The organism is Pseudomonas sp. E6002, assembly GCF_013385565.1.
Classification (GTDB): domain Bacteria; phylum Pseudomonadota; class Gammaproteobacteria; order Pseudomonadales; family Pseudomonadaceae; genus Aquipseudomonas.
Genome location: NZ_JACAPT010000023.1, coordinates 171,623 through 229,293, shown reverse-complemented (window position 1 = coordinate 229,293; position 57,671 = coordinate 171,623). Strand labels below are relative to the sequence as shown.

Annotated in this window: 48 protein-coding genes (1 of these 48 cut by a window edge); 11 read left to right on the top strand and 37 right to left on the bottom strand. The window is 57.5% G+C overall.

What is annotated here, in order from left to right:
- Window positions 1-21 precede the first annotated feature (21 nt).
- Window positions 22-189, top strand: coding sequence for a DUF2897 family protein (locus HX815_RS19675; RefSeq protein ID WP_008437727.1), 168 nt, complete (start codon window positions 22-24; stop codon window positions 187-189).
- Between the two features lie 99 nt (window positions 190-288).
- Window positions 289-867: a TetR/AcrR family transcriptional regulator gene (locus HX815_RS19670; protein ID WP_177028748.1), complete on the top strand. Its 579-nt coding sequence runs from the start codon at window positions 289-291 to the stop codon at window positions 865-867.
- Window positions 868-895: 28 nt separating this feature from the next.
- On the opposite strand, the gene HX815_RS19665 is transcribed toward HX815_RS19670, so the two are convergent.
- The 28 genes from HX815_RS19665 to mtnA form a co-directional block, all read right to left on the bottom strand.
- On the bottom strand, window positions 896-1,228 hold the full coding sequence (locus HX815_RS19665; RefSeq protein ID WP_177028747.1) for a ComEA family DNA-binding protein: 333 nt from the start codon (window positions 1,226-1,228) through the stop codon (window positions 896-898).
- Between the two features lie 111 nt (window positions 1,229-1,339).
- On the bottom strand, window positions 1,340-3,334 hold the full coding sequence (locus HX815_RS19660; RefSeq protein WP_008437723.1) for a nucleoside-diphosphate sugar epimerase/dehydratase: 1,995 nt from the start codon (window positions 3,332-3,334) through the stop codon (window positions 1,340-1,342).
- Window positions 3,335-3,498: 164 nt separating this feature from the next.
- Complete coding sequence (locus HX815_RS19655; RefSeq protein WP_177028746.1) at window positions 3,499-4,677, bottom strand: DegT/DnrJ/EryC1/StrS aminotransferase family protein; 1,179 nt, start codon at window positions 4,675-4,677, stop codon at window positions 3,499-3,501.
- A 99-nt stretch (window positions 4,678-4,776) separates the two neighbouring features.
- Window positions 4,777-5,403, bottom strand: coding sequence for an acetyltransferase (locus HX815_RS19650; protein ID WP_177008086.1), 627 nt, complete (start codon window positions 5,401-5,403; stop codon window positions 4,777-4,779).
- Entirely contained in the window at window positions 5,400-5,996 is a 597-nt protein-coding gene (locus HX815_RS19645; RefSeq protein ID WP_177008087.1) for a sugar transferase, read from the bottom strand. The genes HX815_RS19650 and HX815_RS19645 overlap by 4 nt, the downstream gene beginning before the upstream one ends.
- A complete protein-coding gene (locus tag HX815_RS19640; protein ID WP_177028745.1) occupies window positions 5,993-7,210 on the bottom strand; it encodes a glycosyltransferase family 4 protein in 1,218 nt (405 codons plus the stop codon). The genes HX815_RS19645 and HX815_RS19640 overlap by 4 nt, the downstream gene beginning before the upstream one ends.
- Before the next feature lie 2 nt (window positions 7,211-7,212).
- A complete protein-coding gene (locus HX815_RS19635) occupies window positions 7,213-8,757 on the bottom strand; it encodes a heparinase II/III-family protein (RefSeq protein ID WP_371136004.1) in 1,545 nt (514 codons plus the stop codon).
- A 281-nt stretch (window positions 8,758-9,038) separates the two neighbouring features.
- Window positions 9,039-11,183, bottom strand: coding sequence for a bi-domain-containing oxidoreductase (locus tag HX815_RS19630; RefSeq protein WP_032899671.1), 2,145 nt, complete (start codon window positions 11,181-11,183; stop codon window positions 9,039-9,041).
- Window positions 11,184-11,282: 99 nt separating this feature from the next.
- Entirely contained in the window at window positions 11,283-13,211 is a 1,929-nt protein-coding gene (gene asnB, locus HX815_RS19625) for an asparagine synthase (glutamine-hydrolyzing) (protein ID WP_177008091.1), read from the bottom strand.
- Window positions 13,212-13,221: 10 nt separating this feature from the next.
- On the bottom strand, window positions 13,222-14,553 hold the full coding sequence (locus HX815_RS19620) for an O-antigen polymerase (protein ID WP_177028743.1): 1,332 nt from the start codon (window positions 14,551-14,553) through the stop codon (window positions 13,222-13,224).
- Entirely contained in the window at window positions 14,550-15,797 is a 1,248-nt protein-coding gene (locus HX815_RS19615; protein ID WP_177028742.1) for a hypothetical protein, read from the bottom strand. The genes HX815_RS19620 and HX815_RS19615 overlap by 4 nt, the downstream gene beginning before the upstream one ends.
- 47 nt (window positions 15,798-15,844) lie before the next feature.
- A complete protein-coding gene (locus HX815_RS31705; protein ID WP_250884715.1) occupies window positions 15,845-16,825 on the bottom strand; it encodes a glycosyltransferase in 981 nt (326 codons plus the stop codon).
- A gap of 81 nt (window positions 16,826-16,906) precedes the next feature.
- Window positions 16,907-17,821 (bottom strand): GDP-mannose 4,6-dehydratase, encoded by a 915-nt coding sequence (locus tag HX815_RS19605; RefSeq protein WP_008437699.1) that lies wholly within the window; start codon window positions 17,819-17,821, stop codon window positions 16,907-16,909.
- Entirely contained in the window at window positions 17,805-18,842 is a 1,038-nt protein-coding gene (gmd, locus tag HX815_RS19600; protein WP_008437698.1) for a GDP-mannose 4,6-dehydratase, read from the bottom strand. Before gmd ends, HX815_RS19605 begins: the two co-directional genes overlap by 17 nt.
- Window positions 18,843-18,868: 26 nt before the next feature.
- Window positions 18,869-20,317 carry a mannose-1-phosphate guanylyltransferase/mannose-6-phosphate isomerase gene (locus HX815_RS19595; protein ID WP_008437697.1) on the bottom strand — a complete coding sequence of 483 codons (1,449 nt, stop codon included), beginning with the start codon at window positions 20,315-20,317 and terminating at the stop codon, window positions 18,869-18,871.
- Window positions 20,314-21,555: a UDP-N-acetyl-D-mannosamine dehydrogenase gene (wecC, locus tag HX815_RS19590; protein ID WP_177028741.1), complete on the bottom strand. Its 1,242-nt coding sequence runs from the start codon at window positions 21,553-21,555 to the stop codon at window positions 20,314-20,316. The genes HX815_RS19595 and wecC overlap by 4 nt, the downstream gene beginning before the upstream one ends.
- A gap of 9 nt (window positions 21,556-21,564) precedes the next feature.
- Window positions 21,565-22,695 (bottom strand): non-hydrolyzing UDP-N-acetylglucosamine 2-epimerase, encoded by a 1,131-nt coding sequence (gene wecB / locus HX815_RS19585; RefSeq protein WP_008437695.1) that lies wholly within the window; start codon window positions 22,693-22,695, stop codon window positions 21,565-21,567.
- Between the two features lie 786 nt (window positions 22,696-23,481).
- Entirely contained in the window at window positions 23,482-24,852 is a 1,371-nt protein-coding gene (locus tag HX815_RS19580; protein WP_177019490.1) for a Wzz/FepE/Etk N-terminal domain-containing protein, read from the bottom strand.
- Window positions 24,853-25,239: 387 nt separating this feature from the next.
- A complete protein-coding gene (locus HX815_RS19575; protein ID WP_008437692.1) occupies window positions 25,240-25,485 on the bottom strand; it encodes a lipopolysaccharide assembly protein LapA domain-containing protein in 246 nt (81 codons plus the stop codon).
- A 24-nt stretch (window positions 25,486-25,509) separates the two neighbouring features.
- Window positions 25,510-25,806 carry an integration host factor subunit beta gene (gene ihfB, locus HX815_RS19570; protein ID WP_008437689.1) on the bottom strand — a complete coding sequence of 99 codons (297 nt, stop codon included), beginning with the start codon at window positions 25,804-25,806 and terminating at the stop codon, window positions 25,510-25,512.
- Between the two features lie 339 nt (window positions 25,807-26,145).
- A complete protein-coding gene (gene rpsA / locus HX815_RS19565) occupies window positions 26,146-27,840 on the bottom strand; it encodes a 30S ribosomal protein S1 (RefSeq protein ID WP_003218806.1) in 1,695 nt (564 codons plus the stop codon).
- Between the two features lie 119 nt (window positions 27,841-27,959).
- Entirely contained in the window at window positions 27,960-28,649 is a 690-nt protein-coding gene (gene cmk, locus HX815_RS19560) for a (d)CMP kinase (RefSeq protein WP_003172653.1), read from the bottom strand.
- A complete protein-coding gene (locus HX815_RS19555; protein WP_256351166.1) occupies window positions 28,646-30,856 on the bottom strand; it encodes a bifunctional prephenate dehydrogenase/3-phosphoshikimate 1-carboxyvinyltransferase in 2,211 nt (736 codons plus the stop codon). The genes cmk and HX815_RS19555 overlap by 4 nt, the downstream gene beginning before the upstream one ends.
- Before the next feature lie 28 nt (window positions 30,857-30,884).
- Entirely contained in the window at window positions 30,885-31,997 is a 1,113-nt protein-coding gene (gene hisC, locus HX815_RS19550) for a histidinol-phosphate transaminase (RefSeq protein WP_177028739.1), read from the bottom strand.
- Window positions 31,998-32,006: 9 nt separating this feature from the next.
- The gene (pheA, locus tag HX815_RS19545) at window positions 32,007-33,101 is read right to left on the bottom strand and encodes a prephenate dehydratase (protein WP_003218812.1); all 1,095 of its coding nucleotides are present in this window, start codon (window positions 33,099-33,101) and stop codon (window positions 32,007-32,009) included.
- Window positions 33,101-34,186, bottom strand: coding sequence for a 3-phosphoserine/phosphohydroxythreonine transaminase (gene serC / locus HX815_RS19540; RefSeq protein ID WP_003218814.1), 1,086 nt, complete (start codon window positions 34,184-34,186; stop codon window positions 33,101-33,103). The genes pheA and serC overlap by 1 nt, the downstream gene beginning before the upstream one ends.
- Window positions 34,187-34,404: 218 nt before the next feature.
- Window positions 34,405-37,068 carry a DNA gyrase subunit A gene (gyrA, locus tag HX815_RS19535; protein WP_003218817.1) on the bottom strand — a complete coding sequence of 888 codons (2,664 nt, stop codon included), beginning with the start codon at window positions 37,066-37,068 and terminating at the stop codon, window positions 34,405-34,407.
- A gap of 302 nt (window positions 37,069-37,370) precedes the next feature.
- Complete coding sequence (gene mtnA, locus HX815_RS19530; protein ID WP_177028738.1) at window positions 37,371-38,447, bottom strand: S-methyl-5-thioribose-1-phosphate isomerase; 1,077 nt, start codon at window positions 38,445-38,447, stop codon at window positions 37,371-37,373.
- Window positions 38,448-38,555: 108 nt separating this feature from the next.
- Between mtnA and HX815_RS19525 the strand changes: the two genes are divergently transcribed.
- From HX815_RS19525 to HX815_RS19510, 4 genes are all read left to right on the top strand, one after another.
- Entirely contained in the window at window positions 38,556-39,887 is a 1,332-nt protein-coding gene (locus tag HX815_RS19525) for a TRZ/ATZ family hydrolase (RefSeq protein ID WP_003218823.1), read from the top strand.
- A gap of 63 nt (window positions 39,888-39,950) precedes the next feature.
- Window positions 39,951-40,649, top strand: coding sequence for a bifunctional 2-polyprenyl-6-hydroxyphenol methylase/3-demethylubiquinol 3-O-methyltransferase UbiG (gene ubiG, locus HX815_RS19520; protein ID WP_003218825.1), 699 nt, complete (start codon window positions 39,951-39,953; stop codon window positions 40,647-40,649).
- Window positions 40,650-40,653: 4 nt separating this feature from the next.
- Window positions 40,654-41,325, top strand: a complete 672-nt coding sequence (mupP, locus tag HX815_RS19515) for an N-acetylmuramic acid 6-phosphate phosphatase MupP (RefSeq protein ID WP_003218827.1) — start codon at window positions 40,654-40,656, stop codon at window positions 41,323-41,325.
- Between the two features lie 189 nt (window positions 41,326-41,514).
- Complete coding sequence (locus HX815_RS19510; RefSeq protein WP_177028737.1) at window positions 41,515-42,255, top strand: YciK family oxidoreductase; 741 nt, start codon at window positions 41,515-41,517, stop codon at window positions 42,253-42,255.
- Window positions 42,256-42,395: 140 nt separating this feature from the next.
- Here the strand turns inward: HX815_RS19510 and HX815_RS19505 are convergent, their stop codons facing one another.
- From HX815_RS19505 to HX815_RS19480, 6 genes are read right to left on the bottom strand one after another with little or no spacing between them, the layout of a single operon-like run.
- Complete coding sequence (locus HX815_RS19505) at window positions 42,396-43,910, bottom strand: ABC transporter substrate-binding protein (RefSeq protein WP_177028736.1); 1,515 nt, start codon at window positions 43,908-43,910, stop codon at window positions 42,396-42,398.
- A gap of 51 nt (window positions 43,911-43,961) precedes the next feature.
- Complete coding sequence (locus HX815_RS19500; RefSeq protein WP_087693677.1) at window positions 43,962-44,933, bottom strand: ABC transporter ATP-binding protein; 972 nt, start codon at window positions 44,931-44,933, stop codon at window positions 43,962-43,964.
- Window positions 44,930-45,886 (bottom strand): ABC transporter ATP-binding protein, encoded by a 957-nt coding sequence (locus tag HX815_RS19495; protein WP_102368420.1) that lies wholly within the window; start codon window positions 45,884-45,886, stop codon window positions 44,930-44,932. The genes HX815_RS19500 and HX815_RS19495 overlap by 4 nt, the downstream gene beginning before the upstream one ends.
- Window positions 45,883-46,740, bottom strand: coding sequence for an ABC transporter permease (locus HX815_RS19490; protein WP_003218837.1), 858 nt, complete (start codon window positions 46,738-46,740; stop codon window positions 45,883-45,885). Before HX815_RS19490 ends, HX815_RS19495 begins: the two co-directional genes overlap by 4 nt.
- Complete coding sequence (locus tag HX815_RS19485; RefSeq protein WP_177028735.1) at window positions 46,737-47,684, bottom strand: ABC transporter permease; 948 nt, start codon at window positions 47,682-47,684, stop codon at window positions 46,737-46,739. The genes HX815_RS19490 and HX815_RS19485 overlap by 4 nt, the downstream gene beginning before the upstream one ends.
- A gap of 3 nt (window positions 47,685-47,687) precedes the next feature.
- Window positions 47,688-48,575: a proline iminopeptidase-family hydrolase gene (locus tag HX815_RS19480; protein ID WP_008437674.1), complete on the bottom strand. Its 888-nt coding sequence runs from the start codon at window positions 48,573-48,575 to the stop codon at window positions 47,688-47,690.
- Window positions 48,576-48,757: 182 nt separating this feature from the next.
- On the opposite strand from HX815_RS19480, the gene HX815_RS19475 reads away from it, so the two are divergent.
- Window positions 48,758-49,522, top strand: a complete 765-nt coding sequence (locus HX815_RS19475) for a LuxR family transcriptional regulator (protein WP_008437673.1) — start codon at window positions 48,758-48,760, stop codon at window positions 49,520-49,522.
- Window positions 49,523-49,616: 94 nt separating this feature from the next.
- Complete coding sequence (locus HX815_RS19470) at window positions 49,617-50,549, top strand: proline iminopeptidase-family hydrolase (RefSeq protein ID WP_177028734.1); 933 nt, start codon at window positions 49,617-49,619, stop codon at window positions 50,547-50,549.
- A 116-nt stretch (window positions 50,550-50,665) separates the two neighbouring features.
- Here HX815_RS19470 and HX815_RS19465 read toward each other — a convergent pair whose 3' ends face one another.
- On the bottom strand, window positions 50,666-52,177 hold the full coding sequence (locus tag HX815_RS19465) for a nucleobase:cation symporter-2 family protein (RefSeq protein WP_177008099.1): 1,512 nt from the start codon (window positions 52,175-52,177) through the stop codon (window positions 50,666-50,668).
- A 172-nt stretch (window positions 52,178-52,349) separates the two neighbouring features.
- Between HX815_RS19465 and HX815_RS19460 the strand changes: the two genes are divergently transcribed.
- On the top strand, window positions 52,350-53,300 hold the full coding sequence (locus tag HX815_RS19460) for a LysR family transcriptional regulator (RefSeq protein WP_177022873.1): 951 nt from the start codon (window positions 52,350-52,352) through the stop codon (window positions 53,298-53,300).
- A 144-nt stretch (window positions 53,301-53,444) separates the two neighbouring features.
- Complete coding sequence (locus tag HX815_RS19455) at window positions 53,445-54,278, top strand: nucleoside-binding protein (RefSeq protein WP_177028733.1); 834 nt, start codon at window positions 53,445-53,447, stop codon at window positions 54,276-54,278.
- Here HX815_RS19455 and punC read toward each other — a convergent pair.
- Window positions 54,275-55,468, bottom strand: coding sequence for a purine nucleoside transporter PunC (gene punC / locus HX815_RS19450; RefSeq protein ID WP_177028732.1), 1,194 nt, complete (start codon window positions 55,466-55,468; stop codon window positions 54,275-54,277). The two genes, HX815_RS19455 and punC, sit on opposite strands and share 4 nt — an antisense overlap.
- Before the next feature lie 122 nt (window positions 55,469-55,590).
- Between punC and punR the strand changes: the two genes are divergently transcribed.
- Window positions 55,591-56,523, top strand: coding sequence for a DNA-binding transcriptional activator PunR (gene punR / locus HX815_RS19445; RefSeq protein WP_003218855.1), 933 nt, complete (start codon window positions 55,591-55,593; stop codon window positions 56,521-56,523).
- 65 nt (window positions 56,524-56,588) lie between these two features.
- Here the strand turns inward: punR and HX815_RS19440 are convergent, their stop codons facing one another.
- On the bottom strand, window positions 56,589-57,671 hold the 3' portion of the coding sequence (locus tag HX815_RS19440) for an aspartate aminotransferase family protein (RefSeq protein ID WP_102368414.1). The gene runs 87 nt beyond the window's last position; only the last 1,083 of its 1,170 coding nucleotides appear in the window; its start codon lies beyond the right edge, outside the window; its stop codon occupies window positions 56,589-56,591.

The window sequence follows — 57,671 nt, the reverse complement described above, 5'->3', positions numbered from 1 at the left end:
TGCTGCCTCAAGGAGAGCCCTATGCCGTGGTATGCCTGGTTGATTTTAGTGGTCGCGATCGGTTCGATCGTCGGTGGTTTGTTGATGCTGCGAGACAGCGCCAACAAGGTTGAATTGACTGATGAACAACGTAAGCGCGTGGCAGAACGCAATGCCCAGGCGGACGCCAAGGATGCGCAGGATCGTTGAGGCTGAAGCGGCTCCCCGTTGAGCCGCACAATTTTGTAAACACCCGCGTATGCCCCGCCAAGCTTGGTTAATATGGCCTGATGTTTCGGAGGCCTTCCCATGCGCTATTCACAAGACCACAAAGCCCAAACCCACCGGCGCATCATCAAGGAGGCCTCGGTACGCTTTCGCCGTGACGGCATTGGCGCTACCGGCCTGCAGCCGCTGATGAAGTCGCTGAACCTGACGCATGGCGGGTTTTACGCGCACTTCAGGTCAAAGGACGAGTTGGTGGAAAAGGCGTTGCAAGAGGCCGCAGCTCAACTGGATGAACATTGCAAAAAGCTGTTCAGCCAACAGCGACCGTTGGACGCGTTCATTGATAGCTACCTGTCGCAATGGCATCAGACATCACCTCATGAGGGGTGCCCGCTGCCCACGATGTCTTCCGAGCTGGGGTTGCGCGGGCAGAACAGCAGGACGACGGATGAGGTGCTTAACGCCCGGCTCAAGCAGGTCGAAGCGGCCCTTGATAGCCCGAATGCCCGCGAACAGGGCCTTGTGCTGATGTCGACGCTGGTGGGAGCGTTGGTGTTGGCAAGAAGTGTGGAGAGCGCCGAATTGGCCACGCGGATTCTTGATGTGGTGCGGGGGAGCTTGAAAGCGGGGTTCTGCGGCCAGAAGAAAGCCGGTCAATGACCGGCCTCCTCGCCTGCTTTTCAGATGTTCAATTGACCTCAATCCTGTCGCGGTTCTTCTCCAGCAATGCCTTGCCGATACCTTTTACTTCCAGCAACTCATCTATCGCAGTGAAGGGCCCGTTGGTTTCGCGGTAAGCGACGATGGCCTTGGCTTTGGCTGCGCCAATGCCGAAGAGGTCCCGGCGCAGGGTTTCGGCGTCTGCGGAGTTGAGGCTGACCTTGGTGGTGTGGTCGACCTTGGTCATTTGTGTGGAAATGGAGGTTGGCGTTTCGGGTTTGGTGGAAGGTGCGGCAGTAGTGGCTAGGGAGAGGCTGGCAAGAAAGGCAAAGACAAAGGATGAGAAATAAGCTTTACGCATAGGTGACACTCCATGACATCGATAAGGGAAAAGCAGCTTTTCCGAAGCTGCTTTTCAAACTTAGGCGATGTTTGGGGAGAGTCAAAAATGGGTGAGTTACAGGGTGTGAGCTCAGGGCTCAAGACGACGCTGCTGGTAGATCCAGTCGACGATTTCACCGTCCGGGGAATAGCCGCTGACCGTTTCGCGCAGCAACTGACGCACACGCGTGTAGTCATCCTGTTCCACGGCGCTGAGCAGCTCCGTTAATCGGCCCTTCAACACCTCCCAGGGCAAGTAGTCTTCATTGGCACTCATAATCATCGGGTGCGGCGTCGTGACTACGTTGTCGCCGATCAACAGTTCCTCATAAAGTTTTTCGCCGGGACGCAGCCCCGTAAACTCAATGGAGATGTCACCTTGAAGATTTTTATCAGAGCGAATACTCAAGCCGGAAAGGTGCACCATCTTCTCGGCCAGCTCGACGATTTTCACCGGCTCGCCCATATCCAGAACAAATACGTCACCGCCCAGCCCCATGGAGCCCGCCTGGATAACCAATTGAGCGGCTTCAGGGATGCTCATGAAATACCGGGTAATCTTGGGGTGCGTAACCGTCAGCGGGCCACCGGATTTGATTTGCTTGTGGAACAACGGGATCACTGATCCTGATGAGCCCAGCACATTGCCGAACCGCACCATGGTAAAGCGGGTCTTGTTCACACGGGAAACATTCGAAGTCTCACCGAATAGCACCGGAGCAATTTCACTGCTGAGCGCCTGCAGTGTCATTTCTGCGAGACGCTTGGTGCTTCCCATTACATTGGTGGGACGCACCGCCTTATCAGTAGAAATAAGCACGAAGTTCGCCACATTGGCGCGTAAAGAGGCTTGCGCGGCGCTCAGCGTGCCCATCACATTATTCAGCACGCCTTCAGCAATATTATGCTCGACCATCGGTACATGCTTGTAAGCCGCCGCATGGTAGACCGTGTTCACGCGCCAGGTTTTCATGACGTCAAAGAGCTTTTCCTGATTGCGCACAGAACCCAGGATTGGCAATAACTTAACTGAAAGCGACTCACGCACGATTCGCTGCTCAAGCTCTTGCAGGATGCTGTAGAGATTGAACTCGCTATGCTCATACAACAGCAGTGTCGTGGGTTGCAGCGTGAGAATCTGCCGGCAAAGCTCAGACCCGATTGAACCGCCCGCCCCGGTTATAAGAACCGACTGCTCCTTGATGCAATGTTCAAGCAGCTCGTCCTGAGGAGGGACAGAGTCACGGCCCAACAAGTCAGCAATATCAACTTCCTGGATATCATCGACTTTCACTCGCCCGCTGGCCAAATCCATAAAACCGGGCACGCTTTGCACATGGAGTGCGAACCCCTCCAGGAAGGTCAATATCTCCCGGCGGCGCCCACGATTGGCAGACGGAATGGCGAGAAGAATCTGCTGGGCACCGGTGACGTCAACCATCTGCTGGATATGCTTTGGCTTATAGACATGCAAGCCTGAAATCACACGATCGGCAATGCTGCTGTCATCATCAATAAAGGCGACAGGACGCAACAGCCTCCCCATGCGCAATGCAGCAACCAATTGATTACCGGCTGCCCCCGCACCATAGATGGCCACCTTCGGCAGTCCATCATCTCGATTGGTAAAAGGAACATGTTGCGCAGCCGCGAACCAGTCTCCCAGGAAATACTGGCGCATCGCGAGGCGTAGCCCCCCGATCATGACCATGCTCAACCACCAGTAATTGAAGATGACCGAGCGTGGAACAAACAACTGATGGTTGCCGCTCCAGTAAACAACCAGCGCGAGAATCAACGATGACAGGCTGACGGCCTTGATAATTGCGATCAGCGCATCGTTTCCAAAATAGCGCATGACTGCACGGTACATACCAAACCGTACAAACAGCGGAATAGCGATGACCGTGGCGCTAAGGAATAGCCATAGGTACTCAGTGAAAGGATTGATCAGCTCATCAATCCCCAAACGAACGACAAAGGCCATCCAAAGGGCAAACCAGACAAGAAAAACGTCGGTCACTACCTGGAAGGCACGTTTCTGCCGCCGCGTTAAACCCAGTAATAAGGTTCTCAACTTATCCATAACACCTTGAAACACCTCTGTTACTCCTAAAGTACATCCGCCACCACCATGGATGATTCCAAGGGACCTCATACCATGATGATGGAAAATTCCATTTGACTGGCCCGCAGCTCAAATCCTTCTGCGTTGCAAACAAAGACGGGCATTCCTGACTGTCTAACTGATTACTCTTCGGTAGCCAACTGCATAACGGTCTTGAGCACCGAGCATGTCTTGTCGATCTCATGCTGCGCCAACGTCGGGTGCACGAGAAACATTACACTTGTTTCGCCGAGCTCCCGTGCTACCGGCAACCGGCTCGCCGGACGCCAGCCAGTATTGTCAAACGCCTTCTCCAGATAGACCTCGGAGCAGGAACCGGAAAATACCGGAACATCTCGTGCCGAAATCTCCGCCAGAATACGATCACGATCCCATCCGGCCTTGAGAGCCTGAGGCTCGACAAACACGTAGCACTTGTACGCCGCGTGAACACTGCCCTCAGGCATGATTGGCACACGCAAGCCTTTGAGTTGGCTGGCGCACTCCCATATCTGCCCGGCATTCGCCAGCCGGCTGGCCTGCCAGTCGGTCATGCGCTTGAGCTGAATCCGACCGATGACGGCCTGAACCTCGAGCATTCTCCAGTTCGTACCGAAGCTTTCATGCAACCAGCGAAAACCAGGAGGATGGTTACGTTCGTAGACAGCTTCCCAGCTTTTGCCATGATCCTTGAACGACCACATGTCCGACCACAACTTACGATCGTTGGTTGTGACCATTCCGCCCTCGCCACCTGTGGTCATGATCTTGTCCTGACAAAAGGACCAGGCAGAGATATGGCCAATTGACCCCACCGGGCGCCCCTTGTAACGGGCGCCATGGGCCTGGGCACAATCTTCGATCACTTTAAGGTCGAATTCCTCGGCCAGGGCCATGATCGGATCCATATCGCAAGGCCAGCCAGCCAAATGCACACAGATTACGGCCCGGGTGCGAGGCGTCAGTACAGCGCGGATAGTCTGCGCGCTGAAGTTTTGCGAATCGCGATCCACATCGGCGAAAACCGGAACAGCCCCGGCATTCACAATGCTCGAGACGGAAGCAAGAAACGTGCGTGAGGTGACAATCACTTCATCGCCAGCACCGATACCCAACGCCTTCAAGGCAAGGTCCAGGGCAACCGTTCCGTTGGCCAGGCCGATGGCGTATTCGGTGCCCGCCCATGCAGCGAACTCCTTCTCAAACTCACGCCCCTGTGTACCGGTCCAGTAGTTGACCTTATTGGACAGAATCACATCACGTACGGCGTCAGCTTCCTCTTCAGTAAAAGAAGGCCAAGGAGAAAATGGTGAATTCAACACAACCAGTACCCGTCAGTTTTCATTCGAAAATATGAAAGACTCGTCACTACGAGCCCCGTTGCAATTCGCTCAATCCGCTGTTCGCGCGGCGACGACTTTTCAAGAGCCGTCCAATAACCTGGCCGGCACTCCGGCGACCGTAACCTTGTCTGGCACGTCTCTGACAACTACGGCACCCGCACCAACCATGACCTGTGAACCGATGCTCACGAGTTGTCGTATGCAGGCACCTATGCCAATCCAGCTCAGATCCTGTACGCAGACGCCCCCTGCAAGCCGGGCGCCGGGGCTGATGTGCACACACGACCCCAATAGACAATCGTGGTCGACACTGCTGCCCGTATTGAGAATAGCGCCCCTGCCAACTTTGGCATCGGCGTTTACCACCGCGCCAGCAAACACCACCGATCCCTCACCAAGCGTGGCATACCGGCTGACGGTTGAATCCGGATGGCGCAGCGTTACCAGCGTAGCGCCTGCCGCCTTCAGCTGGTCCAGTTTTGCCTGGCGAACCCGATTATTGCCGATCGCCACCAACACACCGTCATATTCATGCACAGCCGCCAACAGTCTCTCGGTGTTGCCTACGACGCTCCAGGCACCATTTCGAAGCAAACCGGGCCAGGCGTCATCAAAGAATTCAATCGTGTCCCAACCGCAGCATTCGGCCGTATCCGCGACGACTTTGCCATGGCCGCTTGCACCCAGCACCGCAAGGCGGCTCATGGCTTGGAGCCCGTGAACTTCGATGCTGTAGCTTCGCCTTCGGCACTGATACCGTCACGCACCAGAACTTTCTTGATCGTCAGGAAAATCACCTTCATATCCAGCCAAAAAGACTGATTATCGACATACCAGGTGTCCAGCTTGAACTTTTCTTCCCAGCCTATTGCGTTGCGCCCGTTGACCTGTGCCCAGCCGCTGACGCCAGGGCGAACCTCATGGCGACGATATTGTTCGGCGCTGTAGAGAGGCAGGTATTCCATCAGCAACGGTCGCGGGCCCACCAGGCTCATATCGCCCTTGACCACATTCCACAACTCGGGCAATTCATCCAGGCTGCTGGATCGCAGAAAACTGCCAAAGGCTGTCATGCGCTGGGAGTCTGGCAAAGGCTCACCGTTTGCGTCATGAGCATCACGCATCGTACGGAACTTGATCATTTCGAACGGTTTGCCATTCCGACCTGGTCGAACCTGACGAAACAGAACGGGAGATCCCAATTTCTTGCGAATGTTCCAGGCAATTACTGCTATGACCGGAGAAAGCAGAATTAGTCCAAGCAACGACGCAAATAAATCAAAACCACGCTTGATCATCTGGCAACACCCTCCAGCCAATCCACAAACCGGTCAGCCAATTTACGTCGGTCAAACTCTCTGACCGCCAATTCTCTGCCTCGTGCGCCCTTCGCCCGCAGCTCGTCACGATCATCTGCTGCCTGTATCAACGCATCTGCGAAAAGCGCAGCATCATCTGGAGGTACGACAAAACCGCAGTTCTCGGTGGAAATCATCTCGGCGAGCCAGCCCGGGTAGTTATTTAAAACAGGCAACCCTGACGCGATATAGTCGAAAAATTTGTTAGGCGACGTTCCGTAGTAAAAGGCCGGTACGTTTGCCAATATCTGCAGCCCCAGGTCCGCGCTGGCCATCAAACCGGACAACCGGGCCTTGTTCACCGGGTCATGAAATATCACATTGTCCAGCTGTTCTTCCGCTGCACGCTTCTGAAGCGCGGGCTTGAGCTTGCCCTGCCCGATCAAAACCAGCCGGATATCATCGCGCTTACGCAGTTTAAGCTCTCGAGCCGCATCGAGCACCGCGTCCAGCTTGTTGGCCACTCCATGAGTACCCGCGAAAACCGCTACCAGATGGCTTTTATCCACTCCAGCCGGCAACCATGGCTCAGCAGGCGTGTTGAAAATATCAAGGTCACAACCGTTTGGGATCGTTTCGATTCGATCACGCGCCACACCGCGGTGCGCAATTCCATCCACAATACCTGGAGACAATCCAATGACCCGGTGAGCCGAGCGATAACTTGCCCACTCAAGAAAAGACATGGCGGCAAGGATTACCGGATTACGAATGACGCCCATCGCTTTCGGCAGCTCGGGCCAGAGATCCCGGACCTCAAATACAAACGGCTTATTGCGAAACCACCGGGCGAATATCCCGGGGATACCGGCTGTCAATGGCGTCGTGGTCGCAAAGACCAGGTCGTAACGCTCGGTTAGCGCAATACCGATACTGCGCACTGCAAACTTTAAAAAGCTGAGCGCTCGAACGAACAGGCCATCGCTGTTGGAGTACGCCAGGTCAAATTCGATGATCTCGATACCGTCGACGGTACCTTTGCGTTTTCCACCAACGAAAGGGCTTTCCAGCCCCGTTTGGCCACCACCGTAGCTGCCGCAGACCATCGTCACCTGATGCCCCCTGGCAACCAGGCGGCGGGCCATCTCATAGGACCGGATACCGGTCGCTCCTTTCGGAGTAGAAAAATGCTGATGAAAATAAAGGACTTTCATGTCTACCAGTGATACTCCGTAGTCAAAACGCCCGCCGAAGTCACCTCAACCTCAAGCACCGGCACTTCAGTTTTTTGTAAGTAGTAACGAGACTCCCAACCCTGGACGAGCGCTCGTCGCACGATAGGCATGCTGCCTGCAACCGACAATCGATGGGAGCCGTTGGTCAGGACGTCGCCCTCAAGCCGCCAGTCCCCCGGCTGCAAACGCCAGCGTAGAACTGCACGATCCTTGAATCCGCTAAATTCATCCCTGACCAGCATGCCGGTGTCGCTCAGGCTCACATGCCGCTTATGACGGACGCCGTTACCGTCGATATACGTGGCGCCGCAGGCGCTTGTTCCAGCCTGCTCAACCAGGCTTTCGACCTGGCGCGTACGCAACCACTCCCCGAACAGAAACCGGCTGAGCCTCGGCATCTGGTCTCGCCCATCAAATTGAAGGGTGTTGTGGCTGGCGGTACCCGGAAAATAACTCAGCCACTGGGCAGAGGTGTTGTAGCTGAAGGTACCGGCATCCCGGAGCAGGTTAATGCCTGCACGCCATAGATCCACATGCAGGGCATCGGCCTGGCTGGGGCGAAACCGGAAGCGCGGGTAGCGCAATACAGCGAAGGTTTGTTCACGCCGTAACAATGCATAACCACCCTGATCAAACAGCTGGCTACCTGGACGCTCCGCTACCGCCGATGGGCCGGGCAGCAGCAGCCATTGCAGTGGCAAATCCCATTCACCTGCCGCCTCATAGGCTCTCTTTCCGGCAAACAACGCCATGGACAACTGGACCGAAGGCCTGAAGTCGCGATAGTCCGTATCCGTCAGTGGCAGCAGCCGGGCACCATCATTTGCGCCAATGTTCGGAGCATCTCCAGTGTGCTCGTCGACCAACGAAAATAACCAATGCGCCGCTGTGCGAGCCCTGAGTTGGAACGTGGCGGAGAACGCCGGGAGCCCCAGCTTGTTTCTCCAGATTTCAACCATGGAAAATGTGTCGAGCATCACCCGATGATAATTGACGGAGTACTGGCTGAAACTGCCATCTTGCTCGATCAGCCGAGCGGCCCGGTTTTCAAGCCATTTGCGCCCCAATCGCTGCCAGCGTTCGCCCTCGGGGCAACCGCTTGAGGTCAACCAACTGCCGCCGACAAAAAGTGCAGCCGCCTCGGAAGTCCCGTGGTTATTGTCCTGAGCCATCGCATAGCTCAGCGTCGGCTCGATACGCTTGAGGTGCAGTCGGACCAGATCCACAAGCCCCGGCAACGGGTTGGCAAACTGTTCGACAATGACCGAACTCATCGCCAGGTGCAGGACACGAATGGACGCCTCCTGACCGCACTTCCAGTTCGGACCGCAATAGGGAGGATTGTTGACACACCAATCCGTCAACCAACCGTTTAACTGCGCCGTCCCTGAAGACCCGCCAACACAGGACTTCTGGGCAAAGACCAACGTCCAGTCAAATCGCGAAGCTTCCCAGATATTCTTGATATCACCGACAGCGGCATCAAAATCAGGAATCCGCCACCATTCCCGGCCGGGATCAGGCACTCGAACTCCATTCAGCGGATTCAAATGCCAGTCAGGGGGTGCGTCCGATACCGGGCACTCCCAGAACCCGAAATACCGGACCTGGGAATCCCATTGGGACGCACATGGCAACGAGCCGGCCTGCCTCGCACTTTCCGCAAAAAACGGGCCTTGAGGAATTTCAGCCCGAAGGCGTCGGACCGGGTTCAAGCCAGTCTTGACCCCGAGCCGATACGTCAATGCACGCGCCAGATTGCCAAAACCGAGAGCTATCGCAGTTTTGGCTTTAACAAGAAGAAGGCTCATTGCTCGCGCAGAATCCGGGCAACTTCAATGCTCACGCGCGCCACTTCGAAAATCTCATCGGAAGTGATCGGCGTGACCGCCCCGTTTTGCACCGCTGCCAGGAAAGCTGCAGCGCACTCGCTTTGCCCCTTGTTCTGTTTCCAGAGATTCAGCTTGCTGAAGCCCGGCCAGCCGAACCCCTTCAACTTGCGGAAGTTATCCAGTTGCAGGACGCGTCCGGCAGCGAAAACTTCAACTCGCTCTTTTGGAAAGCTTGAAGCGCCATTGGCCAGATAGAGGATGGTGCCGAAAGAGCCATCCTCAAACCCCAGGGTGATCGCCGCTTTATCTTCCGTAATGGCAACAGCAGGCGTATCGCCCATTCTGCGAGCCTGGATCGAAACAATTTTGCTGCCCGCGAGAAAACGCATCAGGTCGATGAAATGACACGCTTCGCCAATAATGCGCCCACCGCCGACTGACGGGTCCTGGGTCCAGTGATTTGCGGGAATCGCTCCGGCATTCATCGTCATGATGAAAGACTTGGGCTCTTTTACAGCCGAGAGCAACGCCTTCATCTTTTGCACCTGCGGCGAAAAGCGTCGATTGAACCCCACCATCAAATGTGGCTTGAGCCCTTGTTCGACAGCCTTTCGATAGGCCTCTTCAACCGTTGCCAGATCCTGGGCTTCAATTGCCAATGGCTTTTCGACGAACACATGTTTACCCGCCTCCAGCGCTTGCGCGACAAAACGGGCATGGCTGTCGTGCCGGGTGACAATTGCAACAGTGTTGATCGTGCTCTCGCCAAGCATCGCACTGATATCAGTCGAGGCTTGTGCAAATCCGGCCTTGCTGCCGTGTATTACACCGTTGATGCCACCGGCAGTCACAATCGTATGGAACTGAGCCCCTGCGGCCTTGAATGCCGGTATCAGCATTCTTGATGCATAGTTTCCTGCACCGATGAAGCCCACCACGGGTTTGACCGGGTCGAAACTGGCTACCGCACCAGGTGCCAGCACCACTTCCTTGATGTTTCGCTCGGTCTCTTCCGAGGTGTACTGAAGAATGATGCCCAGCGCCGAATTATCCGTCGTAAGCGTCTGATAGGCATCCGCGGCGTCTTCGAATGCAACCCGATGGGAGATCAACGAGTTGACCTCCAATTGGCCGCTGGCGAGCATGTCCAGGACGGCTTCGAAGTTGCGCTGCTCAGTCCAGCGAACGAAACCAATCGGGAAGTCGTTGCCTTGATCTTCGTAACTCGGATCGTAGCGCCCGGGCCCGTAAGAACATGAAACCTGGAATGTCAGTTCCTTCTCATAGAAGTCGGCTCGACTCAACTCAAGCCCGGTTACCCCTACCAGAACAATGCGCCCACGCTTACGGCACATGTGTGCCGCCTGGGTGACCGGGTCGGACGACTTGGTCGACGCCGTAATGATGACGCCATCCACCCCTCTTCCGCGGCTGAATGTCATTCCCGCCGAAACAACATCTTCGCCCTTGCCGGGGTTGCAGGTTTCGGCGCCATAACTGCGAGCCAATGCCAGCTTTTGCTCATCGAAGTCAACGGCAAGTACCCGGCAGCCTTGAGCCCGCAGGAGCTGGACCGTCATCAGTCCGATCAGGCCTACGCCGGTGACTACAAAGGTTTCCCCCAATGTCGGCTGAGCCAGACGAATGCCCTGCAAGCCGATGCTGGCAAGCACGGTAAACGAAGCGGCTTCGTCGCTGACCGAGTCCGGAATCAAGGCACACAGATTCTTGGGAACAACAACGATATCGGCATGAGGACCATTGGAAACCACACGGTCGCCCGGCTTGAACCCGGACACATCATTGCCCACGGCACCCACAACACCCACATTGCAGTATCCAAGCGGCAACGGCTGCGCAAGCTTCGAGCGAACGGCTTCCACCGTTGTCGCCAAGCCATCGGTCTGGACCTTTTGCAGAACCATGCGGACCTTGTCAGGTTGCTGGCGAGCTTTTTCCAACCAGTTGGCACGGCCAAACCCTACCAGCATGCGTTCCGTGCCGGCAGAAATCAGCGTATTGGTTGTATGGATCTTTAGCGTGCCACTACGAACGGCGGGAGCGGGTGCATTAACCAATGACGTCTCACCGCTAGCCATGTTCTGAACAACCTGCTTCATGCATTCACACCAATAAAGTTAAAAATTCACTCATCACTGAGAAACTTGTATAGAGCTATGTATCCTACCATCGGATAAGGCCGTGGCGTCGCCGCCCACTCAACCGTCGAGGGCGAAATCGCCGTCCAGATACTGTTTGCACCAGAGTTCCATGCAAACGATGCCGAACAACGTATAAGCAGCGTCTATCCGGCCTGAACGATCTGCTTCGATCAGATGCGCCACCGCCTTGGGATCGAATATCCCCCTTTTCAGCAGGGATGCAGGAGAAAGCACCTCATCGACCAAAGGCTTCAGGCGTCCTTGCAACCAGTTGCGAAGCGGTACGCCGAAGCCCGTCTTGGGCCGGTAGATGACGTCGTGAGGCAGATAGGGTTCCATGGCCTTCTTGAAAATCCATTTCCCTTCCCGGCCTTTTTGCTTGATATCCGATGGCAGTGAGCCAGCCAGGCGGACCAGGTCAAGATCCAGCAGCGGCACACGCACTTCAACGCCCGTCGCCATACCCATCTTGTCGGTGTAGTTGAGATTGTGATCGGTGAGAAAATGCTTGCACTCCAGGGTGAGCATTTTATCAAGGGGCGTGGCATCCGAAGGCAGCCGCGAAAGTGTTTCTCGCATCGGCGCAAACAGATCATCGGCCGCCAGCTGGCGTCGCAAGTCTGGCGCCAACAGGCCATACGCCTGTTCAGGTTCAAGCCAGAGGAAATAACTGATCAAGCGATCATCAGCAGGCAAGTCCGCATAGCGAAAAGCCTTCCCGAGACGACGAGACAGCGGAGAGGATGCAGGAAGCAGGTTTGAACTGCTGGCCAAAACCGAACGCAGCGGTCGAGGCATTCCGCCCCACCAACGCTCTTGCGCCAACGCGAAATGACGACGATAGCCCGTGAAAATATCATCTCCCCCGGCACCCGACAGCAGAACCTTGATGCCGTTCTGGCTTGCCAGTTCCGAGATGAACAACGCATTCAGCGCCGCCGGATCCGGCGTAGGTTCATCGAGCAGATAAACCATTTCAGGCAGACGATCCATCATCTCATCGCCGACGCCTACGACATGCAGGTCGACATCCAGATGCTTGGCAACGCGCTGTGCGTACGGAAGGTCATCGGCGAACCCCTCGTTCGCAGTGGAGCCGTTGTCTACACGGATACTGAAGCACTGCAACCGCCCCTTATCGCGCATTTCCTGCGCTGCGAACGCGACGATGGCACTGGAGTCCAAGCCGCCTGACAAGAATGAACCCAAGGGTACGTCGGACACCAACTGACGCTGGACGGCAGTCCTGACGGCATCGGCGACATCAACAGCGACATCAGCAACCGTTTTTGTCAGGGGTTTCTCGGAAATCGGCAGTTCGTAGTAAAACCAGCTCTTCTCGATATGCCCATTACGGACGCATAACGCTTGGCCAGGTAAAACCTTTTTGATATCCCGCACGATCGTCCGATCACCCGGCGACCAGAGAAAACCAAGATGCGCGAGTACGGCTTGCGGGTCGATTTCAGTTTTACTGAAGCCGCCTCGGATCAAGCCCTTCATTTCACTTGAAAATGCAAAACAACCATCACTGGAATGGATATAGAGGGGTTTGACGCCCATCTGATCTCGAGCCACCCAAAGCGTTTCAGTGTCGCGTTCCCAGAATACGACCGCGAAAATCCCGTTCAAGCGGTTTAAACACTCAATCCCATAACGACAGAACAGTGCGAGCAATACTTCGGAGTCGGACTGGCTGGAAAAATGATCACCCGCCGCTTCGAGATGAGCCCTTAACTCCCGAAAGTTATAGATTTCACCGTTAAACACCATGACCACTCGCCCATCGGCAGAGACCATGGGTTGGTGACCGGCGGAAGTGGTATCGAGAATGGAAAGGCGCACCTGGCCCAACCATACACCAACGTCGGTATCGGCCCAGACGCCTTGATCATCAGGCCCACGACGTCGAATAAACGAAAGCGCTGAAGAGAAGTCAATAGATTCCCGCGTTCCGTTGTGAATGTAGCCCAAAATTCCGCACATATCAGTTTCTCTAGATTGGGTTATTGACTGGCTCTTCGCGCTTTGAGCTCAAGAATAAAAAAGGAAGCCATATAGACGCTATGAGAAGAGCGACCGACGCCAATTCCCCTCGAAAAAGGTGAAGCAGGGAGGCGATCGCCAATGCATAAAGACCTAACGCTCGGTCGCTTTGAGGGTTATAGACAACTGCGCCATAAAGCCGCCCACCTATAACGCCAAGAAGAAAACCGCCGAATAGTACGCCCAGCGTGCCAAAGTTCATATAAAGCTCACCAAAAATACCTGGCGGCAATGTCGTACCTTCCATGAGCCATTTATCTGGCCAAAAGGCACCTGTAAACACCCCGGCTGCGGTAAGTGGCTTATTCGGGAAAAGACCCGAAGGTATTAAAATCAATACAACCATCAGCAGCGTCGTGCCATTCTGCCATTCCAGCCTCTCGGGCATAGCATCTATGAGCACAGTCATGGTCTGCAACTGCATTAGATTACCCGTAAACTGAGTCGCCAAAAAATGAATGAACGACAGGAAAACACCTTGATCTTCGTTAATGAAAAAGAATCTACCTGTCGCGAGAAACTCCTGCTTAAACAGGTGATAGGTCATCAGCGAAACAAACATCACCACCCCAAGCACCGCTCCTTTTACAAGACTGACACGCTTAACGCGGTAATGCCGAACTATAATCAGCGACAATACGATAATAAAAATTGTCGATTTCTGACCCTGGAGAGCGCAAATAAACAAACCGCCCAAAAAATATAACCAGAAGCAAAACCGCTCGGAAAGTGACTTCTTCCCGGCACGGGTCAACCGTATATACCAGGCCAGCGAGACAGAGAGCAGCAAGTTCTCCAAGAGGAACAAGCCGTTCAAACCTGCAAACGCCCTTATCCTGTCACTGGCACCTTGAAGCAACCCCGAGACCCCGCCTAGGATTACAAGAATAGTTGTAAACGCCAACAGCGCCACTAACGAAAAACCTAAGGCCCGTTGCGAAAAAATCCTTGGACTTACTATGTAGCGTATCCCGACGGGAAAATTAAAATGCGTTTTCCGTCCTAACCAACAACCCATCAAAACAAAAATCAAAGCCCCGGCATACAGCAAAATGGCATAGTCAATAGAACTCTGCTTATCGAAAAAGGCAAACTCCCAAAACTGACTAAACCCATCAAACCCCATGATAAAGGGATATAATGGGACAATAACGCCTGCAAACCAGATCACCAAAAAGAAAAAGCCAACGCCAAAACAATCAAACGCTTTTTTTTCAAGCGGGACTCGCAAGTGCTCAGGCCCTAAATATTTTTCTTCCAAGGTATCAACCTCTTGGGTCATAAATCAGCGAGGCGGACTCTCACCGCAATCAGAAGCAGCACGGCGGACAAAACAGCACCAACCACATACCCCAAAACGCCAGCCCAAGCATCCAAAACAGGGATACCGACGTATAGAATTAAAAGAACAAGCAAGCCCTCTACAATATTGGTTTTAAGGCTTAAACTAAAAACACGCAATGCGACCAGTATTGTACCGCAAGCAAGAGCCATAGCCTTCAAGGGCAAAGTCAACGCCAACACAATGATATACATGGCCGTCTGCTTATAAACACCGCCCACACACACCAACCATATACAAGAGCAAAGGATCAACAGCAAAGCAACCGTGGATGAGATCTTTAACATGCTTTTTGAGAATGCATGATACCTTTCGCGCAACTCGCTTTTATCATGGATGACCTCGACCAACTCAGGAAGGGCCCTTTGTGCAATGATTGCCAATGGCAGCAAGCCAAGAATAAGGCTCAATATAGCAATACCAAAAAAACCGATCTCGTCGGTTTTCACATGATAAACAGTCAACATCAGGACAGGCAGACTATCCACTAACAGACGAACAAACAGGCTGGCATTGACAATGACACCGGACTTGGCCGTTGTCATTAATTCGCGCCCGTTCACCTGGCGAAAATCAAGCGCCAGAAAGATATGCGCTCGCAGTTTCCACCAAACGGCAGCGAGACAAAAGAACTCACCAAGATAACGAGCGGCCATCCAGCCCTGGATACCATACAACTTCGTCAATACAACATGCAGAATAACGCCCGCCCCGGTAACCAGCATCAGAACGAAGTAGATCTCGCGTATCGCCTTCGCCCCCTGAGCAAAGCCAGTCGTTACACGAAGCAAATTAGTCAACAGCACCAAGCCACAGGTTGTAAAAACATAAGAACTAATCGCAGAGGTCAGCACAAACTCATGGGCGACGTATATACCAGCAATCACGACACCTGAAGCGATCCCGACCAACAAAAACACTTGCCGAAGCACTTCACTTTGACGAGAAGTACCATGACTCGCCGCCGTATCGCGAATCGCGATGCTTTGCATGCCCAAACTTCCTGCCAGTACGACAAGAGCAATAATTGTTTCCAGCGAGCGCACCACACCGACGACCGACGGATCAACCCAAGGCGTGATCAAAAACTGACTTATTATTACCCCACCTTGAATACAGGCAGTAATAACAATCAGCTGTAACAGCTTCGAACTTTCAAACATGCTGATCAGACGATTCAACACACGCTACCACCATGAATCTTTATAAACACTATCAACGAAGCTCTCCTTTATTTCACCAGCGACAAGGAATCCAGGACATTTTTAAGCGCCACACGACGAGCTGCGATGGAATAATTGGAAGAAATCCACTGATGCCTGGCTTTGGCATCTTCAGCGCAAGTCGGCGTGGCGACAACCGTCTCCATGGCTGCAGCAATTTCTTCCTGGCTATCTGGTTGAACCCAGTAAGCGAAGTTACCCGCGACCTCAGGCACCGCGCCCCGAGGCGACGTGATCACTCGCGCGCCACACGCCAGCGCTTCGCCGATCGCATGCCCGAAACCTTCATAGAGCGTTGGTTGAACATAGGCCAGGCAATTGCGGTAGTGGTGCAGCTTTTCTTCATCGGAAATCATCCCGACAAACTCCACCTTGTCTGCCACACCCAGGCGCTGCGCCAGGTCTTTTAGTTCCTGCAGGTAGTCACCATGTTTGCCAGCAACAACCAGGCGAAGATGACTTGCGTTAGCCGAAACCTTTGCAAACGCCTCAATCGTCGGAATCAGCCCTTTACGAATGGCGTTCGTACGACTGGTCCAGGTCACCGTAAAAAAGTAATTCGATCCAACCGCCGGTAGCTCGCCAGGAGAATAGTAATCTGTATCAATCGCCAGCGTTGCGTACACGGGGTTTCTCACCGGCAGGTTGGTTGTGACTTCCTCACACTCCGATCTTGAGATGAACAGGTTTCGATCGGCTAATAACAGCGAGGTACGCAGCACTGCCTTCTGCCATAGCGGACGGTCCAGATAACACAGACCCGGGATCTCTTTCCGGCAGGTGGAGTAGTCAAAGGCCCCAGTTACAATTACCGGCCGACGACGGAGTTTTCCGGCGAGCAACGGAAGCGGCGAATGCCCCCACCACCAACAAAAATAGAGATCCGCTTTCCAATCTAATGTGCCCGGCGTCCCGGATAGAACGACTTCGTGTCCGAGCTCCTTGAGAATTCGAATATCAACCCGATAAAACTCAACTTTATCAAACATCTCGCGCCAATTAGCGTGAGCGGACATATTAGCAAAAAAACATATACGCACAGTGCACCAACCCGTTACTTGCCAACCGTATTAAACACGTGCCTTCTGCTGATACATTGACAGCAATGTATCGTGCAAACTAGGCACATTAATTTCACCTACCACATCAAAGAGCTTGGCCGGACTACCATAAAGCTCTTTAACTTCATCTTCCCTGACAAAGGCAGGATCAACTGTTATCGTTGGCCGATAACCTGCAATCTGTTCCATTTCATCAATCACGCTCAGTAAGGAAATGCTGCGCCCCGAGCAGATATTTATAAACTCACCACGTTGATTGGACGTCAACAGCCTTGAATAGGCCTCCACCACAAAACCGACATCAGACAAGTCGCGGGATACATCCAAATTGCCCAATCTGAGCTCCTTTTCTCCACGGGCAAATGCGCCCACGATCTTGGAGAAAACGAATGACTCCGACTGGCCGGGTCCAGTGTAATTGAATGGCCGTACCACCAATATAGGCATACGAGAAAACCACTTGCGGACAAGGGCCTCCATCGTCAGCTTGCTCAGTGCGTAATGATTAACGGGCTGCGGTTCACTGCTTTCTGAAATGGGCGATGAAATAGCGTTCCCGTAAATGTTTGCACTGCTCGCAATGATGATTTTTTCAACGACCACCTCAGCCTCCTTAATCGCATTAAGAAGGCTTTCTGTACCCAATACATTGACTCGGTAATATGACAAGGCATCGCTGCTGGTGACATGCGCCAGCGCGGCCAAGTGAATAACATGGGTGGGCTGAACCTGCTTTATCCAACCACTGAGTCGCGCCGTGTCATTCAGGTCCGCATCCAAGTGGTCAAACTCACAGGCCAGGCGCTCCCCACCAAGGCCGGCAACCCGCCAGCCGGCCTTGGTGAGGCTTTGCGCCAAATGCTTTCCAGTAAAACCCGAGAGCCCTGTAATCAGTACTGTCCGATCTTTACTTTGAAGTGCCATTGCGAACCCTTCTCAAGTCAGCTTCAACCATCAGCTGGCACAGTTGCTCCAGCGTCGTTTCTGGTTTCCAGCCTAACCGCTCTTTTGCAAACGAAGCGTCGCCAATCAACAACTCCACTTCCGCGGGTCGATAGAAGCGTGGGTTAACTTTTACCCGGGTGATGCCGGTACGACGGTCAACGCCGAATTCGTTCTCGCCACTTCCAGACCAATCGATATCAACCCCTACGGCCTTGAAGCTCATGGCAACAAAATCACGAACGGTTTCAGTACGGTTAGTAGCAAGCACAAATGTTTCCGGTGTGTCGATCTGCAACATCCGGTGCATGCCATCTACATACTCTTTAGCGAAACCCCAGTCTCGCTTGGCATCCATGTTTCCGAGTTCCAGCACTTGCTGCTCGCCCATTTCGATACTGGCGACAGCATCGGTAATTTTACGAGTAACAAACTCTTTTCCTCGCAGCGGAGACTCATGATTGAACAGAATGCCGCTGGTGGCAAAAATATCATATGATTCGCGATAGTTGATGGTTGTCCAATGCGCAAACAACTTCGCAACACCGTAAGGGCTGCGTGGGTAGAAAGGCGTGCTTTCAGATTGAGGAACAGCCTGTACCAGCCCGAACATTTCAGATGTCGAAGCTTGATAGAAACGAATCTTCGGATTTACTATTCGGATCGCTTCGAGCAAATTAAGCGCACCGACTCCGGTAATCTGCGCGGTTGTAATTGGCTGATCGAAGGAAACGCCTACGAAGCTTTGAGCCGCCAGGTTATAAACCTCGTCCGGGGCGCAATTCTGAATTAAACGAATAGTTCCGGAGAGATCAGTCAAATCAAATTCGACAAGATGAAGATCATCATGCCCAAAAACACCAAGTTCCTCTAATCGCCAGAAACTTACAGAACTTGTGCGGCGATAGGCGCCATAGACCTTATAACCCTTGGACAGCAGCAGTTCGACAAGGTAAGCCCCATCCTGACCTGTAACACCAGTAACCAGCGCATGCTTCTGCATCTGTACAACTCCTAAAAATTTAAGCCTTAAACACGTCCATAGGTATCGTCAAATCGAACAATATCATCCTCACCCAAGTACGTTCCCGACTGCACCTCTATGATCTCAAGAGGAATGGTGCCAGGATTGGAAAGGCGATGAACATGGCCAATAGGGATATAAGTACTCTGGTTTTCGTTCAACTGAAAAACACGATCTTCACAGGTGACTTCAGCGGTGCCAGACACGACAATCCAATGCTCCGCCCGATGGTAATGCTTCTGCAAACTCAAGGTTGCTTTCGGCTTCACCAATATCCGCTTCACCTGAAAGCGCGAGCCCGAATCTATGCTGTCGTACCAGCCCCATGGGCGATGAACACGACGATGAAGCTTTGATTCTGGCCTGGCCTTGATATTCAACGCTTCGACAATAGCCTTCACACCCTGGCTACGATCTTTATCCGCAACCAATACGGCATCAGGCGTTTCGACGATAACAATATTTTCAAGCCCCACGGCCGTTACCAAACGGTGAGAGGCGTAAACCAATGTATTGGAGCTGGAGTCTATTATTACGTCGCCATGGGTAGCGTTTTGTTTTTCGTCCTTTTCACTCGAACGCCAAACAGCATCCCATGCTCCCAGGTCAGACCAACCGGCATCCATTGTGAGCATTTTCAACGTCAGGCCAGCTGAAGGCGTTTTCGCGCAATGCTCGATCACGGCATAGTCAATCGACTCAGGCGGTATCAGGGAAAACGCGTCAAGTTGTGGTCGAATAAACCCATTATCTTCAACTCGGCCCTTCCACGCGGCCTCAGTGGCATCGAAGATGTCACTTCTGAACGCGCCCAGTGCTTTCAACCAGACTGACGCGCGCAGCACAAAAATACCGCTATTCCAGAAATAGCTTCCATCTTCCAGGTATTTTTCTGCGGTTGTCCGCTCAGGCTTTTCAACAAACGCATCCACCCTCTTGACGGTAGAGGGATCTGCCGAGTGGATATAACCATAACCCGTCTCAGGGCGATCAGGCGTAATCCCCAAGATCACAATGCTGCCGTCTTTCGCAACATCGACCGCTTTACTGACCGTGTCAGTAAAAGCTTGAATATCGAGAATCATCTGGTCGGCCGGGACAACGACCAGAACCGGGTCAATCTCCTCTCCCACCTCATCGCGCGCATAAAGCGCCGCCAACGTAAGCGCAGGGGCCGTATTGCGTCCTACCGGTTCAAGAATGACAACAGCTTTAGAAACGTTCATTTCCCGGATCTGGTCGAGACACAGGAAACGATGCTCATCGTTGGCAACGATGCATGGAGCCAATAAATCCGAGCCTTGACCGTCAATCTTCAACAGTCGAGCAATCGCCTGCTGAAACAACGTCTCCCGCCCCGAAATTGCCAGAAACTGCTTCGGGTAAAGAGTTCTGCTAAGCGGCCAGAGTCTCGTTCCCGAGCCTCCAGACATAATAACCGGAAGAATTTTCATACAAGCCAGATTCNNNCGAGAAGTGAAGAAGAAACACTTTTGAATGGCTTGTGATCCACCAGTAACAACAAGACATCCGCGCGCTCAAACGCTTCTTCTATTGTGCACAACTCAGCGTTCGGCAACGTCGCAGGCAGAGAATCAATATTAGGTTCTACGACAATAACCTTCCCGGCGTGCCGGCTTGAGATATTTTTCGTAATTTCCAGAGATGGACTTTCCCGCAGGTCATCAATATCAGGTTTGAATGCCAGGCCGAAGCACGCGATAACAATGTCTTTTTCCGACTTCCCGGGGTGACTCGACAGATGATCGGCCACAGCAGCATCAACTTTCTCCATAACCCACGACGGTTTTGAGTCATTGACTTCGCGTGCAGTTTGGATCAGTTTCGCCTGGCCTTCAGCCTGACTCACGATGAACCAAGGGTCGACGGCGATGCAATGCCCACCCACGCCAGGTCCTGGTTGGAGGATATTGACGCGAGGGTGCCGGTTGGCGAGCTTGATAAGCTCCCACACATCGACATCAAACTTATCGCATATCATCGACAATTCGTTCGCGAAGGCAATATTCACATCGCGAAAGCTGTTCTCGGTCAACTTGCACATTTCTGCTGTTCGGGCGTTGGTGATAATGCACTCGCCCTCCACAAACAATTTATACAGACGTGTGGCGGCTTCTGAGCACTTGGGTGTCATCCCGCCGATGACGCGATCATTCTGTACCAACTCGCGCAACACGTGACCGGGAAGCACGCGCTCAGGGCAGTGAGCCACGCGAATGTCCGACGCCTCGCCATGGGTCTGCGGGAACGTCAGGTCAGGGCGTGCTTCAGCCAGCCATGCCGACATCTTTTCAGTCGCACCCACGGGAGAAGTGGACTCGAGGATGACCAGATCACCCTTTTTCAATACTGGTGCAATGGATTTGCTTGCGGACTCAATGTAAGAAAGGTCCGGAGCATGACCGTCCTTGAAAGGAGTGGGCACCGCAATCAAGAAGGCGTCCGCCGGCTCAGGTCGTGTACTGGCGCGCAGATACCCCTCGGTCACGGCCGCGTGCACGACTATGTCCAAATCAGGCTCAACGATATGAATCTGTCCGCCGTTGATCGTATCGACGGCCTTTTGATTAACGTCGACACCAATGACCTTTAACTTTCGCGCAGCAAAAACGGCTGCGGTTGGCAAACCGATATAGCCCAAACCAATTACAGAAATAGTGGAAAAATCCATGACCAAACCTTAATTTTTGAAAGTGGCTAGAGCATTAACAATACGCATGCAGGCGTGACCGTCACCATAAGGATTATGAGCAACGCTCATCTCCTCGTAAGCCTTTTGATCGAGTAAAAGCTCACGCAAGTGGTGAACTATCTTGTCCTTCTCTGTACCGACCAATCTGACGGTACCCGCCTCAATCGCCTCAGGCCGCTCGGTAGTGTCCCGCATGACCAGCACGGGCTTGCCCAAAGAAGGTGCCTCTTCCTGCACACCACCGGAGTCCGTCAGAATCAAGTACGACCGATTCATCAAATAGACAAAAGGTAGATAATCCAATGGTTCGATGAGGTGAATATTTTTTATACCAGCCAACAAACGGTTGACCGGTTCACGGACATTTGGATTCAAATGAACGGGGTACACGATCTCCACATCATCAAACTCATGGGCAATCGAAGCCAACGAACTGCAGATCCTTTCGAATCCATCGCCGAAGCTTTCACGCCGATGCCCTGTCACAAGGATGACGCGGCGTTGAGCAGGTAAAAATGCGAACTGCTCGGAGAACTTCTGTTTTAACTGGTCATTGGTCTCGAGCTTCTGTACGACCTCAAGCAGAGCGTCGATTACAGTATTCCCAGTCACATGAATCGCGTCAGGTGACACCCCTTCACGCAGCAAATTCTGTTGCGATCGTTCAGTAGGAGCGAAGTGAAGAAGCGCGAGTGCTCCCGTCAACTTTCGATTGGCCTCTTCCGGCCAGGGAGAATATAAATTTCCGGTGCGAAGCCCAGCTTCGATATGAGCCACAGGAATTTGCTGATAGTACGCCGCCAATGTAGTTGCAAAGGTCGTAGCGGTATCACCATGCACCAAGACGATATCCGGCCGATAAGTCCGGAAGACCTCTTTCATTCCCTGAAGAATACCAGTTGTCACGTCGGTAAGGTCTTGACCCGACTTCATGATATTAAGATCAAAGTCAGGTTCAAGTTTAAATAACTCTAACACTTGATCCAGCATTTCACGGTGTTGACCCGTGACGCAGATTTTGGCCTCAAAACGCTCATCTGCATTCAACGCTAAAGCTAATGGAGCCATTTTTATAGCTTCCGGTCGCGTACCGAAAACACTCAAGATCTTTAAAGTCATTAGATTACCAACGATTCCATATCATTATTTAGTCAGAGAATCAGTCTGGAAACCAGCAACGCTGCCATGCCCCTGCCTGACCTACCGATTACGCGCAAGCGAGTTTTCGCCGCTCCAACTGCAACCGCCTCTGCTTTGCAGCGCAGCATATCATCAACAAGCGTGCCAACATAACGCCTGGCTGGCTCAACCACACGCCCCATGAGACCCCATCATCCCCCCCTCAGTTCAGGACAGGACAAGGTTTTACCGCAACATTTGCGGTGAGCCGCTTCACCGCAATGGTGCGTCGCAACCTCTCATTGAAATTGGGCTTTTGGTTATTGCCCCACAGGAACCCGACCTATCCGAGATCGCAATTGGGCCCACGCTCGACTGTGCCATGCAGCTCGCTGCTAATCGCCGGCGCACCCTGCACGACCGACCTGGCCGAACGGTACGCCCTTATCAAATTCCGAACCAATACTAGCCATAAGCCATTAACCTGGAGACCGCACATAAAAATCCACATCAAACCGTATTAGGCGGTGCACCATCAACTATTAAACCAACAATACAAACCTGTGCAGGACGCTTGACGCCCGCACAAGTAAACAAAGATCAAATGCCGAAACGCCATGAAGACTCGACGCAAAGTCTTAGTAACTTTTGATAGCCGAGAAACCACCCAGGAATGCCCCTCGGCGGTTCACAGTTGCGCAAGCACGTAATGCAGGTTCCGTATGAAAGCAAGAATACGGCCCCGAGGGGAAAACGCGTGAAGCCAAAAGCTTCACGGCCTTGGAGTTATTTTCGGTTTAACTTATTGCCAGGCTCTTGTTGCCGATCCAACTGAGCGACCGAATGGAGAAGTGAGCCTGCCGGCTCGTGCCCATCGCGCTCTGCATTGTCGCGAGCAGCACGTAACGCCTGCCTGACCAACGCAATACCAATCGCGACAATCGCCCCCAGGAGCAGGCCAAGAAAAATGATCAATGGACGATTCGGGCTCGACGGAACCAACGGCTCAAGGGCCTGCTGGTCAATACTCACCAGCCGCAGCTTCGCCAGGTCGATATTCAGGCTACTCAAACGGAAAATCTCTGTTCTCAACGGTTGAACGCCCGCAAGAAAGATATCTTCATTTTTTCGAGCATCCAGGACCTCAATCTCTCGGTTGGATGCGAGCAACTGAAGCTCCCTGGCGATTTGAGCGATGCGCGACTCGGTAAAATCATCCGACTTGCGTGACTGCAATGCAGCAAGCTCAGCCTTAAGCGCATCTACCCCCATAAAATAAAGTGGGATCTGCTGGTTGTTCACCTCAGTACGCATCACGCTACCAGCGTTCGTCACGGCCGATTCACCAAGTGAAGAAGGCGTAGCCGGCTTTTGAATGCCCAGGGAACGGGCAATCCCTATAGCCTCATTCAGCTGAGCAATACGGTCGCTACGCAAGGTTTTCAACTGCGAACGCAGCGCCTTCAATTCATCCTGCAATTGCGCGCGTTTCAACGAGTCAGCTTCTCGCAATGACGCTATTTTGGCTTCTTTTTCAATATCGTAGTTTGAACGAGCCGAATCGAGCTTGCCTTTAAGCTCCCTCAAACGGTTTTTAACGATCACATTCAAATCAGCCGTGACGCGTTCGCGCTCACTTTCGATAGCGTAGTCGACAAAGCCATTAAGAATAGAGACGCCGTCGACGCCTTTCGGATACATCATCTCGAGCTTGATGTAGGAACTCAGCGAATTTTTCTTATCTGCATCAGGAAGAATCAAACGAATAGAGTCATGATTGAACTCCTGAAAACTCTGCTCCAGAGTCTGCCCAGGACGAACAAATTTCTCGAAAAGCTTCTGGTTTTTCTTGAAATAGCTCAGGCGCGTATCATAAGAGTCGAGCGCTGCGCCCACTTTGAGGAGCGCGTCAGCCGGAGGAAGCTGATATATCTCTGATCGATTTAGCGCATCCAAATCATTAATCGCCGCAGGCCGCAAAACCGTGCTGACCTTATATACAGGGGCAGCTAAAAATGCGTAGGACGCCGCAATCAATCCCGCCCCGAGAGTGACGAAAAGCAGAAGTTTTTTTTGTTGCCAGACAGACGCGAAAAGTCGCACAAAATCAATTTCGTCGGACGATCGAACCGGGGGAGCACGGAAGCTACTACTCACAACAAAAACCTGCCTTCAAAGAGAAACTGCGGGCTCGTTATGCAGACAAGATTGTGTATTTTTATTTTAGTTATATGGCCGAAAAAACCCAGCGTCGCTGCCGGACTTTAGCGCACAAAATGCCTGTTATCGAGAACAGATTCCATTTTGCCATCTCACTGACATATTACAAGTCTTGACATATCTGTAGGAGTCTTCCTACACAGATAGGGGCAACCCTTATATAGGCCGTCCGAGAAGGACAGAAAAGCAAATTTCGTAGCCGCGAGACAATAGTCAGTGGTACTGCCGGACTTACCACATGCCGTTCACTCGACGTAACTGATGCGCACCGCACCAGAAAAATCCGACGAACGGCTCGCGAGTGACACAATAACCATGGAAGCTCTACCCACGCCTTGCGGGCATGGACTTTTGACGTCGGCCCCACCCAACGATGACACTAAACAGCGGTCCCAGCAGCATTCCAATTATCAAGGCCACGACCACAAACACCGACACCGGCATCTGCCCGGTCACCCAGCCCAGGAATGAAAGAGACGCGCCCTGCTGGTTTTCCAGCACGAACCCCAACACTGCCAGCACGACAATTAGCATAGCCAGCACCAGAACAACGCGCTTAACCCCACGCATAACCTTCTCCTACCCCAAAAACACTCAGACGCTTTCTTCTTCGTCTTCGTTCACCCGATCGCGCAATTCCTTGCCCGGCTTGAAATGAGGCACGAACTTGCCGTCAAGGCTGACGGACTGCCCGGTTTTTGGGTTGCGACCCACACGAGGCGCACGATAGTGCAGCGAGAAGCTACCAAACCCACGAATTTCAATCCGATCGCCGGTAGCCAGACATTGGGACATCTGCTCAAGCATGGTCTTGATGGCCAGCTCCACATCCTTGGATGAGAGCAGCCCTTGATGGGTGACAATTCGTTCGATCAACTCCGACTTCGTCATATTTTTCCCTTCTTTTTCAAGCAGCTAGGAAAAGCGCTTCGAAGGTTTTAGCATGACCGGAGGAATTTGAACAGCCCAAGTATTGACTTATATTCAAAGAGTTGGGGCGTAACTCGATGAGAGTTGGCATTGCGCCGCACGGCCGCTAGCCGCCGCTCAGCCTCACTGAAGCCACTCCACGGCGATCACTGCCAGATAGAGCCTGCAGGAGCCGATGCGCTGCCAGCGCGACCACAGCGTTCCACCTGCAGAACACCAAGGCGACGTTGCGCACAACACCAAATCCCAGGCACAAAAAAGGGCGACCGAAGTCGCCCTTTTTCTATGGTCTGACAGAACTTAGTTCTGCTTTTCCATTTGTGCACGCAGCAGGTCGCCCAGAGTGGTAGGACCAGCAGAAGGCTCAGAGGTAGCTGGCTTGTCGCGCAGGCTCTGGATGGCTTCTTTCTCTTCAGCATCGTCTTTCGACTTGATGGAGAGCTGGATTACGCGGCTCTTGCGGTCAACGCTGATGATCTTGGCTTCTACTTCTTCGCCTTCTTTCAGAACGTTGCGCGCGTCTTCAACGCGGTCACGGCTGATTTCGGAGGCTTTCAGAGTCGCTTCGATATCGTCGGCCAGAGTGATGATGGCGCCTTTAGCGTCAACTTCCTTCACGATGCCTTTAACGATTGCGCCTTTGTCGTTCTCTTGAACGTACTCGGAGAACGGATCGCTTTCCAGTTGCTTGATACCCAGGGAGATGCGCTCGCGCTCTGGGTCAACCGACAGGATAACGGTGTCCAGCTCGTCGCCCTTCTTGAAACGACGAACAGCTTCTTCGCCAACTTCGTTCCAGGAGATGTCGGACAGGTGAACCAGACCGTCGATGCCGCCGTCCAGACCAATGAAGATACCGAAATCGGTGATCGACTTGATGGTGCCGGAGATTTTATCGCCCTTGTTGAACTGGCCAGAGAAATCTTCCCATGGGTTAGATTTGCACTGCTTGATGCCGAGGGAGATACGACGACGCTCTTCGTCGATGTCCAGAACCATAACTTCCACTTCGTCGCCGACTTGTACGACTTTCGAAGGGTGGATGTTCTTGTTGGTCCAGTCCATTTCGGAAACGTGTACCAGGCCTTCCACGCCTTCTTCCAGCTCTGCGAAGCAGCCGTAGTCGGTCAGGTTGGTAACACGCGCGGTGACGCGAGTACTTTCTGGGTAACGAGCCTTGATAGCGACCCATGGATCTTCGCCCAGCTGCTTCAAGCCCAGGGAAACACGGTTGCGCTCACGATCGTACTTCAGAACCTTGACATCGATCTCGTCGCCAACGTTGACGATTTCCGATGGATGCTTGATACGCTTCCAAGCCATGTCGGTAATGTGCAGCAGGCCATCGACGCCACCCAGATCGACGAATGCGCCGTAATCGGTGAGGTTTTTGACGATACCTTTGACTTGTTGGCCTTCCTGCAGGGATTCCAGCAGAGCTTCACGCTCGGCGGAGTTCTCTGCTTCCAGGACGCTGCGACGGGAAACGACAACGTTGTTGCGCTTCTGGTCGAGCTTGATGACCTTGAATTCGAGTTCCTTGCCTTCCAGGTGCGTGGTGTCGCGCACAGGACGAACGTCGACCAAAGAACCTGGCAGGAACGCACGGATGCCGTTAACGTCGACAGTGAAGCCGCCTTTAACCTTACCGTTGATAACGCCCTTGACCACTTCTTCAGCTGCGAAGGCTGCTTCGAGAACAATCCAGCATTCAGCGCGCTTGGCTTTTTCACGGGACAGCTTGGTTTCACCGAAACCGTCTTCAACCGAGTCCAGAGCAACGTGAACTTCGTCACCGACATTGATAGTCAGGTCACCAGCATCGTTGTAGAACTGTTCCAGCGGGATCAGAGCTTCAGACTTCAGACCAGCGTGAACGGTTACCCAGCGAGCTTGGTAATCGATATCAACGATAACACCGGTGATGATGGAGCCTGCCTGAAGGTTCAGGGTTTTTAGGCTTTCTTCAAAGAGTTCCGCAAAGCTTTCGCTCATTTTAATTCCTGTTGATAAGGGCGAAGAATACGCCCATCTCCACACCCCAGACGGTGTGGGTCAGTTTCAATTAAAAGAAGCACCACAGGACTATGACTGGTCCCCTGCGGCCTTCTTGGTCACCCGGCGATATCGCGAATGGCGATTTCACTCAAGATGCGTTCCAGCACCTGCTCGATGGACAACTCCGTGGAATCCAGCTGTATGGCGTCAGCCGCCGGCTTGAGCGGGGCTACCGCACGCTGGGTATCACGCTCATCGCGTGCACGGATCTCATCTAGCAGACTCGACAGACTAACACCATCGACTTTGCCCTTCAACTGCAAGTAACGGCGACGGGCCCGCTCCTCGGCGCTGGCCGTGAGGAAAATCTTCAGCGGCGCCTCGGGGAAGACCACCGTGCCCATGTCGCGGCCATCGGCCACCAGACCCGGCGGTTCCTGGAAAGCCCGCTGGCGCTGCAGCAAAGCATCGCGCACCGCCGGCAATGCGGCGACCTGGGAAGCCCAGGAGCCAACCTGCTCGTTGCGCAGGTCGTCGGTCACATCGTCCCCTTCCAGGATGATGCGCTGGGGATGACCTTCGGTCGCCCCGACGAACTGCACGTCAAGATGCGCAGCCAGCAGCTTCAGCGATTCTTCGTTGGTCAGGTCGACGCCATGGTTGCGGGCGGCAAAGGCCAGCAAGCGGTACAGCGCCCCGGAATCCAGCAGGCACCAGCCCAGGCGCTTGGCCAGGATGCCGGCGATCGTGCCCTTGCCCGAGCCACTTGGCCCGTCGATGGTAATCACCGGTGCTTTGATATTCACAATTGAGCCTCTTGGGCAACACGGATGCCGACTTGGGCACACAGTGTAAGAAAATTCGGAAAAGACGTAGCCACGTTGGCGCAGTCATGGATACGAATCGGCGCAGCCGCTCGCAGGGAAGCCACGCTGAAGGCCATGGCAATCCGGTGATCGCCATGGGCGTGGACTTCACCACCGCCGATCACGCCACCATCGATAATAATCCCATCAGGTGTCGGTTCACACTTCACGCCCAGCGCAAGCAGACCGTCGGCCATGACCTGGATCCGGTCGGACTCCTTGACCCGCAGCTCCTCTGCCCCACGCAATACCGTCCGGCCTTCGGCGCACGCCGCAGCCACGAACAACACCGGGAACTCATCGATAGCCAGCGGGACCAGGGCTTCAGGAATCTCGATCCCCTTCAACGGCGCCGCACGAACACGCAAATCAGCGACCGGCTCACCACCCACTTCCCGTTCGTTTTCCAAGGTGATGTCCGCGCCCATCAGTCGCAGGATATCGATCACGCCGGTACGGGTCGGATTGATACCCACATGCTCAAGCAACAGCTCGGAGCCTTCGGCGATTGAAGCCGCCACCAGAAAGAACGCCGAGGAGGAAATATCCCCCGGGACCTCAATATGCGTCGCGGTCAGTGAGTGACCTGACTCAACCGATGCCGTAGCGCCCGCCACGTCCACCGGATACCCAAAACCGCGCAACATCCGCTCGGTATGGTCGCGGGTCGGCGCCGGTTCGGTAATCGAGGTTTTACCCTCGGCATACAACCCGGCTAACAACAGGCAGGACTTGACCTGAGCGCTGGCCATCGGTAATGCGTAGGTCAGCCCCTTAAGTGCCTGGCCACCGCGAATGGTCAGCGGCGGACGCCCTTCCGGCCCGGTCTCGATCACCGCACCCATTGCGCGCAATGGCTTGGCCACGCGATTCATCGGGCGCTTGGACAGCGAGGCGTCCCCCGTCAACACACTGTCGAAGCGCTGGGCCGCCAGCAAACCGGACAACAACCGCATGGAGGTGCCGGAGTTACCCAGATAGATCGGACCTGGCGCCGGCTTCAAGCCATGCAGGCCAACCCCGTGGATGGTGACGCGCCCATGGTGCGGGCCTTCAATCACCACGCCCATGTCGCGGAACGCCTGCAAGGTCGCCAGGGCGTCCTCACCCTCCAGAAAACCTTCGACTTCAGTGACACCGTCCGCCAGAGAACCGAGCATGATCGAGCGATGGGAAATCGATTTATCCCCAGGCACGCGGATCTGCCCGCTCAAGCGGCCACCGGGACTGGCGAGAAACACCAGGTCATCCGCGTTTACTGCAGCATCCATATAGGCCCGACGCGCCAGAATCTTGCTGAAATGCTCCCGTGCCACCCGCGCACGGGTGAACACGCCCAACAACTGGTGCCCGTCGCCAGCATCGACCGCGTCGCGCAAGGCGTCGAGGTCGCTGCGGAACGTGTCCAGGGTGCGCAACACCGCATCGCGGTTGGCAAGGAAGATGTCGTGCCACATCACCGGATCACTACCGGCGATCCGGGTAAAGTCGCGGAAACCACCGGCGGCGTAGCGGAAAATCTCGAGGTTCTCGTTGCGCTTGGCCAGCGAATCCACCAGGCCAAATGCGAGCAAATGCGGCAGATGGCTGGTCGCTGCCAGCACTTCATCGTGGCGCTCGACCTGCATATGCTCGACATCCGCCCCCAGCTCGCGCCAGAGCCGATCCACCACGGCCAGTGCCGCAGGATCGGTTTCATCCAGCGGTGTCAGAATCACTTTATGGCGACGGAACAGCTGCGCATTGGACGCCTCCACCCCGCTCTGCTCGGACCCGGCAATCGGATGCCCAGGCACAAACCGCGCAGGCATGCCACCAAAGGCCAGCCGCGCCGCACGCACCACATTGCCCTTGGCACTGCCGACATCGGTCAGGATTGCCTGGCCCAGATCCATGCCGGCCAACAGCGCCAGCAACTTCTCCATGGCCAGGATCGGCACCGCCAGCTGAATGACATCCGCGCCCTGGCAGGCTACAGCGAGATCAGCCTCGCAACGGTCCACCACACCCAACTCCACCGCCAACTTGCGCGATTGCGGGTCCAGGTCCACACCGACCACTTCGCCACACAGGCCGCTTTCCCGCAGGCCCTTCGCAAAGGAGCCGCCGATCAATCCCAGACCGACCACCACCAGGCGACCGATCATAGGTACAGCAGGTTGCAATGCAGTGACATCAACCACGAGCCAGAACCTTGGCCAGCGCTTCGAGGAAGCGGCTGTTTTCAGCAGGCAGACCGATGGTGATGCGCAGGTGGTTCGGCATGCCGTAATTGGCCACCGGACGCACGATCACACCCTCGCGCAGCAAGCCCTGGAACACAGGAGCCGCCACTTGGCCGAGGTCGACGCAGATGAAGTTGCCCTTGGACGGAATCCAGCCCAGGCCCAGCTCACGGAAGCCTTCCTGCAATTGCAGCATGCCGCTTTCGTTGAGGCGACGGCCTTCTTCCAGGTACTCGGTGTCCTGCACCGCAGCGCAAGCCGCCGCCAGCGCGAGGCTGTTGACGTTGAATGGCTGGCGCACACGGTTCAACACATCGGCCACCACCGCAGTGGACAAGCCGTAACCGACCCGCAGCGACGCCAGGCCATAAGCCTTGGAGAACGTGCGCGAGACCAGCAGGTTCGGATAAGCCGCGAGGAAATCCAGGCCGTCCGGCAGGTCACTGCCTTCGGCGTACTCGATGTACGCCTCGTCCAGCACCACCAGTACATGCTCCGGCACGTCCTTCAGGAAGTTATCCAGCACCTCGGCGCTGAACCAGGTGCCGGTCGGGTTGTTCGGGTTGGCGATAAACACAACACGAGTATTGTCATCGATGGCCGCCAGCATGGCTGGCAGGTCATGACCCCAGTCTTTCGCAGGAATCACACGCGCCTCGGCGCCAACGGCCTGAGTGACGATCGGATAGACCGCAAACGCGTGCTCGCTGAACACCGCGTTCAGGCCCGGCGCCAGATAGGCGCGGCCGACCAGCTCCAGAATATCGTTGGAGCCGTTACCCAGGGTCACCTGGTTGATATCAACGCGGCAGTTTTTCGCCAGCAGGGACTTGAGCTCAAAGCCGTTACCGTCGGGATAACGGGTCAGTTCGGCCAGCGCCTCACGAATCGCAGCCAATACCTTGGGGCTTGGGCCCATCGGGTTTTCGTTACTGGCCAGCTTTACGATCTTCGACGGATCAAGGTTCAACTCACGCGCCAGCTCGTCCACAGGCTTGCCCGGAACGTAAGGCGACAGTTGTTGCACGCCCGGCTGCGCCAGGGCGAGGAAGTTGCCACTCATGTTAAAGCCTCACAAAACCGCTTTCGGGTAGGAGCCCAGCACCTTGAGTGCCACGGCTTCCTGACTGATTTTCTCGAGCACACCCTTGACCAGTGGGTCGCGGTGATGGCCGACGAAGTCGATAAAGAACACATAAGTCCATTTACCGCTGCGCGAAGGACGAGTCTCGATTCGCGTCAGGTCAATCCCGTTATCGTGGAACGGCACCAGCAGCTCATGCAGCGCGCCGGGCTTGTTGCTCATGGAGACGATGATCGATGTCTTGTCGTCGCCGGTCGGCGGCACTTCCTGGCTGCCGATCATCAGGAAGCGCGTGGAGTTATCCGGGCGATCCTCGATTTTCTCGGCCAGGCGCGTCAACCCATACAGGCCGGCAGCCATGTCGCCGGCAATCGCCGCCGAGTTCCACTCACCCTTGACCCGCTTCGCCGCTTCGGCGTTGCTGGACACCGCCACGCGCTCCACATTCGGGTAGTGCGCGTCCAGCCACTTGCGGCACTGGGCCAGGGACTGGGCGTGGGAGTAGATGCGGCTGATGCTGTCGGTCTTGGTGTTTTCGCCCACCAGCAAGTGGTGGTGAATACGCAACTCGACTTCGCCGCAGATCACCATGTCGTGCTCAAGGAAGCTGTCGAGGGTGTGGTTGACGGCACCTTCGGTGGAGTTTTCCACCGGCACCACGCCAAAATTCACCGCCCCGGCGGCCACTTCACGGAACACTTCGTCGATCGCAGCCATCGGCTTGCTGATCACCGCGTGACCGAAGTGCTTCATGGCCGCGGCTTGAGTGAAGGTGCCTTCCGGGCCCAGGTAAGCCACTTTCAGCGGCTGCTCCAGTGCCAGGCACGAAGACATGATTTCACGGAACAACCGCGCCATCTCTTCGTTGCCCAACGGGCCCTTGTTGCGTTCCATCACGCGCTTGAGCACCTGGGCTTCACGCTCCGGACGGTAGAATACCGGCACTTCGCCTTCAGCCAGGGAAGCCATCTTCACCCGTGCAACTTCCTGGGCGCACCGCGCGCGCTCACTGATCAGTTCCAGGACTTTCTCGTCCAGGCTGTCAATGCGTACGCGCAGGGCCTTGAGTTCTTGCTCAGACATTAGCCGTGTTCCTTTTCGAACTCTGCCATGTAAGCCACCAACGCCTTGACGGCGTGGATATCGACAGCGTTATAGATGGAGGCGCGCATGCCACCTACCGAACGGTGGCCCTTGAGGTTCAACAGGCCGCGCTCGTCGGCGCCGGCGAGGAAAGGCTTGTCCAGGCGGTCATCCGCCAGGCGGAACGGCACGTTCATCCACGAACGGTCGGTCAGGTTGATCGGGTTGCTGTACAGGCCGCTGGCGTCGATGAAGTCGTACAGGGTACGTTTCTTCTCTTCGTTGAGCTTGCCCATGGCAGCCACGCCGCCCTGCTCTTTCAGCCATTCGAACACCAGGCCCGACAAGTACCAGGCGAAGGCCGGCGGGGTGTTGTACATCGAGCCGTTATCGGCCGCGACCTTGTAGTTGAGCATGGTCGGGCACAGCGAACGCGCACGACCCAACAGGTCTTCACGGACGATGTTGACCAGGATGCCGCTCGGGCCGATGTTCTTCTGTGCACCGGCGTAGATCATGCCGTACTTGGACACATCGATCGGGCGCGAGAGGATGTCCGAGGACATGTCGCAGACCAGCGGGACATCACCCACTTCTGGCACCCAATCGAACTCCAGGCCGCCGATGGTTTCGTTCGCCACATAGTGAACATAGGCCGCGTCTTTCGACAGCTTCCACTCGTTCTGACCGGGGATGGCGAAGTAGTCGTAGGGCTTGGCCGTGCCTGCCACATTGACGTGACCGTAACGGGAGGCCTCTTCAATGGCCTTCTGCCCCCAGATACCGGTGTCGATATAGTCCGCAGTGCCGTCTTCCGGCAGCAGGTTCAGCGGGATCTGGGCGAACTGCTGGCTCGCACCACCCTGCAGGAACAGCACTTTGTAATCGGACGGGATGTCCAGCAAGTCGCGCATATCCTGCTCGGCCTTGGTGGCAATGGACACGAACTCATCGCTGCGATGGCTCATTTCCATCACGGAGAGGCCTTTTCCATGCCAGTCGAGGAGTTCACCCTGCGCGCGCTGCAGGACTGCTTCAGGAAGCGCCGCGGGACCGGCACAGAAGTTATAGGCTCTCTTGCTCACATCCAATCTCTCTGATCTGGTGGGACTGCAATCAACATCCCGCAACGCGGAACCCTGTAGGAGCTGGCTTGCCAGCGATGCAAACGACTCGGCGCTTCACTTGAATCGAGTTGATGCCATCGCCGGCAAGCCGGCTCCTACAAGAGCGGCGCGGCGTCGTATTTCAAACGGGACAAACAACAAGGGGGCGAATCTTCATCCGCCCCCTGTGTGTCCGCTTATTCCTGCGGTTCTTCTTCGTCTGCGGCAGCGTCGAGTGTTGGCTCGTCGACGCCGTCATCGGCATCGCCGATCACTTGCCCCTCGAGTGCAATCCCCTCTTCACCTTCCAGCTCCTCGCCTTCGACTTCCGATGGCTCCTGGACACGCTCCAGGCCTACCAACGTTTCGTCGCTGGCCAGCTTGATCAAGGTCACGCCCTGGGTGTTACGCCCCAGGCTCGACACTTCATCAACCCGGGTACGTACCAGGGTGCCCTGGTCGGAAATCAGCATGATTTCCTCACCATCCAGCACCTGGACCGCGCCGACCAGGCGGCCGTTGCGATCGTTGCTGACCATGGCGATAACGCCCTGGCCGCCACGCTTGTACTCGGGGAACTCGCTGATGGCCGTACGCTTGCCGTAGCCGCGGGCCGATGCAGTGAGGATCTCGCTGCCTTCTTCCGGGATCAGCATCGAAATCAGCTTCTGCCCTTCCGGCAGGCGCATGCCGCGCACACCGCGGGCGGTACGGCCCATGGCACGAACGTCGGATTCCTTGAAGCGCGTGACCTTGCCGCCGTCGGAGAACAGCATGACTTCACGCTCGCCGTCGGTGATGGCCGCGCTGATCAATACGTCGCCTTCGTCCAGTTCGAGCGCGATCAGGCCCACGCTGCGTTGACGGCTGAAGGATTCCAGCGGGGTCTTCTTCACGGTGCCTTTCGCAGTGGCCATGAAGATGAAGTGACCTTCGGTGTACTCGTCTACCGGCAGCATGGTGGTGATGTATTCATCACTGTCCAGCGGCAGCAGGTTGACCAGCGGACGACCACGGGCAGCGCGGGACGCTTCCGGGATTTCGTAGGTTTTCAGCCAGTACACCTTGCCCTTGCTGGAGAACAGCAGCAGCGTGGTGTGGCTGTTGGCAACCAGCAGGTGAGCGATGTAGTCCTCATCCTTGACGCCGGTAGCCGATTTGCCTTTACCGCCACGACGCTGGGCCTGGTACGCAGCCAGAGGCTGGGTCTTGGCATAGCCACCGTGGGAAATGGTCACGACGCGATCTTCTTCCGGGATCATGTCACCCAGGGTCAGGTCGAGACGGGCGTCGAGAATCTCGGTGCGGCGCACATCGCCGTATTCGGCGCGGATCACTTCCAGTTCTTCGCGGATCACTTCCATCAGGCGCACCGCGCTGTTGAGGATGCGGATCAGCTCGCCGATCTGGTTGAGGATCTCCTGGTACTCGGCCAGCAGTTTCTCGTGTTCCAGGCCGGTCAGACGGTGCAGACGCAGTTCCAGAATGGCCTGGGCCTGTTCCGGGGACAGGAAATACTTGCCGTCGCGCAGGCCGTATTGTGGGTCCAGGGTCTCCGGACGGCACGAATCGGCACCGGCACGTTCCACCATCGCCACTACGGCGCTGGATTCCCACGGCATCTTGATCAGCGCTTCCTTGGCTTCCGACGGCGTCGGCGAAGCCTTGATCAGGGCGATGACCGGGTCGATGTTCGACAGCGCAACAGCCTGGCCTTCCAGGATGTGGCCGCGTTCACGGGCCTTGCGCAGTTCGAATACGGTACGGCGGGTTACCACTTCGCGGCGGTGACGCACGAAGGCTTCCAGCAGATCCTTGAGGTTCAGGATGCGCGGGCGGCCGTCGATCAGCGCTACCACGTTGATACCGAATACGCTTTGCAGCTGGGTCTGGGCGTAGAGGTTGTTGAGGATCACCTCAGGCACTTCGCCACGACGCAGCTCGATCACCACGCGCATACCGTCCTTGTCAGACTCGTCGCGCAGCTCGGTGATGCCTTCCAGCTTCTTCTCTTTAACCAGCTCGGCGATCTTCTCGATCAGACGCGCCTTGTTCAACTGGTAAGGGAGTTCGGTGATGACGATCTGCTGACGGCCACCGACCTTGTCGATGTCTTCGATGATCGAGCGGGCACGCATGTAAATGCGGCCGCGACCGGTACGGTAGGCTTCGATGATGCCGGCGCGACCGTTGATGATCGCGGCGGTCGGGAAGTCCGGACCCGGGATGTACTGCATCAGCTCATCGACGGTCAGCTCGGGGTTGTCGATGAGGGCCAGGCAACCGTCGATGACTTCACCGAGGTTGTGTGGCGGGATGTTGGTGGCCATGCCCACGGCGATACCGCTGGAGCCGTTGACCAACAGGTTGGGAATACGGGTCGGCATGACCGCCGGGATCATTTCGGTGCCGTCGTAGTTCGGCACCCAGTCCACGGTTTCCTTGTGCAGGTCAGCCAGCAGCTCGTGCGCCAGCTTGGTCATGCGCACTTCGGTGTATCGCATGGCCGCAGCGTTGTCGCCGTCGACCGAACCGAAGTTGCCCTGGCCGTCTACCAGCAGGTAGCGCAGGGAAAACGGCTGGGCCATCCGAACGATGGTGTCGTACACCGCAGTGTCGCCGTGAGGGTGATACTTACCGATCACGTCACCGACAACACGGGCAGATTTCTTGTACGGCTTGTTCCAGTCGTTACCCAGCTCGCTCATCGCGAACAGCACACGCCTGTGCACGGGCTTCAAGCCATCGCGCGCATCAGGCAGTGCCCGACCGACAATTACGCTCATCGCGTAGTCGAGGTAGGACTGTTTCAGCTCGTCTTCGATATTGACCGGGAGGATTTCTTTGGCCAGTTCGCCCATGAGAAGCCTGATTCCTTTTTCGGGTGAAACCTCGTCACATCCTATGGGACGAACGAAGCTCGCCGCTGCCGGCATGATGCCTGGCAACGACTTACGACAAATCAACGAGTTATGACACGGATCTGCGCATTAAAGGTTACCCCTTGGGGTGACCCTGGAAACCGCCGGATGTTATCACAATCGCCGCCACGCACCTATCCCCCTGATGCGCATGGAGCATAGTAAGTTGACGGATGACAGGCTTGACGGCGACGAGAGGGCCTTAGAGCTGGATCCAAGGGGATTTTTGCGGGCAAATTGCCTCAATGCAGGCGTTTACGACACATCAGTTGCGCCAACTTCGCCGTGTCGGGGCGTTCGACGATGCCTTTTTCAGTGACGATCACATCAATCAGGTCCGCCGGCGTCACGTCGAACACCGGGTTGAAGGCGTCTACATCAGCGGCTACGCGGGTGCCGCCGACTTCCAGCAGTTCACGGGCGTCGCGCTCTTCAAGCGGCACGTCATCACCGCTGGCCGCCATCAGGTCGATGGTTGAGCTGGGCGCCACCACCATGAAACGCACGCCGTGATGCATGGCGCACACTGCCAACTGATAGGTACCGATCTTGCTGACCACGTCACCGTTGGCCGCAATGCAGTCGGCACCGACGATCACCCAGGTCACGCCCTTGGTCTTGAGAATATGCGCGCCAGCCGAATCGGCAGTCACGGTGACCGGAATGCCTTCATTGGCCAATTCCCAGGCCGTCAGCCGCGAGCCTTGCAGCCAGGGCCGGGTTTCGTTGGCGTAGACGCGCTCCACCATGCCTTCCAGGAACGCCCCGCGAATCACCCCGAGCGCGGTACCGACGCCGCCGGTAGCCAACGCACCCGCATTGCCATGGGTCAGGATCGCCTGGACATTGCCCTGGTGCTTGCGGATCAGCTCTACACCCAGCTGCGCCATGGTCAGGTTGGCTTCACGATCACTTTGGTGAATCGCCACCGCCTCGGCCTCCAGCACCTTCAACGGATCGGCGTGTTTCTTGAGGCGATCGAGGCAATCGCGCATGCGCTTCATGGCCCAGAAAAGATTCGACGCGGTCGGGCGGGTATCCGCCAGCAGCGCGTAGTCCTCTTCCCAGGCGGCCTGCCAGTCATCGCCCTCGGCGATGTGGGCACGAGCGGCCAGCACCAGGCCATACGCCGCACTGATGCCAATGGCCGGCGCACCGCGCACCACCATTGTGCGAATGGCCTCGGCCACCTCGGCAGCACTGGTGCAGGCGACCCAGGTTTCTGCAGACGGCAAAATACGCTGATCGAGCAGGTACAGTGCGCCATCACGCCAGTCGATGGCCTTCACTTTCTCCGCAGCCAACAGTCGATCGCGCATCCCTCACCCCGCACTCATGAACAAAAGCCGCCGATTATAGCGATCCGCCAGCCAGGACGCTCGGGTATACTTCGCCGTTCTTTATAGATGCCTGGGAAACTGCCCTCGATGACACCGACTGCCGCCCCGCTCGACTTATTGCTGCTGCCCACCTGGCTGGTACCTGTCGAGCCTGCCGGCGTAGTGCTCAAGGAGCACGCCCTGGGCATTCGTGACGGGTGCATTGCGTTTATCGGCCCACGCGCCGCGGCCTTGAAGCTCGCAGCGAGCGAAGTGCGTGAACTGCCGGGCATGCTGCTCAGCCCTGGCCTGATCAACGCCCACGGCCACGCGGCCATGACGCTGTTTCGCGGCCTGGCCGACGACCTGCCGCTGATGACCTGGCTGGAAAACCACATCTGGCCCGCCGAGGCCAAGTGGGTCGACGAAGCCTTCGTCCGCGACGGCACTGACCTGGCCATCGCCGAGCAGATCAAGGGCGGCATCACGTGTTTCTCGGACATGTACTTCTTCCCGAAAGTCGCCAGCGAACGCGTGCACAACAGCGGCATGCGTGCGCAAATCGCCATCCCGATCCTGGATTTCCCGATTCCCGGCGCTGCTGACGCCGACGAGGCGATTCGCCAGGGCGTCGAGCTGTTCGGCGACCTCAAGCATCACCCACGGATCAAAATCACCTTCGGCCCGCACGCGCCGTACACCGTCTGCGATGAAAACCTGGAAAAAATCCGGGTGATCGCCGAGGAACTGGACGCCTCGATCCACATGCACGTGCATGAAACCGCCTTCGAAGTGCAGCAGTCCGTTGAACAGCGTGGTGAACGCCCGCTGGCACGGCTTGGCCGCCTGGGTTTGCTGGGGCCGCGCTTCCAGGCCGTTCACATGACCCAAATCAGCGATGACGACCTGACTTTGCTGGTAGAAAGTAACACCAGCGTGATCCATTGCCCGGAATCCAACCTGAAACTGGCCAGCGGCTTCTGCCCGGTGGAACGCCTGTGGCAAGCCGGCGTCAATGTGGCAGTAGGCACCGACGGCGCGGCCAGCAACAATGACCTCGACCTGCTGGGCGAGACCCGCACCGCCGCGCTGCTGGCCAAGGCCGTCGCCGGCTCGGCCACCGCCCTGGATGCCCACCGCGCACTGCGCATGGCCACCCTCAACGGCGCCCGGGCCATGGGCCTGGAAAGTCAAATCGGCTCGCTGGAAGTCGGCAAGGCCGCTGACATCGTGGCCTTCGACCTGTCGGGCCTGGCGCAACAACCGATCTACGATCCGGTCTCACAGCTTATATATGCCACCGGACGCGATTGTGTGAAACACCTTTGGGTCGGCGGCAAGCAATTGCTCGACGACCGGCAACTGACCCGCCTGGATGAACAACAGTTGTGCGCCACGGCCATCGCCTGGGGCCAGCGCATCAGCGGACACAGCGAATAACACCCGCCCTGGCAACGCATGCCAGGGCCGGCAAAACGTTTTATCAGATTTAGAGGATTCCCCATGAGCAACGTCGACCACGCTGAAATCGCCAAATTCGAAGCCCTCGCCCATCGCTGGTGGGACCGCGAAAGCGAGTTCAAACCCCTGCACGACATCAACCCGCTGCGGGTCAACTGGATTGACGAGCGCGTCAACCTGGCCGGCAAGAAGGTACTGGATGTGGGTTGCGGCGGCGGGATCCTCAGTGAATCCATGGCCCAGCGCGGCGCCACCGTGATGGGTATCGACATGGGCGAAGCGCCATTGGCCGTGGCCCAGTTGCACCAACTGGAGTCCGGCGTGAACGTCGAATACCGGCAGATCACCGCCGAAGAGCTGGCCGAAGAGATGCCCGGGCAGTTCGACGTGGTCACTTGCCTGGAAATGCTCGAGCACGTGCCGGACCCGTCCTCGGTGATCCGCGCCTGCTTCCGCATGGTCAAGCCCGGTGGCCAGGTGTTCTTCTCCACCATCAACCGCAATCCGAAGGCGTACCTGTTCGCGATCATCGGTGCCGAATACATCATGAAGCTGCTGCCCCGCGGCACCCATGACTTCAAGAAATTCATCCGCCCTTCCGAGCTGGGCGCCTGGAGCCGTCAGGCCGGGCTGACCGTCAAGGACATCATCGGCTTGACCTACAACCCGCTGACCAAGCACTACAAGCTGGCCAGCGACGTTGACGTCAACTACATGATCCAGACCCTGCGCGAGGAGTAAGCCTGTGAAGTTGCGAGCGGTTCTTTTCGACATGGACGGTACCCTGCTGGACACCGCGCCAGACTTTATCGCCATCTGCCAGGCCATGCGCGCTGACCGCGGCCTGGCACCGATCAACGACCAGCACATCCGCGATGAAATCTCCGGCGGCGCCCGGGCGATGGTCGCCGTGACCTTTTCCATGGACCCCGAGTCCCCGGGCTTTGAAGAGCTGCGCCAGGAATTCCTCGAGCGTTACCTCAAGGGCTGCGCGATCCACAGCAAGCTGTTCGAGGGCATGGAAGAGCTGCTGGTGGATATCGAGAAATCCAGGCTGATCTGGGGCGTGGTCACCAACAAGCCACTGCGCTTTGCCGAACCGATCATGCAGCAGCTAGGCCTGGCCGAGCGCTCCGCGCTGCTGATCTGCCCGGACCACGTGAAGAACAGCAAGCCAGACCCGGAACCGTTGATCCTGGCGTGCAAGATGCTCGACCTGGACCCGGCCAGCGTGCTGTTCGTGGGGGATGACCTGCGGGACATCGAGTCGGGCCGCGACGCCGGCACTCGCACCGCGGCGGTCACCTACGGCTATATCCACCCGGACGACAACCCGCGCAACTGGGGTGCCGATGTGGTGGTGGATCACCCGCTGGAATTGCGCAAAGTGCTGGACAGCGCGCTGTGCAGCTGCTGATCGGGACTGCCTGAGGTTGCTGCAATTTTGTGGAGAGGGAGCTTGCTCCCGTTCGACTGCGCAGCAGTCGCGAAAAGCTGGGGCTGCTTCGCAACCCAACGGGAGCAAGCTCCCTCGCCACAGAAGCCTTGGCCAGCCTTAGCCGCAATCAATCACATGGATTTTCTGTGAACTTTGTCGAGGTTGTTTATGTTTGATTACTCCGCACGTCCAGAACTGCTCAAGGGCCGGGTCATCCTGGTCACCGGCGCCGGTCGCGGGATTGGCGCAGCGGCGGCCAAAACCTATGCGGCCCACGGCGCCACCGTGCTGCTGCTGGGCAAGACCGAAGCCAACCTGGCCCAGGTCTACGACGAAATCGAAGCCGCCGGCCAGCCGCAGCCGGTGGTGATCCCGTTCAACCTGGAGACCGCCCTGCCCCATCAATACGATGAGCTGGCAGCGATGATCGAAAAGGAGTTCGGCCACCTCGACGGTTTGCTGCACAACGCCTCGATCATCGGCCCGCGCACACCGATCGAGCAGTTGTCCGGCGAGAACTTCATACGGGTGATGCATGTGAACGTCAACGCGATGTTCATGCTGACCAGCACGCTGTTGCCGCTGCTCAAGCTGTCCCAGGATGCGTCGGTGGTGTTCACCTCAAGCAGCGTGGGCCGCAAGGGCCGTGCCTATTGGGGCGCGTACGGGGTGTCGAAGTTTGCCACCGAAGGCCTGATGCAAACCCTGGCGGACGAGCTGGATAATGTCGCACCGGTGCGCGCCAACAGCATCAACCCAGGCGCCACCCGCACCAGCATGCGGGCCCAGGCGTATCCAGGGGAGAACCCGACCGATAACCCGACACCGGAGGAAATCATGCCGGTGTACCTGTACCTGATGGGGCCGGACAGTACCGGCATCAATGGGCAGGCGTTTGACGCGCAATAACTATCTGGAACACAGTACAACCTAATGTGGGAGCGGGCTTGCTCGCGAAGGCGGAGTGTCAGTCAACAGAGATATCGACTGATCCACCGCCTTCGCGAGCAAGCCCGCTCCCACATTTGTATTGCGGTGATCTCTAGAACTTAGTTCTTCACCACTTCCTCAAGCGTGAAGCGCCCCAACGGGTTTTGCAGGAAGTTGCTCACGTTCTTGCGTGAGATGTTGATGTACGGGCTGTAGTACAGGTCGATCCAGTTCACATCCTGTTTCGCCATTTTCTGCAGGTCGACGTACATCTGCTCACGCTTGACCGGGTCCGCCTCGATCCGCGCCGCGGCCACCAGGTCCTTGACCTTGTCGTTCTTGTAGCGGGTCATGTAGTTCTGATTGGTGTCGTGGCCCAGCACGAAGGTGGTCTTCTGGTCCGGGTCGAGGATGTCGTTGGTCCAGTACATCACCGAAATATCGTAATCACCGTCCACCAGCATCTGCCAGCTTTGGGTCGGGTCAACCTTTTGCAGGTTGGCCGTCACACCGACCTTGGCCAGTTGATCCTTGATCATCACCGCAATCTGCTCGTCGGCTTCGTTGCCGGCGTTGACCACGTAGTTGAGCTTCAAATCCTGGGCGCCGGCAGCCGCCAGCAGTTTCTTGGCTTCGGTCGGGTCATACGGGCGTTGCAGGTTGTTGGCGTAGTGGTACAGCGAGCCTTTTGGGATGTAGGAATAGGCCACGGTGCCCTGGCCGAAGGTGGCGGTTTTCACCAGCGATTGTTTATTGATGGCCATGTCCAGCGCCTGGCGCACTTCCGGCTTGGCCAGCAGGCCGTGGGCGTGGTTGATCAACAGGTGATCTTCACGGGTGGACGGGTCGGAGTGGACCACCACGTTCTTGTCTTTTTTCAGCTCTTCAACCCGGGAAAACGGGACGAAGATCGCCGTGTCCAGCTCGTTGTTCTGCACCATGCGCATGCGGGTGTTGTCGTCGGTGACCGACACCCACTCCACGCCATCCAGGCTGACGTTACTGGCTTGCCAGAAGTTCGGGTTCTTCTTCAGGATCACCCGATCGCCCTTGCGCCACTCGTCCACGGTAAACGCGCCGGAGGTCACAGGGTTTTCCGAGTAGGCGTCTTCGCCCATCTTGGTCATGGCTTTTTCCGACAGGATCGACACCGTCGGCGAAGCGAGTTGCGAGAGGAAGGCCACCGCCGGGGTTTTCAAGGTCACTACCAGGGTTTGCGGGTCGCTGGCCTTGGCGGTGTTGATCAGGCTGAACGGGTCGCTCCACAGCGAGGCCTTGTTGTCGCGGATGCGCAACAGGCTGAAGGCAGCGTCGTCGGCGGTGATCGGCGAGCCATCCGAGAACTTCGCGGCACGCAGCTTGAAAGTGTACGTCAGGCCGTCCTTGGAAATGTCCCAGCTTTCGGCCAGCCCCGGTTCCATCTTGGTGCCCAGGTTGTCCACGCGTACCAGGGTGTCGTAGACGTTGGCGAACACCCAGGTATCGCGGTTCTGCGCGCTTTTGATCGGGTCAAACGTGGTGCTGTCTTCGCGGCAACCGATGGTCAGCACACCTGCGGCGTGGGCAATACCGGCGGTCAGCGACCAGGCGGTGAGTGTGGCGGCGGCGAGCAACTTCAAGTGACGGGATTGCATGTCATAACTCCTTGTCTATAACGGCGGTTGTTCATGATCGGCAGGAAGGGTTCAAAGCAAAGGTTCTTCAAGCACGCAACTGTACCGATGCGTTTGCACAACGTGAGTCGGCGGCAATACCTCGGCACACACGGCGCGTGCATGTCGGCAACGCGGGTGAAAGGCGCAACCGCTGGGCAGTCTCAACGGGCTGGGTGGCTCGCCCGGCAAGGGCTCGCTGGGCAGCGGGCGGTACGGATCAATCTCCGGGATCGCCTGGATCAACGCCGCCGTGTAGGGGTGACGGGGCGTGGTGAACACTGCCTCCACCGGGCCTTCCTCGACGATTTTCCCCAGGTACATCACCGCCACCCGATCACACAGGCGGCGGACGATGGCCAGGTCGTGGGCGATAAACAGGATCGCCAGGTTCATGCGCTGTTGCAGTTCCAGCAGCAGGTTGATGATCTGGCCCTGGATCGACACATCCAGGGCAGCCACGCATTCGTCGGCGATGATCAGCCGCGGCTCCACCGCCAGCGCCCGGGCAATGCCGACGCGCTGGCACTGGCCGCCGCTCAGGGAGCCAGGCTTGCGGCTGGCAAGCTCGGGGCGCAGGCCTACCAGATCGAGTAATTCGTCGACCCGGCGTGGGATGTTTTCTGGCGCCACCTTGCGCTGCACCCGCAGGACTTCGGCAATGGTTTCGCCGATGGTCAGCCGCGGGTTCAGGGCCGCGTAGGGATCCTGGAAGATCATCGCCGTCTCGTGCCGCAAACGGGCGATATCGACCGGCCCGGCGTGGGCCATGTCGATGCCGTCAAACACCACCTGCCCGGCGCTGATGGGGTTGAGGTGCAGGATCGCCCTCCCCAATGTGCTTTTGCCGCTGCCGGACTCGCCCACCAAACCCAGTGTTTCACCGGCGGCCAGGGTCAACGACACCCCGTTGACCGCCCTCACCCACTGTTTATTCAGGCCGAACAGGCCGCTGCCGGCGGCGGCAAAACGCACCTCAAGGTCATTCACCTGCAACAACGTCATGGGCGAACTCCCAGGGGATAGTGACAGGCCACCCGCGCGCCTTCCGGCAGCAGCTCGGTGCACAAGCTGCCGACTTGCGGGCAGCGCGGGTTGAACCGGCAGCCCTTGGGCAATGCGTCGAGCAATGGCGGTTGGCCGGCGATGGTGCGCAACAGGGCGTGGCCGCTGCTGGTGGCGGGCTGGCACTCGATCAGGCCGGCGGTGTAAGGGTGTTGCGGGTGTGCCAGCAGCTCGTATTTGCTGCCGTGTTCGCACAGGCGCCCGGCGTACATCACGGCGATGGAGTCGCAGGTTTGCGCCACCACGCCCAGGTCGTGAGTGATCATGATGATCGACAGGCCACGCTGGTCCCGCAGGTCCAGCAACAGCCGCAGAATCTGGGCTTGCACGGTCACGTCGAGGGCGGTGGTCGGTTCGTCGGCAATCAGCACCTTGGGATTGCAGCCAAGGGCCACCGCGATCATTGCCCGCTGGCGCATGCCGCCGGAAAACTCGTGGGGGTAATTGTCGATCCGCGCCTGGGGATCGGGAATGCCGACCTGGCGCAGCACTTCGATAGCCTGCAAGCGCGCCTCCTTTTTCGACGCGCCCTGGTGCAGTCGGATGCCTTCGGCGATCTGCTCGCCGATGCGCATCAACGGGTCGAGGTGGCTACTGGGGTTCTGGAAAATCATCCCAAGTTGCCCACCGCGTACCGCGCGCATGCCGGCGTCATCCAGCTGCAGAAGGTCCTGGCCCGCCAGGCGCACCGAACCGCCCTGCACCCGCAGGCTCGGGGACGGCAGCAAGCGCATCAGCCCGCGACAGGCCATGGTCTTGCCCGAACCGCTTTCGCCCACCAGGCCGAGGATTTCACCTTCGGCCAGGTCGAACGACACCCGGTCCACCAACGTTACGTCGCGCCCGGTGTTATTGGCGATGACGCTCAGGTCCTGCACCTGCAACAGGCTCATGAGCGATCCCCCAGCACTTGCGCCACACCATCGGCCAGCAGGCTGAAGCCCATGGCCAGGGTCACGATGGCCAGGCCCGGGAAGGTGCAAATCCACCAGGCAGTAGTGATGAACGCCTGGCCTTCGGCAACCATGGTGCCCCACTCGGCGGTCGGCGGTTGTACGCCCAGGCCGAGGTAGCTGACCGCTGCGCCATTGAGCAGCACCAGCACTGCGTCAGACATCGAGAACACAATCGAGCCGAACATCGCGTTGGGCAGCAAATGCCGGAATAGAATGCGCCCATGGCCAAAGCCCAGGCTTTTGGCGGCCAGGGCGAAGTCGCTTTCCTTGAGCACCAGGATCTGCGAGCGGATCAGCCGCGCGTAGGACACCCAGCCCACCAGCGCCATGGCGATGTAAAAGCTTTTCAAACCCGGGCCGAGAATGGCCATGATCGCCAGCATCAGCACCAGGAAAGGGAACGCGAGGATCACGTCGATCACCCGCATGCAGAAGCTGTCGAAACGCCCGCCGATGTAGCCAGACACCGCACCGACAAAGGTGCCGATCAGGAACGGAAAGATCACCCCGACCACCGCCAGTTGCAGGTCGATGCGTGCGCCCCAGATCACCCTCGAAAGGATGTCTCGCCCGTAGTTGTCCGTGCCAAATGGATGGGCCTGGCTCGGACCCAGCAAACTGATGTCGGTGTTTTGCGCAATCGGGTCAAAGGGTGCGATCCAGGGGGCGAACACGGCCAGCGCCAGCCATGTCAGCAGAATCAACAGGCCCCAGGCCGCCGTCAGCCGGCCATTGCGAAAACCAAAGCGCAGGCGCAGGCGCCACGGGGCGATCAATGGGCGGCTGCTCATTGCATCTTCACTCGCGGGTCCAGCGTGACCGTCACCACATCGGCAACAAAGTTGACCAGCACGGTGGCACAGGCCAGCACCATCGCCACGCCCTGCACCACCATGTAGTCGCGGGTGAAGATGCCGCGCACCAGCAATTGGCCGATGCCGGGAATCGCAAACAGGCTTTCGATCACCACCGTGCCGCTGATCAGCCAGCCAATGTTCACCGCCAGCAGGTTCACCGCCGGCACCAGGGAATTGGGCAGCACATGACGACGAAACACCGCCGCCTCCGACAACCCGCGCGCCCGGGCGGCGGTAACGTGGTCAGCCTGCAACTCCATCAACATGCTCGCCCGCAGGTTGCGCACCAGCACCGCCGACAGCGCCAGGGCGATGGTCAGGCACGGCAGAACCATGTGGTGCGCCTTGTCCGGCCAGGTGCGCCCATACCCGGAGACCGGGAACAGGCCCCATTGCACGCTGAGCAACAGGATCAGCATCAACCCCAGCCAGAACGCCGGCATGCCCAGGCCCACCGTAGTGAACAGCCGGATCAGGTTATCCGCCCAGCCACCTTTATTACGCGCGGCCACGGTGGCCAGCGGCACGGCGATCAACAGCGCCAGCAGCACACTGCCGAGCACCAGGAACAGGGTCGGCTCGATGCGGGTGACGATCAGTTTCAGCGCGTCGACCTTGTACAGCAGTGACTGGCCGAGGTCGCCCTTGAGCAGGTTTTTCAGGAAGTAGAAATATTGCAGCCACAGCGGCTGGTCGAGGCCGTACTGGGCGCGGATCTTCAGCAACGCGTCCGGGGTGCTGCGCGAACCCAGCAGGGCCCGCGCCGGGTCGCCGGGAATCGAGCGCACCAGCACAAAGGTGATCAGGCTGATGCCAAACAGCACCGGCAGCAATTGCAGCGGCCGGGACAGCACAAAACGGTAACGCGCCAGGTTCATCCGTCAGCCTCGATGACGAGCGAGGAAGTCCAGCAGCACCGGGAAGTATGCCTGGGGCTCTTCGTAAAACGGCATATGGCTGCTGTTGGGGAACACGTGCAGCTCGGCGTGCCGGGCGGCGCTTTTCATGCGCATGGCGCAGGCCGGGGTCAGTTCGTCGTGCTGCCCGGTGGTGATCAGTATCGGCATCTTGAACTCGGCCATCTCGGGGATGCGGTTCCAGTCCTTGAGGTTGCCGATGTAGAGAAACTCGTTGGGGCCCTGCATGGTTTCGTAGGGCCCCATGTTCCAGTCGCCGAGGGAACGCTGGACCGGCGCCGGCCATTCGTCCAGGCGGCAGACGTGGCGGTAGTTAAGCAAGGTAATCGCGGCCTGGTACTGCGGGTGATCGAGGGTGCCCATGGCTTCATGGCGTTGCATCATCGCCACGGTTTCGCTGCCCAGGGCGCCGCGCAGGCGTTCCAGCTCGAGGGACAGGTGCGGAATGTCGCCGACGGTGTTTTCCAGGATCAGGCTTTTCAGCGCATCGGGGTAGTGAATGGCGTACTCGATGCCCAACCATCCGCCCCAGGAATGCCCCAGCAAGTGCACGCGGCCAAGGCCAAGGGCCTGGCGCACGGTTTCGACTTCTTCGACATAACGGCTGATTTCCCACAGCGAAACATCGGTCGGTCTGGCTGAAGCGCCCGTGCCAAGCTGGTCGAATGCAACCACTCGCAGGCCGTTGTCCTTGAGCCAGCCATGGGCGTCGCGCAAGTAGTCGCAAGGCAGCCCAGGGCCGCCATTGAGGCACAGCAACACCTCATCGCCTTCGCCAAAGCTATAGGCCACGAGGTTGTGGCCATCGACCTGCACGTTGTACCGCTGGTCGGGGGCAATTTCACGCCACATGCATACATTCCTTGTTGTGTGTCGGCCCTGTGGAGAGTGGCCGTTTAGAGGCCAACACTACCGAGGATGCCGCGTGTCCATAACCTGGTAATTCTTATAGGTTTGGTCTGGCAGTCCTTCGCCGGGGCGTGGCATTCTACTTGCAGCAAGACGAGATTCAAATGAAATCGGGAGCAGAACGGATGCTGGCCAGGCTAACTGCGTTTAATGACCGTCTCATCCCCGGCAGGAGCCTGGATGAACAGATGGACAACACCCTCGTATTGGCCCAGGACCTGGGTTTTGATGCGTTGGTCTACGACTACACCCCCGTGCCCATTGACCATAATGGTGCACTGATCACCCCTTCTGTGCTGCAACTGCGCAATACCCCGCCCGACTGGTACAACCTGTGGTGCAGTTCCGGCTTTTATCAGATCGATCCGGTGCAACACCTCGCACTGTCGACGGTTTCACCATTTGTGTGGTCCTACGAGGCCAAGGCCGATACCGCGCTGCAAAAAATCATCGACCCCTGCCACGCCCCGGTTTCCAGCTACTTGCACGACCGCCAGATGACCTGCGGCGTCAGCGTGCCGATCCATTTGCCCCGTGGCGGCTTCGCCTCGCTGACCGGCCTGCGCACCGGCAAGGCCAGCGCCGTGTTGCAGGACGCCCGCCAGACGCTGTCGGAATTCAGCCTGATTACCCACGCCTTGCAGGAAGCGGCCTACCCGCTTTTCAGCAAGGAACTGCGCTCCTACCCGCATATCCGCCTGACCAAGCGTGAGCGCGAATGCCTGAAATGGGCCGCCGACGGCCTGACCGCCGCCGAAATCGCCACGCAATTGAGCCGCTCCCTGGCAGTGGTTACCCTGCACCTGGCGTCGGCCATGCACAAACTGGGGGCCAAGAACCGGGTGCAAGCGGTGGTACGGGCCACTCATTACCGGCTGCTGGAAGACTGATCCGAAGGAAAAACCTAGCTGTTTTGCTAGTTACTTAAACTTTCTGTGCCGACTATCGTGTACCTGATCACTTTTTCTCAGGGCAGGGCACGAAATGGAATTCATCGAAACAATCCGCGAAGGCTATGCGGCCTTTCGCGACTACCAGACCTGGTATCGGGTAACCGGCGACCTGGACAGCGGCCTCACGCCGCTGGTCATCCTCCATGGTGGCCCGGGTTGTACCCATGATTATGTCGATGCCTACAAGGACGTAGCCGCCAGTGGCCACGCGGTCATTCACTACGACCAACTGGGCAACGGCCGCTCCACCCACCTGCCTGACAAAGACCCTTCATTCTGGACCGTCGGCTTGTTCCTCGAAGAACTGGACAACCTGCTGGACCATCTGCAGATCAGCAACAACTACGCGATCCTGGGTCAATCCTGGGGCGGCATGCTCGGCAGCGAACACGCCATCCTGCAACCCAAGGGCCTGCGTGCATTTATTCCGGCCAACTCGCCGACCTGCATGCGTACCTGGGTTGCCGAGGCCAACCGCCTGCGCAAGCTACTGCCTGAAGGCGTGCACGAGACCTTGCTCAAGCATGAACAGGCCGGCACCTACCAGGACCCTGAGTACCTGGCCGCCTCGCGGATTTTCTATGACCAGCACGTGTGCCGGGTCAATCCGTGGCCGGAAGAAGTCGCCCGCACATTCGCCCAGGTGGATTCGGACCCGACGGTGTATCACGCCATGAGCGGCCCGACGGAATTCCATGTGATTGGCAGCTTGAAAGACTGGAACGTGATCGGCCGGCTGTCGAAGGTCAATGTGCCGACCCTGGTGATTTCCGGTCGCCATGACGAGGCCACGCCGCTGGTGGTCAAGCCGTTCCTGGATGAGATTCCCGATGTGCGCTGGGCGCTGTTCGAAGACTCCAGCCACATGCCGCATGTTGAAGAGCGACAGGCGTGCATGGGGACGGTGGTGCAGTTTTTGGATGAGGCTTGTTCGGTGCCCCACAGAACGCTCAAGACTGGCTGAGATCAAAATGTGGGAGCGGGCTTGCTCGCGAAGGCGGTGGATCAGTCAGCATATTTAGCGACTGACACACCGCCTTCGCGAGCAAGCCCGCTCCCACATTGGACTCTTTGTGGCTGTTACACCTCGCTGGTCTGCGCCCTGCCGTGCACCGCCGCTTTCTTCGGCACTTCCTCCAGCAACGGAATTTCCTTGCCCTCGGCATCAAACAGCTTGCCGCCGCTGAAGTAATCACCGTCCCGCAACGCCGCCACATCCTGGAAGCACAGGCTGCGTTCCGTCCCGGCGACAAACACCGACTGCTGGTCCGAGTTGCCCGCGGTGAAGTGGTTGAACGCCAGGTTCAACAGGATCGCCATGATCGCCGACGAACTGATCCCCGAGTGGAAAATGGTCGCGAACCAGCTCGGGAAGTGATCGTAGAAACTCGGGGCCGCAATCGGGATCATGCCAAAACCGATGGAAGTGGCGACGATGATCAGGTTCATGTTGTTGCGGTAATCAACCTTGGACAAGGTCCGGATACCACTGGCAGCCACGGTGCCGAACAGCACGATCCCGGCCCCGCCCAGCACCGAAGTCGGCACTGCCGCAATCACCCGCCCCATGAACGGCAGCAGGCCGAGGATCACCAGGAATATCCCACCGGTGGCGACCACATAACGGCTCTTGACCCCGGTAACCGCAACAAGCCCGACGTTCTGTGCAAACGCGCTCTGGGTGAACGAGCCGAAGATCGGCGCAAACATGCTCGACAGCATATCCGCACGCAGGCCATTGCCGAGGCGCTTGGAGTCGACCTTGGTGTCGATGATTTCACCCACTGCCAGAATGTCCGCCGAGGTTTCCACCAGCGTCACCATCACCACGATGCACATGGAAATGATCGCCGCGAGATGGAAGGTTGGCATGCCGAAATGGAAGGGTGTGGGAAAGCCGAACATCGGGCCCTGGGTCACGCTGGAGAAGTCAGCCATGCCGAGGAACACCGCGATAACCGTGCCGATCACCATCGCCAGCAGGATCGACAGTCGCGAGATGGTCGCGCTGCCGATCTTGCTCAGCAGCAATACCAGCACCAGGGTCAGCGCCGCCAGGCCGATGTTCGGCATGCTGCCGAAATCTGCAGCGCGGCTGTTGCCGCCCATGGCCCAGCGGGCGGCGACGGGCATCAACGTCAGGCCGATGGTAGTGATCACAATCCCGGTAACCAGCGGCGGGAAGAATTTGGTGATTCGCGAGAACACCGGGGTGATCAGCAGGCCTATCAGGGAGGCGGCCATCACCGCCCCGAGAATCGCCGGGATGCCACCCGCGCCGTCGCTGCCAACAATCGCCACCATGGTCGCCACCCCGGCAAAGGACACCCCTTGCACCAGCGGCAACTGGCAGCCGAAAAACGGCAGGCCCAGGGTTTGCAACAGCGTAGCCAGGCCTCCGGCAAACAGCGAGGCAGCGATCAGCAGGCCAATATCGGCCGGCGACAACCCGGCCGCCTGGCCGACGATCAACGGTACAGCCACGATGCCGCCGTACATGGTGAGCACATGCTGCAGGCCGTAAGCCATGTTGGCCGCGACGCCGAGATTCTCATCTTCTGGCCGCTGCGGTGACGTCTTCGGGATAGTCATGGTGAGGGGTTCTCTGTTTTTGTTGTGCACTCACTGTATGCAATAGAAAGATTGGATGTCCATAGAGTTGTATACAATCATTTTCACAAGAACACCCTGAACGCCGTTACAAAAATCCATTCAGCCGCCCTGCCCCGTGGCTCGAAGCGCTGCGCACAAGGACTTGAAAAAAATGCTCAACCGCAAGCTGCGCATCCACGCCCCGGCGATTTACTACTTCGACATGGTTCGCCGCTGCCACTCGATCCGCGAAGCCGCGCGCCGCCTGAACGTGGCGTCTTCGGCGGTGAACCGGCAGATCCTCAAGCTGGAAGACGAGGTGGGCGCGGCGCTGTTCGAGCGCCTGCCCGGCGGCCTGCGCCTGACGGCGGCCGGGGAAATCCTGACCCGCCACGTGAGTTTCCTGTTGCAGGACGTGGAGCGCGTGCGCGGTGAACTGGATGGCTTGAACGGTGTGCAGACCGGCCACGTGGAAATCGCCACGGTGGAAGGCGCCACTGTGGAGCTGCTGCCCGCCGCCCTCAAGCGCATGCGTGAGCGTTATCCGAAAGTGACCATTGGCGTCACGGTACAAGGTTCGCAATCGATTCCCGGTGCGGTGGTCAACGGCCAGGCTGACCTGGGGTTGGCCTTTGCCTTACCGCGCAGCAGCGAAACCATCCAGGTGTGTGTCGGCCATTTCCGCCTGGGGGCGTTGATGGCACCGGGGCATCCGTTGGCCGGTGAAAGCAGCGTGAGTTACGCGCGCTGCTGTGAACACGGGGTGATCCAGGCCAAGAGCGAGCTCTCGGTTCACCACCTGATCGCACCGCTGCACAAGCGTTCGGCGGCGACGAACAAGCCATTGCTGCACAGCAACTCGATGGAGCTGGCCCGGCAACTGGCGCGCCAGCAACTGGGCATCGCGTTCCAGACGCGCATTGGCGTGGAGGTAGATTTAGCCCGCGGCGAACTGCTGCACATTCCGCTCAGCGACCAGGGCGGGATCTTCAGCGACCTGGGCCTGTACGCCCGCAAAGACCGGGACTTGCCGATGGCGGTGCAAGCCATGGCCCATCTGCTCAGTGAAGAAATCAACTTGCGCGAACATCAGGAAACGCCCTCGGCGCCACGTATTTCCTGACTCTCAGGCCAGCTTCAGTGCTGCCGTTTCGGCATCGGCCCAGGCGAGATTCTGTTCTTTGGAACCCACAACGGATGTGCCGATACTGCGCCCGGCGACCCTTGCGCGGTCGCCATGAGCCAAAACGCCAAAGGAATTAAAACAATGAAAAAGGCACTGCACGGCGCAACCGTATTACTCACCCTGTTCGGCGGCGGGGAGGCTGTCGCGCTGGAATGGATGAACAACAGCCTGGGATTTCGCTACGGCCAGCAGTTCACCAACCCGAACAACCCGGATGAATTCAGCAAGCGCATCTACAGCTTCACCCACGCCAGCGGCTACCAGTACGGCAGCAACTACCTGAACCTCGATGTGTTCCTGTCGGACAGCCGCGACCCACGCAAGGGCACCGACCACGGCGGCAGCGAAGTGTATGCGGTGTACCGGCACCAGCTGTACGCCTCACGGGTATTCGATGTGCCGCTGGGCACCGGGGTGATCAAGGATTACGCACTGACCTTCGGCTTTGATGCTAACCGCAACAACAACCTGGCGTCGGCGAAAAAACGTGCGCTGGTGATTGGCCCGACCTTGAAGTTCAACACCGTCGGCGTGCTGGACCTGAGCCTGATGTACTACAAGGAAAGAAACCATTCCGGCATCCCTGGCGCGAAAGAACCCGATCACACCTTCGACGATACCTACATGCTCAACCTGACCTGGATGCGGCCTTTCGAGATCGGCAACCACGGGGCGAAGTTTCAGGGGTTTATCAATCACGTCGGGGAAAAGGGCGAAGACTTCCATGGCCGCGACACCGCGCCGGAAACCCTGATGCGCACCGCGCTGATGGTGGCGGTGCGTCCGGGCAAAGGCGTCAAGCCCAATCTCTACCTGGGCGTCGGCTATGAGTATTGGCATAACAAGTTCGGCGTGGACGGCGGCCGGGGTAGCCGCACGTCAACGCCGACGGTGAACATGGAAGTGACGTTCTAGCGGGCGCGCACCAGGTCGGCATCGCCATCGTCGACCTTCGGTCGCGCCAGCCAGTAGCCCAACACGGCCAATGGCGCGGTCGCCAGCATCACGATCGCAGTGATCAACAGCGGCTGGTCGATCATCGACGACACGATCAGGCTCGCCAGGAAGCACAACCCCAACTGCAAGGTGTTCTGCAATGCCGCCGCCTTGCCGGAATTTTCCGCAAACGGCATCAGTGCATTCGCCACCACGATCGGGTAGCTGGCGCCATTGACCAGGGCCATCAGGCAGAACGGAATCAGCAAGGTGGCGAGCGTCGGCACGGTCAAGGTCGCGACGAGGTACAGCGCGACCATGCTGATGCAATACGCCAGCAGCAGCCACGGCAACAAAGTCTTGCCCTGGAACCGCTGCAACGCACTGCGGCAACTGTAGCCACCGATCAGGAACGACAGCGTCGGCAATACGTAGCTCAAGCCGATGTCATTCGGGCTGTAGCCCATCCCGCCAAGGATGAACGGCGAGGCGGTAAGCCAGGCGAAGAAACTGGCCGAGCATGCGGCAAAGATCATCATGTTGCCGGTGAACACCCGCGACTTGAGCAATTGCCCATAGCCGAGTCGGGACGGTTCGCCGCCGGTTGTCAGGCGTTTCGGCAGCGGCCTGAGAAACAACGTAGGCAGCAGCAGGAGCAGCGAAACCACCAACAACACACCGAAGATCGCCTGCCAGCCCCAGTGATTCAGCATCAGCGCTCCCAGCAATGGCGCCAGGGCCGGAGACAGTGACATCAGCGGCATGATGCCGGCGAACACCCGATGGGCCTTTTCCGCCGGGTAGCGGTCGATCACCAGCGCCTGCCAACTGACAGCGGCGGAACACACGCCAATCGCCTGGACAAAACGCAAGGCCAACAGCTGCGGTGCGGTCTCGACCCAGAACATCCCCAGGCAGCCGAGCACAAACAGTGAAAGGCCCGTAAGCAGCACCGGCTTGCGTCCCAACCGGTCGGACAGCGGCCCCCACAGCAACTGCCCGACGGCAAAGCCAGCGAGGAAAATGCTCAGGCTCGCGCCCACCGCGCCGGGGGAAATCTGCAGCTGCTCGCCCATGGCGCCAAACGCCGGCAAGTACATATCCATGGCCAGATAGCCGAGCATGCTCAGCCCCGCCAGGTACCAGGTGAATCCAAAAGAATTTTTCATTGAAGCCTTGTATAACCTGCCATCAAACTATTTGCTGACTGGCGCCTATTATGAAGCTGAGCAAATCCCTGTGAAGCGATAATAATTGGACACTCTTATCAATAATTTTGAAGGCAAACCCCATGTGGTCTGAATATTCCCTGGATGTGGTGGATGCAGTGGCCCGCCACGGCAGCTTCAGCGCCGCCGCCCAGGAACTGCACCGCGTGCCGTCAGCCATCAGCTACACCGTGCGGCAACTCGAAGAATGGCTGGCGGTGCCGCTGTTCGTCCGACGGCATCGGGATGTGGAGCTGACACCCGCGGGTAAATTGTTCATCGACGAAGCCCGCGGCGTCATGAAAAAAATGCTCGGCACCCGCCGGCTGTGCCAGCAAGTGGCAAATGGCTGGAGTGGCCAGTTGAAAGTCGCGGTGGACTCCATCGTTAAACAGCAGCGCTGCCGGCAGTTGGTACTGGATTTCTATCGGCAGTTCCCGGAGGTGGAATTGCTGTTGGATTACGAGGTGTACAACGGGGTGTGGGATGCCCTGGCCGATGACCGCACCGATATCGTGATCGGCGCCACCAGCGCGGTGCCGGTGGCCAGTCAATTCACATTTCGTGACATGGGCCTGCTGAACTGGCTGTGCGTGGTCAGCAGCCGGCATCCGCTGGCAGCGGTCGAAGGCCTGCTCAGCGATGACCAACTGCGGCCCTTCGCCTCCCTGTGCATGACCGACACCTCGCGCAACCTGCCCAAGCGCGACACCTGGACCCTGGATAACCAGCGTCGTTTGGTGGTGCCGCACTGGGCTTCGGCGATTGATTGCCTGCGGGACGGCTTGTGCGTCGGCATGGCACCGGCGCACCTGGTGCAGCCGTGGATCGAGCGCGGCGAGCTGAGCGCCCTGCAACTGTCCCGGCCCTTCCCTGCCAGCCCGTCGTGCGTGGCCTGGGCACAGAACAAACTGTCGCCGGCCATGGCCTGGTTGCTGGATTACCTGGGGGATACCGAGACCCTGAATCAGGAATGGCTGAACGGGGTGCAGGTGGGCTCCGGCTACCCCGTTTGACTGATCGTTCCCACGCTCTGCGTGGGAATGCAGCCAGTGACGCTCCGCGTCAGCCTCATCCGTGTTTAGTCCAGAAGCCGGGAAAGTGCGCGCACGATCATCTCCACTTCCTTGGCATCGATGGTCAGCGGCGGCAGCAGGCGGATGATCTTGCCCCGCGTGACGTTGATCAGCAGGCCATGCTCTTGCGCCGCACGGTGGGCCAGGTCGCGCTGAGGCGTTGCCAGTTCGATGCCGATCATCAGCCCTTGCCCGCGAATCGCCAGCACCTGGGGATGCTCGTTCAATTCCACCCGCAGGCGCGCCAGCAGCCGCTCACCCTGTTGCGCCGCGTTGTCCAGCAGGCCTTGTTCTTCGATGATCTCCAGCACCGTACAACCGACACGGCAGGCCAGCGGGTTGCCGCCGAAGGTGCTGCCGTGGCTGCCGGGGGTAAACAGTTGCGCAACAGCGGCCCGGGCCAGGCACGCGCCAATCGGCACACCGTTGCCGAGGCCTTTGGCCAAAGTCATCACGTCCGGCACGATGCCTTCATGCTGGAAGGCAAACCAGCGACCTGTACGGCCGATCCCGGTCTGGATCTCATCGAGCATCAACAACCAGCCTTGCCGGGTGCAGTGCTCGCGCAAGGCTTTCAGATAGCCCGGCGGCGCGACTTGCACGCCGCTTTCGCCCTGGATCGGCTCAAGCAGCACCGCAACAATGCGCGGGCCAAACTCCCGGGTCACGGCCTCCAGTGCCTTCAAGTCACCGAAGCCGACCTTGATAAAGTCCCCCGGCAGTTTTTGAAATCCCAACCGCACGGAAGGCCCGTCGCTGGCGGACAGGGTGCCCAGGGTGCGCCCGTGAAAGGCATTCTCCATCACCACCACCAGCGGCTGTTCGATACCCTTTTTCCAGCCATGCAGCCGGGCCAGCTTCAGCGCCGTTTCGTTGGCTTCGGCACCGGAGTTGTTGAAGAACGCCTGGTCCAGCCCGGAGAGCCGGGTGAGGCGCTGGGCCAGGCGCTGCTGCCAGTCGATGCTATAGAGGTTGGAGGTGTGCAGCAGCAAACCGGCCTGCTCACTGATGGCCGCTACCAGCCGCGGGTGGGAATGACCGACGTTGGTCACCGCCACACCTGCCACCGCATCCAGGTATTCACGGCC

Excerpts from the sequence above, each read along its gene's own strand:
- HX815_RS19675 (WP_008437727.1), top strand. The coding sequence starts at position 22 with ATGCCGTGGTATGCCTGGTTGATTTTAGTGGTCGCGATCGGTTCGATC.
- HX815_RS19670 (WP_177028748.1), top strand. The coding sequence starts at position 289 with ATGCGCTATTCACAAGACCACAAAGCCCAAACCCACCGGCGCATCATC.
- HX815_RS19665 (WP_177028747.1), bottom strand. The coding sequence starts at position 1,228 with ATGCGTAAAGCTTATTTCTCATCCTTTGTCTTTGCCTTTCTTGCCAGC.
- HX815_RS19660 (WP_008437723.1), bottom strand. The coding sequence starts at position 3,334 with ATGGATAAGTTGAGAACCTTATTACTGGGTTTAACGCGGCGGCAGAAA.
- HX815_RS19650 (WP_177008086.1), bottom strand. The coding sequence starts at position 5,403 with ATGAGCCGCCTTGCGGTGCTGGGTGCAAGCGGCCATGGCAAAGTCGTC.
- HX815_RS19645 (WP_177008087.1), bottom strand. The coding sequence starts at position 5,996 with ATGATCAAGCGTGGTTTTGATTTATTTGCGTCGTTGCTTGGACTAATT.
- HX815_RS19640 (WP_177028745.1), bottom strand. The coding sequence starts at position 7,210 with ATGAAAGTCCTTTATTTTCATCAGCATTTTTCTACTCCGAAAGGAGCG.
- HX815_RS19630 (WP_032899671.1), bottom strand. The coding sequence starts at position 11,183 with ATGAAGCAGGTTGTTCAGAACATGGCTAGCGGTGAGACGTCATTGGTT.
- asnB (WP_177008091.1), bottom strand. The coding sequence starts at position 13,211 with ATGTGCGGAATTTTGGGCTACATTCACAACGGAACGCGGGAATCTATT.
- HX815_RS19620 (WP_177028743.1), bottom strand. The coding sequence starts at position 14,553 with ATGACCCAAGAGGTTGATACCTTGGAAGAAAAATATTTAGGGCCTGAG.
- HX815_RS31705 (WP_250884715.1), bottom strand. The coding sequence starts at position 16,825 with ATGTTTGATAAAGTTGAGTTTTATCGGGTTGATATTCGAATTCTCAAG.
- HX815_RS19605 (WP_008437699.1), bottom strand. The coding sequence starts at position 17,821 with ATGGCACTTCAAAGTAAAGATCGGACAGTACTGATTACAGGGCTCTCG.
- gmd (WP_008437698.1), bottom strand. The coding sequence starts at position 18,842 with ATGCAGAAGCATGCGCTGGTTACTGGTGTTACAGGTCAGGATGGGGCT.
- HX815_RS19595 (WP_008437697.1), bottom strand. The coding sequence starts at position 20,317 with ATGAAAATTCTTCCGGTTATTATGTCTGGAGGCTCGGGAACGAGACTC.
- wecB (WP_008437695.1), bottom strand. The coding sequence starts at position 22,695 with ATGACTTTAAAGATCTTGAGTGTTTTCGGTACGCGACCGGAAGCTATA.
- HX815_RS19575 (WP_008437692.1), bottom strand. The coding sequence starts at position 25,485 with ATGCGTGGGGTTAAGCGCGTTGTTCTGGTGCTGGCTATGCTAATTGTC.
- ihfB (WP_008437689.1), bottom strand. The coding sequence starts at position 25,806 with ATGACGAAGTCGGAGTTGATCGAACGAATTGTCACCCATCAAGGGCTG.
- rpsA (WP_003218806.1), bottom strand. The coding sequence starts at position 27,840 with ATGAGCGAAAGCTTTGCGGAACTCTTTGAAGAAAGCCTAAAAACCCTG.
- HX815_RS19555 (WP_256351166.1), bottom strand. The coding sequence starts at position 30,856 with ATGATCGGTCGCCTGGTGGTGGTCGGTCTGGGATTGATCGGCGGCTCC.
- hisC (WP_177028739.1), bottom strand. The coding sequence starts at position 31,997 with ATGAGTGGCAACTTCCTCGCCCTGGCGCAGCCGGGCGTGCAACAACTG.
- pheA (WP_003218812.1), bottom strand. The coding sequence starts at position 33,101 with ATGTCTGAGCAAGAACTCAAGGCCCTGCGCGTACGCATTGACAGCCTG.
- gyrA (WP_003218817.1), bottom strand. The coding sequence starts at position 37,068 with ATGGGCGAACTGGCCAAAGAAATCCTCCCGGTCAATATCGAAGACGAG.
- mtnA (WP_177028738.1), bottom strand. The coding sequence starts at position 38,447 with ATGCGCGATCGACTGTTGGCTGCGGAGAAAGTGAAGGCCATCGACTGG.
- HX815_RS19525 (WP_003218823.1), top strand. The coding sequence starts at position 38,556 with ATGACACCGACTGCCGCCCCGCTCGACTTATTGCTGCTGCCCACCTGG.
- ubiG (WP_003218825.1), top strand. The coding sequence starts at position 39,951 with ATGAGCAACGTCGACCACGCTGAAATCGCCAAATTCGAAGCCCTCGCC.
- HX815_RS19510 (WP_177028737.1), top strand. The coding sequence starts at position 41,515 with ATGTTTGATTACTCCGCACGTCCAGAACTGCTCAAGGGCCGGGTCATC.
- HX815_RS19505 (WP_177028736.1), bottom strand. The coding sequence starts at position 43,910 with ATGCAATCCCGTCACTTGAAGTTGCTCGCCGCCGCCACACTCACCGCC.
- HX815_RS19500 (WP_087693677.1), bottom strand. The coding sequence starts at position 44,933 with ATGACGTTGTTGCAGGTGAATGACCTTGAGGTGCGTTTTGCCGCCGCC.
- HX815_RS19495 (WP_102368420.1), bottom strand. The coding sequence starts at position 45,886 with ATGAGCCTGTTGCAGGTGCAGGACCTGAGCGTCATCGCCAATAACACC.
- HX815_RS19490 (WP_003218837.1), bottom strand. The coding sequence starts at position 46,740 with ATGAGCAGCCGCCCATTGATCGCCCCGTGGCGCCTGCGCCTGCGCTTT.
- HX815_RS19485 (WP_177028735.1), bottom strand. The coding sequence starts at position 47,684 with ATGAACCTGGCGCGTTACCGTTTTGTGCTGTCCCGGCCGCTGCAATTG.
- HX815_RS19480 (WP_008437674.1), bottom strand. The coding sequence starts at position 48,575 with ATGTGGCGTGAAATTGCCCCCGACCAGCGGTACAACGTGCAGGTCGAT.
- HX815_RS19475 (WP_008437673.1), top strand. The coding sequence starts at position 48,758 with ATGCTGGCCAGGCTAACTGCGTTTAATGACCGTCTCATCCCCGGCAGG.
- HX815_RS19470 (WP_177028734.1), top strand. The coding sequence starts at position 49,617 with ATGGAATTCATCGAAACAATCCGCGAAGGCTATGCGGCCTTTCGCGAC.
- HX815_RS19465 (WP_177008099.1), bottom strand. The coding sequence starts at position 52,177 with ATGACTATCCCGAAGACGTCACCGCAGCGGCCAGAAGATGAGAATCTC.
- HX815_RS19460 (WP_177022873.1), top strand. The coding sequence starts at position 52,350 with ATGCTCAACCGCAAGCTGCGCATCCACGCCCCGGCGATTTACTACTTC.
- HX815_RS19455 (WP_177028733.1), top strand. The coding sequence starts at position 53,445 with ATGAAAAAGGCACTGCACGGCGCAACCGTATTACTCACCCTGTTCGGC.
- punC (WP_177028732.1), bottom strand. The coding sequence starts at position 55,468 with ATGAAAAATTCTTTTGGATTCACCTGGTACCTGGCGGGGCTGAGCATG.
- punR (WP_003218855.1), top strand. The coding sequence starts at position 55,591 with ATGTGGTCTGAATATTCCCTGGATGTGGTGGATGCAGTGGCCCGCCAC.